The following is a 57,019-nucleotide window of genomic DNA, read 5'->3' as shown; positions in this document are numbered from 1 at the left end:
GAGGCGGCGCCCTTCGTCCAGATCATCCTCGGCCTGCTCGCGGTGGTCGGCGTCTTCGCGCTGTTTGCCGGCGCCATCGGTCTGGTGCGCTTCGGCGCCCGCCGGCAGGGGCCGACGTTGGCCGACGTCTTCCTCGACAGTTTCGTCGAGGGCGTGCTGGTCACCGACGATCAGGGCCGCATCATCTATTCGAACCCGGCCTATGCCCGCCTGACCAAGGCCACGACCGCCAACGACCTCAGGACCGTCGAGCGCGTCTTCGCCGCCAACCCGGACGTCGGCGAGGAGATGTTCCGCATCGGCGAGGCGGTCCGCTCGCGCAAGCCCGCCGAGGCCGAGTTGCGCACCCGCACGCCGATCGTGCCGGGCGAGGAGGGCGCGCGGTGGTATCGCATCCGGGTCGAGCCGCTGCCGCGCGTCGAGGACCGCGACGACGGCGACCGGCTGACCGCCTGGCGCATCCTCGACGTCACCCGCGAGCGCGAGCGTCAGGAGACGAGCTTCCAGGAGCTGCAGCAGGTCGTGACCTTCCTCGACCATGCGCCCGCCGGCTTCTTCTCGGCGGACGCGACCGGCCGCATCACCTATCTCAACGCCACGCTCGCCGACTGGCTCGGCTGGGACCTCGCCAAGTTCGAAGCCGGCTCGATCCGCCTCAAGGACATCGTCCAGGGGCAGGGCATGGCGTTGATCCAGGACGCGGCGGCGGACGGACGCACGACGGTGCTCGACCTCGACTTCGTCAAGCGCAACGGCCAGTCGCTGCCGGTCCGCCTGCTGCACAAGGTGCCGCAGGGCGCGCCGGGGCGGCCGGGCGACAGCCGCACGCTGGTGATCAACCGTTCCTCCGGCGAGGACGCCGCCGACGCGCTGCGCGCCGTCGAGGTGCGCTTCCAGCGCTTCTTCAACAACACGCCGATCGCCATCGCCGCGCTCGGCCGGGACGGCTCGATCGGCCGCACCAACGCCTCCTTCCTCGAGCTCTTCGGCGGGCTCGCCCGCGCCGACGCGACCGGGGCCCGCGGCACGCTGATCGAGACGGTCGCCGTCTCCGACCGGCCGAAGCTCGCCGCGGCGCTCGCCGCCGCGCTCTCCGGCCAGGGCGACATCGACCCGGTCGACGCCCAGCTGGTCGACGACAGTCCGAAGAAGCGTTCGGCGCGGTTCTTCGTCTCGGGCGTCGAGGAGGGCACCGGCGAGGGCGAGGCGGCGATCGTCTACGCGCTCGAGACCACCGAGCAGCAGGAGCTCGAGCAGCGCTTCGCCCAGTCGCAGAAGATGCAGGCGATCGGCCAGCTCGCCGGCGGCATCGCGCACGATTTCAACAACGTGCTGACGGCGATCATCGGCTTCTCCGACCTGCTGCTCGCCTCGCACCGGCCGACCGATCCGTCCTTCCAGGACATCATGAACATCAAGCAGAACGCCAACCGCGCCGCCGCCCTGGTGCGGCAGCTGCTGGCGTTCTCGCGGCGCCAGACGCTGCGCCCCGAGGTGATCCAGTTCGGCGACACGCTGGCCGACCTGCAGATGCTGCTCGGGCGCCTGCTCGGCGAGAAGGTATCGCTCGAGGTGATGCACGGCCGCGACCTGTGGCCGGTCAAGGCCGACACCAGCCAGCTCGAGCAGGTGATCGTCAATCTGGCGGTCAACGCCCGCGACGCCATGCCGAACGGCGGCAAGGTCCGCATCGCCACCCGCAACGTCGGGCCGGACGAGAAATACGCCTACAAGACGCCGGGCATGCCGGCGGGCGAATACGTCCTGCTCGAGGTCACGGACACCGGCACCGGCATCGCGCCGGACGTGCTCGAGCACATCTTCGAGCCGTTCTTCACGACGAAGCCGGTCGGCCAGGGCACCGGCCTCGGCCTGTCGACCGTCTACGGCATCGTCAAGCAGACCGGCGGCTTCGTCTACTGCTCGTCGGAGCTGGGTGAGGGCACGACCTTCCACCTCCTGCTGCCGCGCCACGTCGAGACGGCGGAGGAGGCGGCCCGCGCCGCGGAGAGTGCCAAGCCCGACCAGCCGCAGTCGGCGGGCACCGATCTGACCGGTTCGGCGACGATCCTCCTCGTCGAGGACGAGGAGGCGGTGCGCGCCTTCGCCTCCCGCGCGCTCGCCTCGCGCGGCTACACCGTCCACGAGGCCGGCACCGGCACCGAGGCGCTCCAGGTGATGGAAGAGACCGGCGGCGCGGTCGATCTCGTCGTCTCCGACGTGGTGATGCCGGAGATGGACGGGCCGTCGCTGCTGCGCGAGCTCAGGAAGCAGCGGCCGGACCTGAAGATCATCTTCGTCTCGGGCTACGCCGAAGACGCCTTCGCCAAGAACCTGCCGGAAGGCGAGCAGTTCCACTTCCTCCCCAAGCCCTTCACGCTGAAGGCGCTGGCGACCGCCGTGAAGGACGCGCTGGGAAGGTGAGGGGGGGCGGGGCGTTGCGACGCGTGATGGGCAGGCGAGGCCTCGTCCCGATCTTACGATTTTGCAGAGGCCCTTCATGCTGAGGTGCCCGACGAAGTCGGGCCTCGAAGTGCGAAGGGCCGAGAGGCACGGCCCGTCGTGGCTTCGCCCTTCGAGGCTCGCTGACGCTCGCACCTCAGGATGAAGCCGAACAGAGGGAAACGCGGCCGAACGGCCTGCGTCAGGCGTCAGTCGCGGCGGATGACGCCGGTGACGGCGCCGAGGAGGAGGGCCGACAGCGCCCATCCCGACAGGATCAGGGCCCACTCGACGAAGCGGGCGCCGTAGCCCCAGCCGCTCGGATCGTTCTCCATGTTGGGCAGGAGCGACCGGCCGGTCTGGTCGGCGACGCGGGGCGCCCAATCGCGTTCCTGCCGCAGGTCGACGATCGGCAGCAGCACGTCGAGCGCATAGGCGAAGGGCGAGAAGGTCGAATATTCCGACGGCATGGCACGTGGGCAGATGTCGGACCACGGAGCGGTCGCCGGCAGGCCGCGCTTCGTCGCCTCGGTCTCCCGTCGCGTCGCGTCGTCGGCGAGCGGTGGGCTCGGGCCGGAAAAGCCGATCCAGTCGACCCGGCATTCGGGCGGGATGGAGGACGCGAGAAACACCTTCGGATCGGTCGGCGTCATCACGCCGTGCGGCGCGATCGCCGAATAGAAGGCGCCGGCGGCGAGCCAGAGCACGAGGAGCCAATAGAGCGGCCGCTTCGCCGCCCAGCCGTAGCCGATGGTCTTGTCGAGGATCCAGTCGAAGACGATTCCAGGAAGCGTCGCGACCTGACCGAGATCGCTCGTCGCGCGCTTCCACGGCAGCCAGCGCATCCGCCGCCGCTTCTCGATGCGGATCAGGTTCGCTTCCTGCTCGTGTCCCATCTCGGCGAGGACCCGCGCGCATTCCTCCCAAGGCTGGGGGCGGAAGTCGTCGTCGAGGTGGCTGGGTGGTTGACGGGCGAGCCAGCGAATGCGGGCAGCGGCGGTGACCGGTGCGCTGGCAGCGAAGCGCTGCAGCGTCAGCCCATCGAGGAGCAGTGTGGCGCCTTCCCAAGTGGCTTTGTCGTCGACGAAGACCGCGATCTCTGCTGCTCGGAGGTCCAAGGCTTTTGTCGCGTGGAAACGGTCGCCAAAGTAGGCGGTATCTCCGATCTCAATTCGCTGGAGGTCGAGTTTCGTAAAATGCCCGCCTCGACAATCGAAGTCGCCTCCGATAGCCGCGCCGGGGAGAAGGACACGACTCTCGGCACGGAACCCCCGGTCCATAACGACGCTTCCGACGATCGCCGCTCCGCTGAAGCAAAGTGCCAAGGCTTTGTTCGTACTGAAGGTGGCACCGGTGCAGACGAGAGAGCCACCTATGGAGGCACCTAGAAAGCGTACCGTGCCTTCGGCTCGGAACTTTCCCTTTAGGAAGACGTGGCTACCAATCTTCGCGGCGTCAAACAGAAGCGCCACACCTTCGCGCGCTGCAAAGGTAGCGTCGGAGCAATCAAGATTGCCGCCGATAGTCGCATTTGGACAGCGTACCGCACCCTTGGTGATCTGCATTGTCTTGAAGAAGACAGTACCGCCAATCTTCGCGCCGTCGAAAATAAGCGCCTCGTCCTCGTTTGCGGCGAACGTGGCATCGGAGCAGTCGAGATCGCCGCCGATGGTGGCACCAGCGAAGCGCACCGCACCTTGGGCGCTGAGTCTTCCATTCAAGATGACGGCTCCCCCAACCTTTGCACGGTCGAAGGCGAGCGCGAAGCCTTTGCGCGTTGCGAAAGTAGCGCCGTTGCATTCGAGATTGCGGCCGATGGCTGCGCCCACGAAGCGTACTGCTCCCTCGGCGCGGAACTTTCCCTTCAAGAATACTGAACCTCCGATCTTCGCACCGTCACAGGACAACGCGCCGTCTTTGCGCGCTGAGATGTTGGCGTCGGTGCAGTCGAGATCGCCCCCGATGGTGGCGCCGCTAAAGCGCACCCCGCCCTCTGCGCGAAATCCACCGCGAAGTACGACCCCGCCTGTGCAGGCTAGGCGATCGGCAATGACTGCGGTGCAACGCGATCCTGCTAAACCGAACTGCTTCGCCGTCGCGTCACGTGCGACTATGGCGCCTGCGAAATGCGTAGCATGAACCCATAAGGGGCGTGGTAGGTCGCATCCTTGAAGATCGAGATCGTTGTCGAATTGGCCATTCCCGGCAATCCATGCTCCTCGAAGCTGGACGCCCTGTTCGTGGGTGGGGGCATCTGGATCTAGTCCGAGACAGAAGACGCGTAGCACTGCGGGACGGATGTGGTTGTCCGCAGTCTTCGCCTCGGGCCTCACATAACCAATCCACGTGATCTCTCCCCTCCGACAGGCTTCTCTCAGTCGCTCCTCCGCCGGCAGGAGCGGCATGAACTCGCTGAGCAGGCGGCCGGAGGGCGTGGGCGGGATCGTCGTCAGCAAGGGGCGGCTCCGGGTATCGACGAGCGAGGGATTGTCTCTCAATCCCAAGTTGGCAAATTCCGCGCCGCGCGTCATCCCGGGACCACACGCCTTTCGTCGAGCCCCCGCCCGCGGTCCCCGCCGACGCCCCGGCCGCCCCGCTCCGCGCGCGCCTCGGAAAACCCCGCGCAATCCCCGCCTCCTGCACCGCCGCCACACCGGCATCCCGTTACAACTCCGACTTTCGTAACCCCGTGTCGCAACGACGCATGTCGGGTTCCTGCGGACGTCGGCCGGGCGCGGGGCGGAAAAACTCCCTGACGCTGGGTGAAGCCCACGATCACCGGACAGGGGGAACAATGGCGAAGGTCAGGTTCGCGAGCGGCGAGAACGTGCCGCTGGAAATGCACAAGGTCCGCATCGTCCAGAAGCTCGAGCTGCCGCCGATCGAGGCGCGGCTCGCTGCCGTCTCGGAGGCCGGCAACAACACCTTCCTGCTCAGGAACAGGGACGTGTTCATGGACATGCTGACCGATTCCGGCGTCAACGCCATGTCCGACCAGCAGGTCGCGGCGATGATGGTGGCCGACGACGCCTATGCGGGCTCCGCCACCTACGAGCGGCTCGAGGCGAAGCTGCGCGAGATCTTCGGCCTGCACTACATCCTGCCGACCCATCAGGGGCGGGCGTGTGAGAACATTCTGGCGCAGGTGCTGGTCACGCCCGGCTCGATCGTGCCGATGAACTACCACTTCACCACCACCAAGGCGCACATCGTGCTGAACGGCGGCATGGTCGAGGAGATCATCGCCGACGCCGGGCTCGAGGTGACGAGCGACGTGCCCTTCAAGGGCGACATGGACATCGCCAAGCTCGAAGGCCTCGTCGCCACCCACGGCGCCGAGAAGATCGCCTTCGTGCGCATGGAGGCGGGCACCAACCTGATCGGCGGCCAGCCGATCTCGCTTCGAAATCTCGCCGAGATCCGCAAGGTCTGCGACGCCAACGGGCTGATCCTGGTGCTCGACGCCAGTCTGCTCGCCGACAATCTGTGGTTCATCAAGACGCGCGATCCGGACTGCGCCGATCTCACCATCCGCGAGATCACGCGGAAGATCGCCGATCTCTGCGACATCATCTATTTCTCCGCCCGCAAGCTCGGCTGCGCGCGCGGCGGCGGCATCTGCATCCGCGACGAGGGCCTCTATCGCCGCATGCGCGGCCTGGTGCCGCTCTACGAGGGCTTCCTCACCTACGGCGGCATGTCGGTGCGCGAGATCGAGGCGCTGACCGTCGGTCTCGACGAGACCATGGACGAGGACATGATCAGCCAAGGCCCGCAGTTCATCGCCTACATGGTCGACGAACTGGTGAAGCGCGGCGTGCCGGTGATCACCCCGGCGGGCGGCCTCGGCTGCCACATCGACGTCATGCGCTTCCTGCCGCACGTTCCCCAGGCGCAGTACCCCGCCGGCGCGCTCGCCTCGGCGCTCTACATCGTCTCGGGCGTGCGCGGCATGGAGCGGGGCTCGCTGTCGGAACAGCGCAATCCCGACGGGACGGAGGTCTATTCCAACATGGAGCTGCTGCGGCTCGCCATGCCGCGGCGCGTCTTCACCCTGTCGCAGGTGAAATACGCCATCGACCGCATCGACTGGCTCTACCGGAACCGCGAACTCGTCGGCGGCCTGACCTTCGTCGAGGAGCCGGAGATCCTGCGCTTCTTCTACGGCCGGCTGGCGCCGATCGGCGACTGGCAGGAGAAGCTCGTCGCCAAGTTCCGGGCGGATCTCGGCGACAGTCTGTGAGGGACGGGCGCGGGGAGGCGCCCGAGCGAATCGCCGACGCGGGGAGGTCCCCGCGTCGGTCGGTACCGGGCTCGGCGCGCGCGGCCCCGGCCACCATGAACACCGCGCGAACACTCATCCGATTTCGTAATTGAATCAAATTGATGGACGGGGCTTTACGAACGAGAACAAAGTGTGTACATTGACCTGACTTTGAACGACAGCCGAACGCGTGCGACAAGGAGCAGGACGATGGCACAGGCTTCACTTCGCCTCGTCGAAGGGGATGGTATGGACAGGACCAAGGCTTTGGACGCGGCGCTCCAGCAGATCGAGCGCAACTTCGGCAAAGGGTCGATCATGCGGCTCGGCCAGGGCAAGGTGGTCGAGATCGAGACGGTGCCGACCGGTTCGCTCGGGCTCGACATCGCGCTCGGCATCGGCGGCCTGCCGCGCGGCCGCGTCGTCGAGATCTACGGTCCGGAATCCTCGGGCAAGACGACCATGGCGCTGCACTGCATCGCCGAGGCCCAGAAGAAGGGCGGCGTCTGCGGCTTCATCGACGCCGAGCACGCGCTCGACCCGATCTATGCCCGCAAGCTCGGCGTCAATCTCGACGACCTGCTGATCTCTCAGCCCGATGCCGGCGAACAGGCGCTCGAGATCGCCGACACGCTGGTGCGTTCCGGCGCGCTCGACGTTCTGGTGGTCGACTCGGTCGCGGCGCTGACGCCGAAGGCGGAGCTCGAGGGCGAGATGGGCGACAGCCTGCCCGGTCTCCAGGCACGTCTGATGAGCCAGGCGCTGCGCAAGCTCACCGCCTCGATCTCCAAGTCGAAGACCATGGTGATCTTCATCAACCAGATCCGCCAGAAGATCGGCGTGATGTTCGGCAACCCCGAGACCACGACGGGCGGCAACGCGCTGAAGTTCTATGCCTCGGTGCGTCTCGACATCCGCCGCATCGGCGCGATCAAGGATCGTGACGAGGTGATCGGCAACCAGACCCGCATCAAGGTCGTCAAGAACAAGATGGCGCCGCCCTTCAAGGAGGTCGAGTTCGACATCATGTACGGCGAGGGCGTGTCCAAGGTCGGCGAGCTGATCGATCTGGGCGTCAAGGCCGGCGTGGTCGAGAAGTCGGGCTCGTGGTTCTCCTACGAGAGCCAGCGCATCGGTCAGGGCCGCGAGAACTGCAAGCAGTTCCTGCGCGACAATCCGACGGTCGCCAACCGCATCGAGGCGGCGATCCGCCAGAACGCCGGTCTCATCGCCGACAAGATCATCCCGACCGGAACCGCCGAGGACGAGGACGGTCCGGTCGCAGACTGAGCCGGGCGAGGAACGGGTCGAGTTCGGGGCGGGTGTCTTCCGCCGTCGGACCGGCCGGGACCGTCGCGGTTGTCGTCGGGGGCCTCCGCACCATCTGATCAGAGCCGCGATCTTCACGATCGCGGCTCTTTTCATGGCCGATCATGCGGCACGCACATGGACAGGCGGGCGGTCGACCGTTAAAACCTGCGACCTGAGTTCAGACCCGAGAGGACCCAGTTCCGACATGAGTGGCGTCAACGAGATCCGCGCGACCTTCCTCGACTATTTCGCCAAGGCCGGCCACGAGGTCGTGCCGTCGAGCCCGCTCGTTCCGCGCAACGATCCGACCCTGATGTTCACGAACGCCGGCATGGTCCAGTTCAAGAACGTCTTCACCGGGCTGGAGCGCCGCGAGATCCCGCGGGCCGCCACGTCGCAGAAGTGCGTCCGCGCCGGCGGCAAGCACAACGACCTCGACAACGTCGGCTACACCGCGCGTCACCACACCTTCTTCGAAATGCTGGGGAACTTTTCCTTCGGCGACTATTTCAAGGAAGAGGCGATCACGCATGCCTGGACGCTGATCACCAAGGAGTTCGGGCTCGACCCGAAGCGCCTGCTGGTCACCGTCTATGCCGACGACGACGAGGCCTTCGGCCTGTGGCAGAAGATCGCGGGCTTCTCGGACCGCAAGATCATCCGCATCCCGACCTCGGACAACTTCTGGCAGATGGGCGACACCGGCCCCTGCGGTCCGTGCTCGGAGATCTTCTTCGATCACGGCGACCACATCTGGGGTGGCCCGCCCGGCTCGCCCGAGCAGGACGGCGATCGCTTCATCGAGATCTGGAACCTCGTCTTCATGCAGTTCGAGCAGACGGCCGAGGGGCGCTCGCCGCTGCCGAAGCCGTCGATCGACACCGGCATGGGCCTCGAGCGCGTCGCCGCGGTGCTGCAGGGCGTGCACGACAACTACGACATCGACCTGTTCAAGGCGCTGATCGGCGCCTCGGTCGAGGAGACCGGCGTCAAGGCCGAGGGCGACGCCCGCGCCAGCCATCGCGTCATCGCCGACCATCTGCGCGCGATGAGCTTCCTCGTCGCCGACGGCGTGCTGCCGTCGAACGAGGGCCGCGGCTACGTCCTGCGCCGCATCATGCGCCGCGCCATGCGTCACGCCCACCTGCTCGGCGCCCGCGATCCGCTGATGGCGCGTCTGGTGCCGACGCTGATCGGCGAGATGGGCCGCGCCTATCCCGAACTCACCCGGGCCGAGGCGCTGATCACCGAGACGGTCGAACTCGAGGAGCGCCGCTTCCGCCGCACGCTGGAGCGCGGTCTCGGCCTGCTCGACGAGGCGACCAAGGATCTGAAGGCCGGCGACATGCTCGACGGCGAGACGGCGTTCAAGCTCTACGACACCTACGGCTTCCCGCTCGATCTGACGCAGGACGCGCTGCGTCGCCGCGACATCCACGTCAACATCGACGGCTTCCAGGATGCCATGGCGCGCCAGAAGGCCGAGGCGCGTGCCTCCTGGGCGGGCTCCGGCGAGGCGGCTTCGGCCGCCGTGTGGTTCGCCATCAAGGACAAGGTCGGTCCGACCGAGTTCCTCGGCTACGAGACCGAGACGGTCGAAGGCGTCGTCGCGTCGCTGGTCGCCGGCGGCGCCGAGGTCGCGAGCCTCGAAGCGGGTGCCGAAGGCGCGATCGTCGTCAACCAGACGCCGTTCTATGCCGAATCGGGCGGCCAGATGGGCGACACCGGCATCATCCAGGGCGACGGCTTCCTGTTCCGCGTCGAGGACACGACCAAGGAAGGCGAGGGCGTCTTCGTCCATAGCGGCCGGGTCGAGGCGGGTTCGATCGTCGTCGGCGCTCCCGTGGCGCTGCGCGTCGATGCCGAGCGTCGCCGGGCGATCCGGGCCAACCATTCGGCCACCCACATCCTCCACGAGGCGCTGCGCGAGGTGCTCGGCGACCACGTGGCGCAGAAGGGCTCGTCGGTCGATGCCGATCGGCTGCGTTTCGACTTCTCGCACCCGAAGCCGATGACGGCCGAGGAACTCGCCCGCGTCGAGGAGATCGCCAACGACGTCGTGCTGCAGAACGCCGACGTGGTGACGCGTCTGATGTCGGTCGACGACGCGATCGAATCCGGCGCCCGTGCGCTCTTCGGCGAGAAGTACGGCGAAGAGGTCCGCGTCGTGTCGATGGGTCGGCAGGGCGACGGCAACCGCGCCGGCCGGGCCTTCTCGGTCGAACTGTGCGGCGGCACCCACGTGTCGCGCACCGGCGACATCGGCCTCGTCACCATCCTCGCCGAGAGCGCGGTCGCTTCGGGCGTCCGGCGTCTCGAGGCGCTGACGGCGCGCGGCGCGCGGCGTCATCTCGGTCTCCAGGATCGCCGCGTGCGCGATCTCGCCAGCACCCTCAAGGTGCAGCAGAGCGAGGTCGTCGAGCGCGTCGAGGCGATCGCCGAGGACCGCCGCAAGCTCGAGCGCGAGCTCGGCGAAGCCAAGAAGAAGCTCGCCATGGGCGGCGGCGGTGCGGCGCCCCAGGCGGCGCGCAAGATCGGCACCTTCGAATACGTCGGTCGCGTCGTGACGGGCATTTCGCCCAAGGATCTCAAGGGCCTGGTCGACGAGGCGAAGAAGTCGATCACGGTCGGCGCGGTCGCCATCGTCGGTCTCGCCGAGGACGGCAAGGCGGGCATCGTGGTCGGCGTCGCCGGCGACGGGACCGGCCTCAACGCCATCGACCTCGTCAAGGTCGGTTCGGAGATCATGGGCGGCAAGGGTGGCGGCGGCCGTCCCGACATGGCGCAGGCGGGCGGTCCCGACGGCGCCAAGGCGGATGCCGCGATCGAAGCCATCGCCGAGAAGATCGCCGCGCTCGCGGCGGTCTGACGGGAGACGCGAGGCCTTCGGGATGACCGGTTCGACGAAGGCGACCTGGAAACGGCGGATCTTCGAGATTCTCGAGGTTCCGCCGATCGGCGATCGCATCGCCACCGCGATCGAGCGGGCGATCGTGCTGCTGATCGTCGTCAACGTGACGTCGGTGGTGCTCGAGACCGTGCCGGAGCTGCGTGCGCGCTACGGGCCGGTCTTCCTGGCGATCGAGGTCTGGACGGTCGTCCTCTTCGCGCTCGAGTACGGCCTGCGCGTCTGGGTGTCGGACGAGCACGTGCCGCTGAAACGTTACGGGCGCATCGGCGCGCGACTGCACTACCTGTTGGCACCGACCGCCGTGGTCGACTTCCTCGCGGTGGCACCGAGCCTCGTCGGCTTCGCCTTCGGCGTCTACGACGTCGGCGTCTTCGCCGTCTTCCGCCTGCTGCGCTTCCTCAAGCTCGCCCGCTATTCCGCCGGCATGAGCTCGCTCTTCAACGCGGTCGCCTCGGAGCGGCGGGCGCTGGCGGCGAGCGCCGTCGTCATGATGGGCCTGATCGTCACCGCCGCGTCGCTGATGCACGCGATCGAGGGGGCGATCCAGCCGGACCGCTTCGGCTCGATTCCGGTCGCGATGTATTGGGCGGTGACCACGCTGACGACCGTCGGCTACGGCGACATCGTGCCGGTGACGGCGGCGGGCCGTGCGCTCGCCGGCGTCGTCATGCTGTTCGGCTTCTGCATGTTCGCGCTGCCGGTCGGCATCATCGCCACCGCCTTCGCGCGCGAGATCCACAGCCGCGACTTCGTCGTGACCTGGGGCATGGTGGCGCGCGTGCCGCTGTTCTCGCAGCTCTCGGCCGCCGAGATCGCCGACGTGATGCGCCTGCTGCGCGCCCAGACGGTGGAGGCGGGAACGATCGTCACGGCGTCGGGCGAGCCGGCGCATTCGATGTATTTCATCGCTTCCGGCACGGTCGAGATCCACCTGCCGAGCGAGAAGGTGAAGCTGTCGGAGGGCACGTTCTTCGGCGAGATCGCGGTGCTGCGGCGGGCGCGGCGATCGGCCGACGTGGTGGCGCTGACCCATACGCGCCTCCTCGTGCTCGATGCCGACGATCTGCAGTATCTGATGCAGAAGAACGTCGGCATCGCCGCCCACATCCGCTCGGTGGCGCGTGACCGGGTGTCGCGCGAGGCGGTGACACCGCGTGGCGACATCGCGCTGGAAGAGATCGACGAGACGCCGAAGTCGACCGACGAGATCGTCTGATCAGCCGATCGGGCCGCTCTTCCAGATCTCCTTCAGAGCCGCGAACTTCGCCTTCCACGTCAGTTTCTCGTTGGCGAGACTGTCGAGGAAGAAGGCGAGGCGGCGCGCCTTGAACACGGTGTAGAGGGTCACCAGCGCGGAAGGTACGGCGACGGCGAGGAAGATGCCGAGCTTCTCCAGCGGCTCGGCCTCGGCCCAGGCGAAGATGTTCATGCCGAGGAAGCCGGTCGCCAGCATGCCGATCTGGCTGAAGAGCGTGACGACGGTCAGCTGCAGGATGGTGACCGCCTGACGGCGCAGGAGGTCGGTCTCGAGATAGCCCGCCATGTCGGAGATCTCCTCGCGCAGCTCCTGATAGAGCCGCTCGGTGCCGAGCTGGCGCGTCCACAGGCGGAAGACCTCGCGGATCGGCGCCTGATCGGAGATTTCCGAGAAGTAGTAGCGGTGGGTGAAGCGCAGGAAGACCTCGAGCGTGGCGCGGATGTCGTGGCGGAAACGGCCGACGGATTCGCGCCGGCGCGGATCGAGCCGGTTCATGGTCGTCACCAGCCGGTCCTGCAACATCAGGAGGCTCGCTCGGTGGAAATGGGCGATCAGGCCGGCGAGGAAGAACTGGTGACGAAACTGGGCGAGGAAACCGCGTTCGGCGTCGAGGAAGAAGCGGCTCGCCCCATCGCCGACGGCGACGAAGGCCTGGCCCGAGCACATCAGCCGCGTGTCGCTCCAGCCGTCGCGGCGGCTGGCGTCGTGGAAGCGGTCGAGGCAGTGCTCGCGCTCGAAGTCGGCGAGGAACTCGGTGCCGTAGGGCAGCTCGTCGGGATGGCCGGGGGCGGAGGCGAAGGCGAGACGCATGGCGTCCGGGCGCGACAGGGCGCGAGGATCGTCGAGCGCCAGGAAGGCCATCATCGGCATGCGATGGAACTCGAGTTGGCGATAGGCGGCGACCGCCGGATCGCGCGTCGGGTCGAGCGACAGGGGCGCCAGCAGCCATTCCCAGTGAGCGGAGAGGGCGGTCGTCTGGTGGCGGCAGACGGCGGCCATGAAGCGGCCGCGGGCGTCGTCGTCGGAGGTCGCGAGCACGCTGCCGTCGGCGGCGAGCCACTCGACGGTGCGCAGGCAGTTCATCGGCCGCCCCGCCTCGTCCCAGCCGGCGGGATAGGCGCGGCCGAAGCGATAGACGATCTCCTGGGCGTCGGCGAGCGACAGGTCGTGCGCCTCGATCTCGATGACCGGCATCACCACGTCGACGTCGTAGAAGAAGTAGAGGTCGACGTGGACGAGATCGAGCTCGATGGCGCGGCCGTCGTCGGGCAGCGTCACGCGGACGCGCGCCACGTCGGTGCGGCGAAAGATGCGGATCGGGCTCTCGCCGTAGGTCGTCAGGCCGGAGGACGTCGCCCGTTCGCCGTAGAGGAAGCGGCGGACATGGGGGAGGAAGGCGACGAACTCGCGATAGTGCCGCTCCTGATAGAGGCTCGGATCGGTGGGGAAGTCGTCCTGCAGCTCGGACCAGGGGCCGTCCGCCTCGATCAGACGTTCCCACGGCGGGCGGTCGTCGCCCTCGCGCGGCATCAGCTGCAGGGGCCAGATCACGATCTGGCGGAAGGCCTCGACCCGCGGACGTCCGTCCGTCGTCTGGCTCCGATCGTCTGCGCGCGCGTCTTCCTCGCGTCCGTCCATGCCTCGGCTGCCTCCCCGACGTCTCCCGTCGCGAGAGTGGCCCGACGCGTCGGGAGGGGCAAGCCGTTCGAAGGGCGGGGGAGTGCGAAGGCGCGCGCCGTCAGGCGTCGACGCCGAGCTCGTAGTAGCCGCGGCCGGAACGCATCAGCCGGCCGCTCGCCGCCATGCGGCTCATGCGGGTGATCAGGCTGGCGCGCGGTTCGCCGAGCGACAGGGCGACCAGATGTTCGAGCACCTCGTCGATCGTCACCGGCTTGCCGTTGTCGGCGATGAAGGCGGCGATCTCGCTCTCGATGCGCTGGGCACGGTTGGCGCCGCCCGTGGGCTGCGGCGCGGGCAGGGGGGCATCACGCTGCAGCAGGATCTCGGCCCGGCCGACGCGCGCATCGAAGGCGTGGCGCATGCGGCGCGCCCGCTCGGGGTCGAAATAGCAGGCGTTGGCATAGAGCAGGGCGGCGAGTTCCAGCCGCTCGTCGAGGTCGGCGAAGAGGCGCTCGACCATGGCGGAAGACGCCGGGCGGCCGGCGGAGTGCTCGTACTCGGACATGGCGGCACTGCCGAACTGTTAACTTGTTATAAACATATCGAGAGGATCGCCCCGGCGTCAACAGGCACACGGACCCGCGCCACGCGCTCGGGTGGCGGGAATGCGGCAGAAATGCAACGTACTCGACGAAAGTGTGGCGGAGCAGCCTTCATTGCTTGTTAACCATGATCGGCGATGGCAATGTTAGTTTGTTACGAACACTCTGGGGGTCGGGATGTTTGCGAAGGGTTCCTGTCCGGAAGGTCGCGCCCGTCGTGGTGCGGGGTCCGTTCCAACGGGCCTGGGGCGTGAGAAGCCCGCGACGCAGGTGGTCATCGCCGCCACCGCCTGGGGGCTCGCCGCCCTGATCGGCCGTTTCGCCGGGCCGGAGGCCGTGGCGATGGTCGGCGCGGCGCCGGAAGCCATGGCGGCGGCGGCCTTCCCGATCCTGTGGGGGGCGAGCGAAATGTTGCGCCGGGCCGGTGTCGTCGACGGGCTGCGTGCGGCCTTCGCCGGCGCGACCGGCGAGGGGCTGGTGGCCGGCGACGGCGCGACGACGCGGCGGCGCCCGACGGTGCGGCGGCCGACGCGCGGCGGCGATCGCGGCCGCGAGGCGACGAGCGCGGTTCTCGAGGCGCGGGGACGCGGTCGCGAGACGGGCGATCCGTCGATCACCTATTGGGTTCGGGCGGCGCGCCGCGGCTGACACGCGCGCGTCGTCTCAGGGGGCCGGCGCGGCCGGGCGATGCCGTGGGGTGGCGTCGTCCGGCGGCGTCGGACATCTCTTCGCCCACGGCTCCGGCGAGATGCTGAGCCCGAGATGCTGAGCCCTCGGGGCAAACGAAAACGGCGGGGTCTCCCCCGCCGTTTCGCATTTTCGGATCGAACCGATCAGCCCCAGGTGGCCATCTCGGCTTCCATGTTGGCGGCGACCTTCTCGAGGAAGCCGGTGGTCGACAGCCACTTCTGGTCGGCGCCGACCAGGAGCGCGAGGTCCTTGGTCATGAAGCCGGCCTCGACGGTGTCGACGCAGACCTTCTCGAGGGTCAGCGCGAACTTGGCGAGCTGGGCGTTGTCGTCGAGCTTGGCGCGATGGGCGAGACCACGGGTCCAGGCGAAGATCGAGGCGATCGAGTTGGTCGACGTCTCCTTGCCCTTCTGGTGCTCGCGGTAGTGACGGGTGACGGTGCCGTGGGCGGCCTCGGCCTCGACGATCTTGCCGTCGGGCGTCAGCAGCACCGAGGTCATCAGGCCGAGCGAACCGAAGCCCTGCGCCACGGTGTCGGACTGGACGTCGCCGTCGTAGTTCTTGCAGGCCCAGATGTAGCCACCGGACCACTTCAGCGCCGAGGCGACCATGTCGTCGATCAGGCGGTGCTCGTAGGTGATGCCGAGGGCGACGAACTGCTCCTTGAACTCGGCCTCGTAGACTTCCTGGAAGATGTCCTTGAAGCGGCCGTCATAGGCCTTGAGGATGGTGTTCTTGGTCGACAGATACACCGGCCACTTGCGCAGCAGGCCGTAGTTCAGCGAGGCGCGGGCGAAGTCGCGGATCGATTCGTCGAGGTTGTACATGGCCATGGCGACACCGGCGCCGGGGGCCTTGAACACTTCCTTCTCGATCACCGCGCCGTCTTCGCCGACGAACTTGATCGACAGCGTGCCCTTGCCGGGGAACTTGAAGTCGGTGGCCTTGTACTGGTCGCCGAAGGCATGACGGCCGACGACGATCGGCTGGGTCCAGCCGGGGACGAGGCGCGGCACGTTCTTGCAGATGATCGGCTCGCGGAAGATCACGCCGCCGAGGATGTTGCGGATGGTGCCGTTCGGCGACTTCCACATTTCCTTGAGGTTGAACTCCTTCACGCGGGCTTCGTCCGGCGTGATGGTGGCGCACTTGATGCCGACGCCGTGCTTCTTGATGGCGTTGGCGGCGTCGACGGTGACCTGATCGTTGGTGGCGTCGCGGTTCTCGACCGACAGATCGTAATATTCGATGTCGAGGTCGAGATAGGGCAGGATCAGCTTGTCCTTGATCAGCTGCCAGATGATGCGGGTCATCTCGTCGCCGTCGAGATCGACGACCGGGTTCGCCACCTTGATCTTCGCCATATGCGTGTCCTCTCTGGACGCTTCCGGTCTCCGACGCGGGTGGTCGGAGCACTGCCACCGGGAGCGTTGAATTGTCGCGGGGCTCCTTACCATGGCGGTGGGAAATGCGCCAACCCTTGCCTTCGGCGAAGGACGAGGAAAAGTGCGGCGGTCGGGGGGCTCGACACGTCGACAGGACGGCCGGATTGCGCTAGGCCTCCGCCCTTCGAGAGACGGAGAATTGGACGATGACGGACGTCGCGAGCCCCTCGCAGGCCGCTTCCGGCCCGCGCCCCCCGGTGATCGTGCTGGTCGAGACGCAGATGGGCGAGAACATCGGTGCGGCGGCGCGCGCGATGGCCAATTTCGGTCTGCGCGAGCTGCGTCTCGTCAAGCCGCGCGACGGCTGGCCGAACGACAAGGCGCGGGCGGCGGCGAGCCGCGGCGATGCGATCATCGACGAGGTGCGGCTCTTCGACCGGCTCGAGGACGCGATCGCCGATCTCGAACTGGTCTTCGCCACCACGGCGCGGCCGCACGACATCGCCAAGGAGGTCGAGAGCCCGGCGGTGGCGGCGCATTCGCTGATGCTGGCGGCGCGCGACGGGGCGGCGACGGGCCTCGTCTTCGGCCGCGAGAAGTGGGGTCTGACCTCGGACGAGGTGGGCCTGTGCGATCGGATCGTGACGATCCCGGTCGATCCGGTCTTCGCCTCGCTCAACATCGCCCAGGCGGTGCTGGTCAACGCCTACGAGTGGCGGCGGCAGGTGGTGGGCGATCCGTCGTGGACGCCGTTCGGCGAGAAGGAGCGTTCGCCGCAGGCCTCCAAGGGCGACGTGCTGTCGTTCTTCGATCATCTCGAAGGCGCGCTCGATCAGGTCGAGTTCTTCCGGCCGGCGGCCAAGCGGCAGCTGATGGTGCGCAACCTGCGCCAGATCTTCCAGAAGGCGCGGCTCTCCGAACAGGAGGTCAGGACGCTGCGCGGCGTGATCGCGGCGCTCGAGCGACGGCCGACGCGGCTCGACCAGGCGCGCGCCGAGCTCGAGGCGAAGCGGCGCGAGGGTGACGCAACGTGATCCGGAAACGGGACGGAAGTCCTTATCCGGCCTTCATTTTTCGTCAATCTTTCCTCAACCTCGCCTTAACCCTGCTCGGCTATTCCTCTTTGCGGGGCCGGGCGCTGTCAGGTTTTGCGTCTCGCTCGCGCCCTCTTTTTTCCCTCTCCTTGTCGCGCATCACCGAGACGCCGCTCCGCGGCGTCGGCCCGAGGGGACGTCGATGAACGACGGCGAGAGCGCCGGCGCGAGCCGGATGGACGCAGAGGAACGCGGCGTCGACCGCCTGGGGCGGCGCGCCCGCATTCTGGTCTTCGACAGCGGGGTGGGCGGATTGTCGGTGCTGCGCGAGATTCGCGCGGCGCGGCCGGACGCCGAACTGATCTATGTCGCCGACGACGCCGGTTTTCCCTACGGTGACTGGGAGGAGGCGGCTCTGACGACGCGGATCGTCGATCTCGCCCGCGGTCTCGTCGAAACCCATGCGCCCGATCTCTTCGTCGTCGCCTGCAACACCGCCTCGACGCTGGTGCTGCCGCATCTGCGCAATGCCTGCGCGACGACCTTCGTCGGTACGGTGCCGGCGGTGAAGCCGGCGGCGGCGGCGACGAAGACGGGCCTGGTCTCGGTACTGGCGACCCCGGGCACGGTCAAGCGCGACTACACCCATGCGCTGGTCGACACCTACGCCAGCCACGTCGACGTGACGCTGGTCGGCTCGACGCGTCTCGCGCGCCTCGCCGAGACCTTCATGGCGGGCGGCACGATCGCCGACGCCGACGTCGCCGCCGAGATCCGCCCGTGTTTCAGGAAGAAGAAGGGGCGGCAGACCGACCACGTGGTCCTCGCCTGCACACACTATCCCTTCCTGATCGACCACTTCCGCCGGCTGGCACCGTGGGACGTGACGTGGATCGACCCGGCGCCGGCGATCGCCCGGCGAGTGGTGCAGCTGATCGGCCCGGCGACGACGACCGGGGCGGGCGGCGGACGGGCAATCTTCACCTCGGGCAGGGCGCCGGCCCCGGCACTGGCGAAGTTCGTCGCGGGGTTCGGACTGGCGGTGTGAGGGTGAGGGGCCTTCCGGCCCTTCGTCGACCCGACTTCCGTCTCCGACGCGCCGCACCGATCCGGGCGGCGTATCGCGCGATTCGCCGGGATCACGGTATCGCGCAACGCGCCCCTGCCGCACAGTCCTTCGCCACCTCGACGGCCTCGACGCTGTCGGCTCCGGGCGGTCTGCCGCGGCGTGGACCGCCTCCGAACAGGCGACGCAGCACGAACCGCTCCCGCGCCGAGCACCTCTCGCCGCATCTCGTCGCTCGGTCTCGGCCCCGTCGCCGCAAGAAAGGGGCTTGGCAACAAACCGACCAGTCGGTATGTTGCGCGAACGGCGGCGTGAGACGGGGAGAGCGGTCGAAGGTCGGTGTTCCTGGGGACCTTCGGGGAGCAGGGAACTGGCCCGGACCCGGACCCGGCACGGCCCCCGGATCACTCGACGTTCGGCCGAGAAATACGCGCGCAGCGCCACTCGCATTCTCCGACGAGGACCCACGATGAGACCCGACGGACGCACGAAGATCCTCGATGCCGCGCTCACGGTGATCCGCACCAAGGGCTACGAGGCGACGCGGGTCGAGGACGTCTGCGCCGCGGCGGGTGTGTCGAAGGGGGCCTTCTTCCACCATTTCGACAGCAAGGAAGCGCTGGCGATCGCCGCAGCCGGTCACTGGTCGGCGATGATCGGCGGTTTCTTCGAGACGGCCGCGTTTCATGCCCACGCCGATCCGGTCGACCGGATCCTCGCCTATCTCGATCTCAGGATCGCGTTGGTCGAGGGGGGCGAGTTGCCGTTCTCCTGCCTCGCCGGGACCATGGTGCAGGAGACCTTCGTGACGCGGCCGGCGGTGGCGGAGGCCTGCGGCCGATCGATCTACGGCCATGCCGAAAGCCTCGTCGCCGACATCGCCGAGGCCCGCGCCGCCTACGCTCCGGCGGCCGACTGGACGGCCGAGAGCCTGGCGCTGCACACGCAAGCCGTCATCCAGGGCGCCTTCATCGTCGCCAAGGCGGGCGGCGGGGCGGCCTCGGCGGTCGAGAACCTGCGTCATCTGAAACGCTACGTCGCCATGCTTTTTGGTCGGACGGTTCCGACCGTAGGAGGGAAGCCATGACCATGAATGCGGACTTCGTCTGGTACGAATACCTCGCCGAGGACATCGAGGCGGCTGCCGCCTTCTACGCCAAGGTGGTGGGCTGGAAGGCCTGCGACAGCGGTATGCCGGGGCACGCCTATACGATCCTGTCGGTCGGCGATCGGCCGATCGGCGGCATGATGGCGCTGACGCCGGAGCTGAAGGCAGCGGGCGTGCCGCCGTGCTGGACCGGATACGTCGGCGTCGCCGACGTCGATGCGGCGGTCGCGAGCCTCGTCGCGGCCGGTGGCGGCGTGCGGCGCCCGGCGATGGACATTCCCGATGTCGGCCGTCTCGCCGTCGTCGCCGACCCGACCGGTGCGGCCTACATTCTGTTCGCGCCGTCGAACCCGCCGCCGCAACAGCCGCGGCTGCCGGAGGGCACGCCCGGCACGATCGGCTGGCACGAGCTCTTCGCCGGCGACATGGAGAAGGCCTTCGCCTTCTATGCCGACCAGTACGGCTGGACGAAGGACACCGACATGCCGATGGGCGATCTCGGTGCCTATCGAATCTTCAGGATCGGCGATCGTCAGGCCGGCGGCATGATGACGAAGATGGCCGAGATGCCGGTGCCGTTCTGGCTGTTCTACGTCTCGGTCGAGGCGCTCGGCGCGGCCGAGGATCGGGCCAAGGCGGAAGGCGCGCGCACCGTCCACGGGCCGATGGAAGTGCCCGGTGGGGCGTGGATCGTGCAGATGATCGATCCGCAGGGCGCACTCTTCGCGATGGTGTCGCGAAATCGCTGATTTCGGGCGGTTTCCCCGTCACGGGTTTGACATTCGGCGCCCGAGGATCTAAACGACAGCCAACTTCGCGGGCCGAGAGGTCCGCGAAGTCATTTCACGTGCTCCCGTGGATCCCGCCGAAACGCTCGGACGTGGAACCTGTCGGCTCCCGAGAGGGAGCAGAGGAGGGCGCGCTCACACAGAAACAGCGGTAGGGCCTCCCTTCCGCGCCAACAAACGTGAGACCGCGATGTCTAAGCGTCATTCCGCGAAGTACAAGATCGATCGCCGCATGGGCGAAAACATCTGGGGCCGTGGCAAGTCCCCGGTCGCCAAGCGCGAGTACGGCCCGGGCCAGCACGGCCAGCGCCGCAAGGGCAAGCTCTCGGACTTCGGCCAGCAGCTGAAGGCCAAGCAGAAGCTCAAGGGCTACTACGGCAACATCTCCGAGAAAGCCTTCAAGCGCACCTATCAGGAGGCCATGCGCCTCAAGGGCGACACCTCGGAGAACCTGATCGGCCTGCTCGAGCGTCGTCTCGACGCCGTGGTCTATCGCGCCAAGTTCGTTCCGACCGTGTTCGCCGCCCGCCAGTTCATCAACCACGGCCACGTGAAGGTGAATGGTCGCCGCGTCAACATCGCGTCGTTCCGTCTCAAGGTCGGTGACGTGGTCGAGGTCAAGGACGCCTCCAAGCAGCTCGCCCTGGTGCTCGAGGCCGCCCAGTCGGGCGAGCGCGACGTGCCGGAGTACATCGAGGTGGATCACAACAAGTTCGTCGCCAAGCTCGTCCGTACCCCGGGCCTGTCCGACGTGCCGTATCCGGTCCAGATGGAGCCGAACCTGGTCGTCGAATTCTATTCGCGCTGATCGGTTCGACCGCAGACATTCGAAGGCCGCCGGAGCGATCCGGCGGCCTTTCTCGTTTCGGGGTGCCGCAGCGGGCGACCGGGGAGGGTGTCGGTGGCCGTTCGGTTTGTCGCACCATGTGAAAACGCCCACGCGAGAGGTCTCGCGCGGGCGCTTCGTTCAGGAAAACCGATCGTCCGTCCGATCAGGCGCAGCGGCAGGGAGCGGTCCAGGGACGCTCGGCGGCCAGCCGGCCGGCCTGATGGCGCAGGAACGACTCGACGTTCTCGCGACGCAGTTTGTCGGATCGGAATACGAGCTCCATCATCGGATCGGCGAGGATTTCGTTCAGCGTCGGCTCGATGCAGGGATCGGTCCAATCACGCCGGTCGATGGTTTCGTAGGCGGCAGAGGTGTTCATCGCACTCCGTCCCATGGGAACCTCCTTTTTCGCCGGTCGGGAAACTCATGTCCCGACGCGCTCGCGACAACTCCTTCCGAAAAGATCTCCCCGCCCTTGGGCGAGGCATTGCGTTCGAGTGACTGACGAGCCCTGGATAGACCCCCATCGTGACGAACCGATGACCGAGATCGGGCGATTCGCGGGCCGAGGGGAAAGGGCGGGAACTCTCCGGAGGCGGTTCGGTGAACCGAACGTTCTTCGGATGAAACGAGGATGTCATCCTTTCGCCGGGGTGACAACCAAAAATGTCGCCCGAAATGACGTTGGGGCAGCGAGTCCTTGCCTCGTTTGTCGCGATTTGCCGAAAATTTTCCGCAAGTCCGTGTACGGAGGACGGATCTTGCCGATGGGAGGCCGATCCGCGCCCGTGACGCTGACGCGGAGGCCGGAATGGCCTAATCTGGCAGGGTCGACAGGATCGAAGGAGCGACGAGATGGCGCGGACCGGCGCGGCGACGGACGATGCGGTGATGGAGGCCCTCACGGCGGCGGAGACGCCGATGAGCGCCTATCAGCTGCTCGATCGGCTGCGGCCGCGCGGCATCCAGTCGCCGCCGGTGGTCTATCGCGCGCTCGACCGCCTCGAGAAGGCCGGGCGAATCCATCGTCTCGAGGGCCTCAACGCCTATTTCGCCTGCTGTGGCCGCGACCATGCCAAGGGCACGGTCTTCGCCGTCTGCACCGCCTGCAAGCGGGTGGAGGAATGGTCGGCGGAAGGCATCGACGCGATCGTCGCGGCGCAGGCGGCGCGCTCGGGATTTGCCGTCGAGGGCCGGACGATCGAGATTCGCGGCCTGTGCGCCCAGTGTCGTGGCGAGGCGGGTGCGGCGGAGACCACCGGCCTGCCCGGTCACGGGCCGGGCTGCGGGTGCAGCCACGACGACGAGCACGGACATGGTCACGATCACCATCATGATCGCGGCCACGACCACGAGCGCTGAGGCTCACGACCCGGCGCCGGCCGACGCGCTCGGGGAGGGCGGAGCGCTGCGGCAGTGCTCGGCGGGTCTCACGCGGTAGAGATCGAAGAAGCTTCCCGTCTCCAGCGGCTCCAGGCGCGGATCGGCCGGCAGGCGGCGATCTGTCGCGCGGAAGAACGCGACCACGTCGAAGCGGCAGGACCAGCGGACCAGCCAGGGCCAGTGCGAACGGATGGCCGGGTGGATCTTCGCCGGACGATCGTCGAGACCGAGGAACCAGTCCGCGAGGATGGCATTGTTCTGAAACGTGTTCGCCGCACCGAGGTCTTCCACCTCCGCCGTGCGGCGGACGATCTGTTGACCCGGCAGCGTGAAGAAGATCGGGCTGAAGCCGTCACGATCGGTGACCGCGTAGTCGATCAGGTGGGACCTGGTGCCGAAGCGGGCATCGACGGCATCGGTCACCGGCGCGATGCGGACACCCACGGGCAGTTTGGCGAGCGCGCGGCGGAATTCGGCGGTCTCGCCGTCGCGCCGCATCCAGGCGGTCGTGACGAGGCCGGCCTGGACCACGACCGACAGCGCGACGACGGCGACGAGGCTGGTCTCGACGCGCCGGGACCAGCCGAAGGTGGCGGATGCGAAGAACACGACCCACAGCACCGGGGCGATGCGTTGGCCGACCTTGGTGCCGCCGGCGATCGATTCGGGCATCACCACCGTGATCACCGCGAGGGTCAGGCAGAGGACGGCGAGCGGCGGGTGAAGGCGGATGCATCTATTGCGCCAGGCGGCGACGAGGAGGGTCGCGACGGGCACCAGCACCAGATACGACGGGAGGAAGCCGGTGCCGTCGTCGCCGCCGGCGAGCAGCAGGCTCACGAGGTTGCCGACGACATCGAAGTCGATCTCGGCGTCGGCGGGCGCGTGGAAGGCGAGGGCGAAGGCCATCAGGCCAGGCGCGAAGGCGACGGCGACGCCGACGAGGCGAAGCGCGACGCGGCGGGGGGCGAGGTCGCGCCGATGCCATGCGTCGGCGAGCTCCAGGACACCGATCATCAGTCCGAGGAGCAGGAACGAGAAGGCATGGCAGAGCCAGACGGCGGAGGCGAGCGTCGTCGTAACCGCCAGCCGCAGCCCGGGGCGCGCGGCGAGGCGGATCCACAGCGCGAGCGCGACGAGGGCGAGGCCCGAGCCGGCGGCGGAGTTGAAGAAGCCCTGCGTCAGCGTGCCGTTGAACAGGAACGCGCCGGCAGCGACGGCGCCGAGCCCGATGCGGCCGAACAGCGCCGACTGCAGCAGCGCCGCGCCGAGAAGCGGCAGCAGCATGATCGCGGTGATCACGACGCGGAACGCCGTCTCGACGCCCAGGAGGCGGCCGAGCGGCGGCACCACGAGGTCGATCGCGAGGTTGGGCAGGAGCTGCGGTTCGACGCGATAGTAGCGCGCGAGCGCCGGGCCGAGGCCGTCGGTCAGGATGTGGAGGCGGGCGAGATGGGAGGGATAGTCCATCGCGGGCAGCGTGGCGACGCTCCACAGCGGCATCGTCACGGCGAGCGCGATCACGACGAGAGCGAGGATGGCCGGATCGGGCGATCGGCGGGCCGGTTCCGCGGCAGTCTGCACCATGACGTCACGCTCTCCCGCGAACTCCCACTCTCCTGCGAGTGACAGATTCGGCCGGGAGGGGCAAACCGCCCCCGCGCGGTGGCGGTCGGCCGTCGCGCGGGGGGGCGGGCGGCCGCGCGGCTCAGCCGAGTTCGGCGTCGATCCGCGAGGTCGCCTTGGTGTCGGGCATGATGAAATAGACCAGCAGCGAACAGGCGATGACGCAGGTCGCGTACCAGTAGAAGCCGGATTCGATGCCGGCATCCTTGAACCACAGCGCGACGTATTCGGCCGAGCCGCCGAAGATCGACACGGCGAGGGCGTAGGGCAGGCCGACGCCGGTCGCCCGGACGGCAGCCGGGAAGAGCTCGGCCTTCACCACGGCGTTGATCGAGGTGTAGGCGGAGACGACCATCCAGGCGACGGCGATCAGGCCGAAGGCGATCCACGGGTCGCGGGTCGACTGGATGGCGGTCAGCAGCGGCACGGTGCCGAGGGTGCCGAGCACGCCGAAGGTCAGCAGCAGCGGGCGGCGGCCGATCTTGTCGGAGAGCGCGCCGTAGAGCGGCTGGAGGCAGAGGGCGAAGATCAGCGAACCGGCCGAGATCCAGGTGGTCTGGTGATCGGAGAGGCCGGCGGAGAGCTTCAGGAACTTCTGCATGTAGGTGGTGTAGGTGTAGAAGGCGAGCGTGCCGCCCATGGTCAGGCCGACGACGATCGCCACCTCGCGCGGGTGCTCCAACATGCCCATGAAGGACGACTTGGTGCGCTCGCTCGCCGAGACCTTGGTGTATGCCTCGGTCTCCGGCAGGTTGCGCCGCATCCACAGGGTCGAGAGCGCGAGAGCCGCGCCGATGACGAAGGGAATGCGCCATCCCCAGGCCTTCAGCTCGGCCGCCGAGAGGATCCAGTTCTGGAGGACGAGCAGCACGATCAGCGCCACCAGCTGGCCGCCGATCAGCGTCACGTACTGGAACGACGAGTAGAAGCCGCGGCGGTGCGGCGTCGCCATCTCCGAGAGATAGGTCGCCGACGAGCCGTATTCGCCGCCGAGGCTGAGGCCCTGCAGCAGGCGGGCGACGAGCAGCATGGCGGGCGCGGCGACGCCGATGGTGGCGTAGGTCGGCGTCACGGCGATGATCAGCGAACCGAAGCACATCAGCAGCACCGACAGCATCAGCGAGGTGCGGCGGCCGTGGCGATCGCCGATGTGGCCGAAGAGCCAGCCGCCGATCGGGCGCATGAAGAAGCCGAGGGCGAAGATGCCGGCGGTCGACAGCATCTGCGCGACGGGATCGGTCTTGGGGAAGAAGGCGCCGGCGAAATAGAGCGCGAAGGCGGAGTAGGCGTAGAAGTCGTACCATTCGACGAGGTTGCCGGCCGAGCCGACCAGAATGGCCTTCACCCGGTGCAGGATGTCGCCGACGTCGTTCTCGTCGACCGGTTTCGTGGCAGTCATGTTCGTCATTCGAGCCTTCTCCTCGCCGCCGTGAATTCCCCCGACGCAACGGCGCGCAGACTTTAGCCGGCTCGGTCGCGGGGGGAAGGCGTCGCGGCGCCGAATGTGGAAATCCACATGTCGCGGAAGAGGTTGGCCGAAACGGCGACGGCCGGGGATCGCTCCCCGGACGTCGAAAAGTGGGATCGAGCGTCGCGGCCCGATCAGGCGGCGATCAGGCCCTTTTCCTTGAGCAGGGTCTGCAGCTCGCCGGCCTGGAACATCTCGCGGGTGATGTCGGCGCCGCCGACGAACTCGCCCTTGACGTAGAGCTGGGGGAAGGTCGGCCAGTTGGAATAGTCCTTCACGCCCTGACGCAGCTCGTCGGACTCGAGGATGTTGACGCCCTTGAAGGGCACGCCGAGGTGGGTGAGGATCTGAACGACCTGACCGGAGAAGCCGCACATCGGCATCTTCGGGGTGCCCTTCATGAAGAGCAGCACGTCGTTGGACTTCACTTCGGCATCGATGGCGGTCTTGACGTCGGACATAGGGGCTTCCTTCTCTTCGCCGGCTTCAAGGGCCGGGGGTGGAACCGAACTGGAATGGGATCACGCCGGCGCGCGGGTGGTCAAGGACAGGGCGTGCAGCGGACCGGCCAGCGCCTCCTTCAGCGCGGCGTTGACCAGCTGGTGCTGCTGGACGCGCGACTTGCCGGCGAACTCCGGGCTCACGACTTCCGCCGCCCAGTGGTCGCCGTCGCCGGCGAGGTCGGTGATGGTCACCTGGGCCGCCGGGAAGGCGTCCTTGATCAACTTCTCGATTTCCTGAGCGGTCATCGCCATGCGTGTCGTTCTCCCTTTCGCGCAAGGCCGACGGATTGTCGGCTTCGCGACGCAAACACCACATGCCGAACCACGGGTCCGATCAGGCGGCGCTCATGTAGTTCGGCATCCAAGATTCGTGCCGCTGACGTAGGGCGTCCACCGAAACCGTCAAGTGGCCGGGAACGACGAGCTCGTTTCCACCGACCTCGCCGATCGCCGTGATCGCCACGCCGGCCGCGGCCGCATCGACGATCAGCTTCGCGGCTTCCTCGGCGGTGGCGGTCAGGACGTAGCGGGCCTGATCCTCGCCGAAGAGGAAGGCGTGGAGGGCGACGTCGGTCTCCGGCAGCAGGACGCGGGCACCCTTCCTGCCGGCCATGGCCATCTCGGCGAGGGCGATCAGCAGACCGCCGTCGGAGAGGTCGTGGGCGGCGGTCAGACGGCCGGCGATCACGGCCTCGCGGACGAAGTCGCCGTGCTTCTTCTCGGTCGCCAGATCGACCGGCGGTGGGGCGCCTTCCTCGCGGCCGTGGAGTTCGGCGAGATAGGCCGACTGGCCGAGCCAGCCGGTGGTCTCGCCGACCAGCAGGATCACGTCGCGGGCGTGGGCGAAGCCGACGCCGACGGTCTTGGTGACGTCGTCCATCAGGCCGACGGCGCCGATGGTCGGGGTCGGCTGGATCGCCTCGCCGTTGGTCTCGTTGTAGAGCGAGACGTTGCCGGAGACGATCGGCATGTCGAGCGCGATACAGGCCTCGCCGATGCCCTTCAGGGCGAAGACGAGCTGGCCCATGATCTCGGGGCGCTCGGGGTTGCCGAAGTTCAGGTTGTCGGTGATGGCGATGCCACGGGCGCCGACGGCGGAGAGGTTGCGCCAGGTCTCGGCGACGGCTTGCTTGCCGCCCTCGTAGGGATCGGCCTGGACGTAGCGCGGCGTGACGTCGGAGGTGAAGCCGAGGCCCTTGGGCGTCCCGCCGTTCGGGCGCTCGACGCGGACGACCGCGGCGTCGCCGCCGGGACGCTGCACCGTGTTGCCCTGGATCAGGTGATCGTACTGTTCCCAGACCCAGCGGCGCGACGACAGGTTGGGCGAGCCGATCAGGTCGAGCAGGGCCGCGCCATAGTCGGCGGGGGCCGGCACGTCGGCGGTGGCGAGCACCGGCAGCGGCGTCGGGGCGACCCAGGGGCGATCGTATTCGGGGGCCTGATCGCCGAGATCCTTGATCGGCAGGTCGGCCATGACCTCGCCGTGGTGCTCGACGACGAAGCGCAGCGTGTCGGTGGTGTAGCCGACGATGGCGAAGTCGAGGCCCCACTTGCGGAAGATGGCCTCGGCCTTCTCCTCGAGGTGCGGATGGAGGACCATGAGCATGCGCTCCTGGCTCTCCGACAGCATCATCTCGTAGGCGGTCATGCCGGGCTCGCGGGTCGGCACCTTGTCGAGGTTCAGGGTCAGGCCGAGGTTGCCCTTGGCGCCCATCTCGACGGCCGAGCAGGTGAGGCCGGCCGCGCCCATGTCCTGGATGGCGATGACGGCGCCGGAGGCCATGAGTTCGAGCGAGGCCTCGAGCAGCAGCTTCTCGGCGAAGGGGTCGCCGACCTGCACGGTCGGGCGCTTCTCGGCCGAGTTCTCGTCGAATTCGGCCGAGGCCATGGTGGCGCCGCCCATGCCGTCGCGGCCGGTCTTGGAGCCGAGATAGACGACCGGCATGCCGACGCCCTTGGCTTCCGACAGGAAGATCTTGTCGGCATCGAGCAGGCCGGCGGCGAAGGCGTTGACCAGGCAGTTGCCGTTGTAGCTCTTGTGGAAGCGGACCTCGCCACCGACGGTCGGCACGCCGAAGGAGTTGCCGTAGCCGCCGACGCCGGCGACGACGCCCGAGACGATGTGGTGGGTCTTGGGGTGGGTCGGCTCACCGAAGCTCAGCGAGTTCATCGCGGCGATGGGCCGCGCGCCCATGGTGAAGACGTCGCGCAGGATGCCGCCGACACCCGTCGTCGCGCCCTGATAGGGCTCGATGTAGGAGGGGTGGTTGTGGCTCTCCATCTTGAAGACCACGGCCTGACCGTCGCCGATGTCGACCACGCCGGCGTTCTCGCCGGGGCCGATGAGGACGCGCTCGCCCTTGGTCGGCAGCTGCTTCAGCCACTTCTTCGAGGACTTGTACGAGCAGTGCTCGTTCCACATGGCCGAGAAGATGCCGAGCTCGGTCAGCGTCGGCTCACGACCGATCAGGTCGAGGATGCGCTGATACTCGTCCGGCTTCAGGCCGTGGTCCTTGACGAGCTGGGGGGTGATGGCGATGTCGTTCTTCAGCATCGTGTCGTTCCTTCGTCGCCTCGGCCTTGCGGCGGGCACCGTCCCTCTGCCGGCGGGGGAGAGGGAGAGCCGGGCCGCGCCCGGCGCATTGCGCTTCGATCAGGCGACCTCGGCGAGGCTCTCGAACAGGCCGCGGCCGTCGATGCCGCCCTGCAGCGCTTCGATCAGGTTCTCCGGGTGCGGCATCATGCCGAGGACGCGGCCGCGCTCGTCGGTGATGCCGGCGATCGAATTGATCGAGCCGTTGACGTTGGCTTGCGCCGTCAGTTCGCCCTTGTCGTCGCAGTAGCGGAACACCACGCGGCCCTCGCCCTCGAGGCGCGCCAGCGTCTCGGCGTCGGCGAAGTAGTTGCCCTCGCCGTGGGCGATCGGGCAGCGGATGACCTGACGATCGGTGTAGGCCGAGGTGAAGGCGGTCTTCGCGTTGTCGACGCGCAGGTTGACCTCCTTGCACATGAACTTCAGCGAGGCGTTGCGCATCAGCGCGCCGGGCAGAAGGCCGATCTCGGTGACGATCTGGAAGCCGTTGCAGATGCCGAGCACGTAGCCGCCGCGGGCGGCGTGGCGACGCACCGCCTCGATGATCGGCGAGCGGGCGGCGATGGCGCCGCAGCGCAGATAGTCGCCGTAGGAGAAGCCGCCGGGGATGGCGACCACGTCGACGTCCGGCAGTTCGGTCTCGGTGTGCCAGACCATGTGCGACTTGACGCCGGACACTTCGTGGAAGGCGCGGGCGAGATCGTTTTCGCGGTTGATGCCGGGGAAGACGAGAACGGCGGACTTCATGGGCTCATCCTTGCGGGCCGGGGGCGGCCCTCGCGAGAGACGGGAAGGGCGAACGAGAGGCGAGGCGCCTCAGATCAGTTCGATCCGGTAGTTCTCGATGACGGTGTTGGCGAGGAGCTTCTCGCACATGTCGGTCAGCTCGGCCTGGGCCTCGGCGCGGTCGGCGGTGGCGAGCTCGAGCTCGATCAGCTTGCCCTGGCGGACGTCGTCGACGCCTTCGAAGCCGAGGCTCTTCAGAGCGCCCTGGATGGCCTTGCCCTGCGGATCGAGAACGCCGTTCTTCAGGGTGACGGTGACGCGGGCTTTCATGGGGGCAACCTCGGCTTTGACGGGGATCGGGTCCGGCGAAAACGGCGGACGCGCCCCGGACGACGGCGCCCGGGACGGTCACGCCCGATGGCCCCGCGCGTAGCACGCGAGGGCGCGGGGGGCAAGGGAAAGCGGCGTTTTCCAACGGTGAGCTGCCTCGATCCATCGGATCCGTCGCGGAGGTCCTTCATCCTGAGGTGCGAGCGAAGCGAGCCTCGAAGGGCGAAGGGCCGAGAGGCACCGCCCGTCGTGGCTTCGCCCTTCGAGGCCCGGCGCCGCCGGGCACCTCAGGGTGAAGCCGAACGGATACCACCGCACGAAAAAGTCATCGGCCCGGCGCCGAAAACGACCCGTCCGTCGCCCGAAACGACGACGGCCGCCCCGAGGGGCGGCCGTGTGAATTCGCATGTCCGATCGCTCGGGTCGATTACTCGACGACGGTCGGTGCGGCGGGAGCCGGGCCGTTGTTGTCGTTGAGGATGCCGAGGCGACGGGCGACTTCCTGATAGGCCTCGAGCATGCCGCCGAGGTCGCGACGGAAGCGATCCTTGTCGAGCTTGTCGCCGGTGGACTGGTCCCACAGGCGGCAGCTGTCGGGCGAGATCTCGTCGGCGAGCACGATGCGCATCATGTCGCCTTCCCAGAGCCGGCCGAACTCGATCTTGAAGTCGACGAGACGGATGCCGACGCCGAGGAAGAGGCCCGAGAGGAAGTCGTTGACACGGATGGCGAGCGCCATGATGTCGTCGATGTCCTGCGGGGACGCCCAACCGAAGGCGGTGATGTGCTCTTCCGACACCATCGGGTCGTTGAGCTCGTCGTTCTTGTAATAGAACTCGATGATCGAGCGCGGCAGCTGCGTGCCCTCGGGGATGCCGAGGCGAGTCGACAGCGAGCCGGCGGCGACGTTGCGCACGACCACCTCGAGCGGAACGATCTCGACTTCGCGGATCAGCTGCTCGCGCATGTTGAGGCGCTTGATGAAGTGGGTCGGCACGCCGAGCGCGTTCAACTGGTTGAACACGAACTCCGAGATCCGGTTGTTCAGCACGCCCTTGCCGTCGATGACGGCATGTTTCTTGGCGTTGAAGGCGGTCGCGTCATCCTTGAAGTGCTGGATGAGCGTTCCCGGCTCCGGGCCTTCATAGAGGATCTTGGCCTTGCCTTCGTAGATGCGACGCCGACGATTCATGGGTACGTACCGTGACTTCGAGAGAAAATCCATTGGGCCGAAGGCCTCCTTGGAAGCCGGCGCCCGATACGCGACACGCGGGCGACGACTCTTGACCCCTGCGGACGGGTGCCCGAAGGGGAGGCGGCGTTCGTTCCGGGAACACGCATCGCAAGATGCGGGAACCGCACGAAGAACGACGCGCGGGACGGAAGAGGCCGACGCCTCTCGCACCCGCGCGCTGGTCGCGGGCACCCTAGCCGAAACGCCGCCTGATCTCAACTTGGCGGAACAAACGATGCCGGCCCGTTCGGACCGCCGGCGCTCCGTCCATCGGACGAACGTCTCGTTGATCGGAACATGGCCGGCCGCTATTCATTCTGCCGTTCATGGACCCTATATGGGATCCAGGGGGAAATTTCCAGGAGAATCGAAGACATGACGACCTTCGACAAGCGTGAAGATGCCTTCGAGAAGAAGTTCGCCCACGACGAGGAGCTTCAGTTCAAGGCTGCCGCGCGGCGCAACAAGCTCCTGGGCCTGTGGGTCGCCGAAAAGCTGGGCCTCTCCGGCGACAAGGCCGAGGAATACGCCAAGTCCGTGGTGATCGCCGATCTCCAGGAGGCCGGCGACCAGGACGTGATCGCCAAGGTGCTCACCGACCTGAAGGCGGCCGGCATCGAGCAGTCGGAGCATCAGATCCGCCGCACCATGGACGAGCTGATGCCCATGGCGATCGAGCAGATCAAGAGGGCCTGATCCTCGCCCGAACGGATTTCGAGATGCGGCGCGCGTGCCTTAAGGTACGCGCGCCGTTTCTCTTTCGGAGGCTCCGATGCCGTCCCCCTCTGTGGCCCAACCGCTCGCACCCGCCTTCCGCCTCGCCGATCGTCTCGCGGAAGGCCGACCGCTCCTCGCCGGCTGGGTGAGCTTCGCCGATCCGCTCTTCGCCGAGATCGTGGCGCGGACCAGCCTCGAGGCGGTGGTCTTCGACATGCAGCACGGGCTCTTCGGCATCGACGCGGTGCCGGGGCTGATCGGTGCCGCCGCGGCGGCCGGATGCCCGGCGATCGTCAGGGCGCCGGTCGAGGACTTCGCCTCGCTCGCCCGCGCGCTCGACTGCGGCGCGGCCGGGGTGATCGCGCCGATGATCAACTCGGCCGCCGACGCCCGGCGCCTCGTCGAGTTCACCAAGTTCCCGCCGCGCGGCCGCCGCTCCTGGGGGCCGGGACGGGCGATGGCGCTCGCCGGCATCGCGACGGGGCCGGACTATTTCGCCCGCGCCGACGGATTCTCGATAGTGCTCGCCATGATCGAGACGCGCGAGGGGCTCGAAGCCCTCGACGAGATCCTGGCGGTCGACGGCATCGACGGCGTCTTCGTCGGGCCGAACGATCTCTGCATCGCGCTGACCGACGGCGGCCTGCTCGACCCGGAAGCGGCGCTCCTCGACGAGCCCCTGGCGCGGATCGTCGCGGCCTGCGCGCGGACGGGCAAGATCGCCGGCATCTTCGGCGGATCGGGCGCGCGAGCGGGCGAACTGGCACGGCGCGGCTTCGGCCTCGTGACCGTCGGCCACGACGGGGCTTACGTGAAGGCGGGCATCGAGGCGATGGCGACGGCCGCGCGCGGGGCGTGACAAAGAAGAGCCCCGCCGGAGCGAGCCTCATCGACGGGCGTCTTCGCTGCGCGGCTTCGCTCGCAGGGGCGACGAGATCCGGTCGGGATGACGGAGGATCAGTTCTCCGCCGACGTAGCCACCGGACAGGCCGAAGCAACCCGGTGAATTCCGCAACAGACTCGAGGCTCGTACGCGCGGCATGTATTCCGGACTTTCCGAGGTCAAGGCTTTCTCTTCCCCCTTGGTCCAAAGGAAGGAACCGACGCCATAGGCGGTCCAGTCGGGGCGTCTGATCGAGTCGGAGAAGCCTTTGATCGTCGTCTCGTCCCAGCAGATCATGTCGATGTCACGGACGAGCAGGGGGCCGTCGCGGGAGGCCCAGAGATCGGCGCGGGGATGGAGTTTCCAGTCGAAGGCGCGGGCGACGACCGCGCCGTTCGGCAGTTCGACGGTCATGGTCGCGAAGGTCAGGAGAACGACGGTCCAGTTGAGCATCAGGACCGCGACAACGAGGAGGACGAGGCCGGCAAGCCCGAGCCCGAACCAGCGCAGGCCGCGCAGGATCATCGTGCTCAGGGTCTTCGGCATGGTCGGCATCTCATCGTCTCACGGTATAGATGCTTCGGGATGCGTCCACGAAGACTTCGGCGACGAAGGAAGTCGTCCAGTTCCCGTTCACGTCGTAAGCCGTTCCGCCGACATCGGTGAGTGCCTCCCAGACGCCGCGTCGATGCTCGAGTGGCTCCCATATCGCCTCGACTGCGCGTTCGACATTCGATTTGCAATCATAGGTCGATATCTGTCGGGCCGTCCATGAAAACTCGAATGGAACCGCGCGGTGGTCGCGTCGATAGGGATCGCGGATGTCGAGCGGGTCGGTGAAGACGTCACTGAATTCGAAAGTCGAGGTGCCCTCGATACGGAACATTTCGCCGAGGTCCGTCTTTGTCCCGAGGAAATCTCCCTTCACGGCCGCATTTCCGTGTGAGAAGGCGATCCTGCCGAAATCGTAAGTATTCCCGAAGGGATAATCGATCGGGCCGGCCTGCTTCTCTCGTGCCGCATCGGCGATTTGATCGGCCAACCGCCGGAACGCGCCCTCGACGCCAGTTTCATAGGCGTAGACGTTCGCGATTTCGGCGAGGTGACCGATTTCCGTCAGAGTGACCGCTCGACCGCCGCCCGTATAGAAATGCGTCACGAAATCGGAGTCTTCCCACCGCCGGTTGGAAGACGAGAGGTCGGACGTGAACGTGTGGTACGCGAATTCCGTTTCGCCGGAGCGGTAGGGGATTGCCTCGCAGCGGCAGTTCGGTTCTTCCCCGGGATGCCCGGTCTCGGGCGGGTGATCCCAAGAGAAGATGCGGCCGTCGTTGGCGCGATGGGATGGGCGAACTTTCTCGTCATGGCGAGAGCGCCAGACATATCGGTCGGTCGCGTGCTCGTCCTTGCGCTCGACGGGCAAGACGATCGGCGTTCCGAACCTCAGATAGCGATCGAAATGGATGCGGTAGAGATCGGAGCGATGCAGGTTCATGGGTCATGTCCTCGATGGTGTCGCCATCGAGGATACGACTGTTTCGGCCGAGGAGAACAAATCGTGATTTGTCCTCGGGGGCGCCGAGGGCCACACTGCTGCCTCGGACGACAGAGCCCCGCCGGATCGCTCCGACGGGGCTCTTTCGTTTCGCGGGATCGGGCCCGTGATCAGCCGAAGATGCGGGCGAAGATCGTGTCGACGTGCTTCATGTGGTAGCCGAGGTCGAAGCGCTCGCGGATCTGTTCCTCGCTCAGGGCCTTGCGCACCTCTTCGTCGGCCAGAAGCTCGGCGAGGAAGTCGACGGTCGCCTGACCGGTCCGCTGATAGCTGTCCCAGACCTTCATGGCGTTGCGCTGGACGAGGCGATAGGCGTCCTCGCGGCTGACGCCGGCCTGGGTCAGCGCCAGCAGGATGCGCTGGGAATGCACGAGGCCGCCGAGGCGGTCCATGTTCTGCGCCATGCGCTCGGGGTAGACGACCAGCTTCTCGATGACGCCGGCGAGGCGGTTCAGCGCGAAGTCGAGGGTGATGGTGGCGTCCGGGCCGATCATGCGCTCGACCGAGGAGTGCGAGATGTCGCGCTCGTGCCAGAGCGCCACGTTCTCCATCGCCGGGATCGCGTAGGCGCGCACCATGCGGGCGAGGCCGGTCAGGTTCTCGGTCAGCACCGGGTTGCGCTTGTGCGGCATCGCCGAGGAGCCCTTCTGGCCGGGGGAGAAATACTCCTCGGCCTCGAGCACTTCGGTGCGCTGGAGGTGGCGGATCTCGATCGCGACGCGCTCGATCGACGAGGCGACGACGCCGAGCGTGGCGAAATACATCGCATGGCGGTCGCGCGGGATGACCTGGGTCGAGACCGGCTCGACGGTCAGGCCCATCTTCGCCGCGACATGGGCTTCGACCGTGGGATCGATGTTGGCGAAGGTGCCGACGGCGCCGGAAATGGCGCAGGTGGCGATCTCGGCGCGGGCGACGACGAGGCGGGCGCGGTTGCGCTCGAACTCGACATAGGCCTCGGCGAGCTTCAGGCCGAAGGTCACCGGCTCGGCATGGATGCCGTGGCTGCGGCCGATGGTCGGTGTGTGCTTGTGCTCGATGGCGCGGGTCTTCAGCGCGGCGAGCACGCGGTCGACGTCGGCGATCAGGATGTCGGTGGCGCGGGCGAGCTGGACGGCGAGGCAGGTGTCGAGCACGTCCGACGAGGTCATGCCCTGATGGACGAAGCGCGCCGACGGGCCGACGATCTCGGCGAGATGCGTCAGGAAGGCGATGACGTCGTGCTTGGTGACGGCCTCGATCTCGTCGATGCGGGCGACGTCGAAGGTGGCGTCCTTGGCCTTGGCCCAGATCTCGGCCGCGGCCTCCTTCGGCACCACGCCGAGCTCGGCGAGCGCGTCGGTCGCGTGCGCCTCGATCTCGAACCAGATGCGGAAGCGGGACTGCGGCTCCCAGACGGAGACCATCTCGGGACGCGAATAGCGCGGGATCATCGGAGCACCTCGTGAGGACAGGGTCGCGCGGGCTCGCGCGGGATTGAAGAAATTCAGGCCCGCCACTTAGCAGACCCCGCGCCGACGCTCAACGCAGGCAGGCGAAATGCGCTATCAAACGAGTCGCGCGCGGCTCGGTCGGACCCGCGCCGACGGCCGCACCGGCGGCCGAGTTTTCGAGGAACAACGATGACACACGACGTGATCGTTCTGGGCGCCGGCATGGTGGGCACCTCCGCCGCCCTGCAACTGACCGAGAAGGGGCGCCGCGTGGCGCTGATCGATCGCCGCGGCATCGGCGAGGAGACGAGCTTCGGCAATGCCGGCGTGATCGAGCGCGAGGGACTGGTGCCGGTCGGCATCCCGCGCGACATCGTGCGGCTGTTCCGCTATGCGCTGAACCTCGCGCCGGAGGCGAACTATCACGTCGGCTTCCTGCCGAAGATCGCGCCCTGGCTGTGGAAACTGTTCGAGGCCTCCGACAAGGCCGGCATCGAGGCCTTCGCGCGGGCGACCGACGCGCTGTCGCGCTTCGCCATCGTCGAGCATCGGCGGCTGGCGGCGGCGGCGAACGTCTCCGACCAGTTCCGCGAGACCGGCTGGCTGCGGGTCTATCGGACGCCCAAGGGCCTCGCCGGCGAGAGCGACCTGCACGAACTCGCCGACCGTTTCGGCATCGAGCATCGGCTGCTCGATCGCGATGCGCTCCATGCCTTCGAGCCCGATCTCGCACGCATTCTCCATGCCGGCGTGTTCTGGCCGGAGACCCAGACGGTCGCCTGGCCGGAGGCCGTCACCAAGGCCTACGGCGATCGGTTCGAGGCGCTCGGCGGCGTGTTCGCGCGCGGCGATGCGCGCTCGCTGCGGCGGGTCGACGAGCGCTGGTTCGTGACGACGGAGACCGGCGAGGTCTCGGCGCCGACGGTGGTCGTGGCGCTCGGGCCGTGGTCGAACGACCTGCTCGATCGCTTCGACCTGTCGTTCCCCTTCGCGGTGAAGCGTGGCTACCACATGCATTTCGCCGCCGAGCGCGGCGCGCGGCTGGCGCGGCCGATCGTCGACGTCGAGATGGGCTATTGCCTGACGCCGATGGCCAAGGGCTACCGGCTGACGACCGGCGTCGAATTCGCTCATCGCGATGCCGACCCGACGCCGCGCCAGCTCGAGCAGTTGAAGCCGATCGCCCGCGATCTCTTCCCGCTCGGCGCCGAACTCGACCCCGAGCCCTGGCTCGGGCGGCGGCCGGCGCTGCCGGACGGATTGCCGATCATCGGCCCGGCGCCGGGCGTGCCGAACATGTGGCTCGACTTCGGCCACGGCCATCTCGGCTTCACGCTGGGGCCGATCTCCGGCCGGCTGATCGCGGAAGGAATCGTCGGCGAGCCGACGCTGGTCGATCTGACGCCCTTCCGGGCGGAGCGCTTCGGAGGTCAGCGATGAGGGAGACGCGCGGTCCCGTCCGGCTCGCCGCGCGCCGCGAGGGCGGCCGTCGGCCGCTGCCGATCGTCTTCGCCTTCGTCGGCATCGTCGTGGTGTCGTTCGCCCAGGCGGCCGAGCGCGGCATGATCGACGGCGTGAAGATCGAGTGGCCGGTCTATCTCTTCGGCGGCGCGATGATCGCCATCGGCATCTTCGGCATGGGGCGGCGCGACGATCCCGAGCCGGTCGAGGACGAGAGTGGGCCGATCCGCGAATCGGGCCGGTTGCCGAACGAGCGCGATCCGGTCGACGAACTGCGCGAGACGCTCGACCGGATGCAGGGGCGCAAGCCCTGGGACACGACGGGTTCGGGGCCGGGCGGCGGCGCGTGACGGCGGGGCGAGGAGGCGCCTCGGCGCCTCAGGTCTCGCGCAGCGGCAGGGCCGGCGTGTCCTTCACCGTCGCCACCACGATGTGGGACTGGACGTCGGTGACGAGATTGTTGTCGAGGAGCTTCGAGCGCAGGAAGGTGTCGTAGGCCTTCATGTCCTCGGCGACCACCTTGATCAGATAGTCGACGGCGCCGGTGACGCGCTCGCAGGTGATGACCTCGGGCCAGAGCCGCATCATACGGTCGAACTCGGTCATGTTGTCGTTGGACGGAACGCCGAGTTTGACGAAGGCATAGACGACGAATTCGAGCCCCACCGCCTCGCGGTCGACGAGCGCGGCGATCTGCTTGATGATGCCGGAGTCCTTCATCCGCTTGATGCGACGCCAGCACGGCGTCTGGCTCATGCCGGCTTCCTTGGCGACGTCGGCGATGGCCAGAGAGGCATCGCGCTGGAGAATGCGCAGGATGCGCACGTCATGCGGATCGAGGAGAATCTTTTCCGCCATCCCTTGTCACCTGAAACAAATCGACGTGAAACGCTGTTCGGGGCGCCAAGTTAGCATGAAATTCGACGTATGGAAGGTGTATTCTGTCCCCTCGACGAAAGCTGAACGACGTCGCGTAATCCGGTCGTCCCCGTCCAGAATGGCACGAAGAACGATGTCATGGGGCCTCCGAACCGCCGTCGCAGTGGTCGAGGGAGACGCTCATGAACGACTTCACGCCGTGGCCCGCGCGGCCGCCGAAGCTTTCCGACAAATACGACCTCGATCGGGGTCGCGTCTATCTCACCGGCATCCAGGCGCTGGTGCGCCTGCCGATCGACCGCGTCCGCCTCGACCGGGCGGCGGGGGTGAAGACGGCCGGCTTCATTTCGGGCTATCGCGGCTCGCCGCTCGCCGGCTACGACCAGCAACTCGTCGCAGCACGCGCCGAGCTCGCCGCCCACGACGTGCGCTTCACGCCGGGCGTCAACGAGGAACTGGCGGCGACGGCCGTCTGGGGCTCGCAGAAGACGGTCTCTTCCGGCGCCGGCTCGGACTTCGACGGCGTCTTCGGCATCTGGTACGGCAAGGCGCCCGGCGTCGACCGCTCCACCGACGTCTTCAAGCATGCCAATGCCTCCGGCACGTCCCGCCTCGGCGGCGTGTTGGCGATCGCCGGCGACGACCATCTGGCGAAGTCCTCCACCGTCGCCTGCCAGAGCGAATTCCAGTTCGCCGACTGCGAGATCCCGGTGCTGGAGCCGGCCGATCTGCAGGACGTCGTCGACTACGGTCTGCTCGGCCTCGAGATGTCGCGCTATTCCGGTCTGTGGGTCGGCATGATCGCGCTCGCCGACACGATGGATTCCTCCGGCGTGGTCGACGTCTCGCTCGCCCGCCACGCCTTCCGCCGGCCGCGGCCGGAGTTCGACCCGCGCGCCCGCGCCGACGTCGACCGGCCGATGCTGCTGAAACACCGGCTCGACAACGAGGTCTCGGTGCGCGAGATCCGCGTTCCCGCGGCGCGCGCCTTCGCCCGGGCGAACGGGCTCGACGCCCAGGTCTTCGGCGCCAGCCGGCCGCGCATCGGCTTCGTCGCCACCGGCAAGGCCTATCGCGATCTGCGTCAGGCCTTCGCGATCGTCGGCCTCGACGAGCAGCGGGCGCGCGATCTCGGCGTCGCGATCTTCAAGGTCGGCATGAGCTGGCCGCTGGAGCCGATGGCGATCGCCTCCTTCGCCCGCGGCATCGAACGGCTCGTCGTGGTCGAGCACAAGCGGTCGCTGATCGAGGCGCAGATCAAGGAACTCGCCTATCACTGGCCCGACGGCCAGCGCCCGGCGATCTGGGGCAAGACGACGCCGACCGGCGAGCCCTTCTTCGCCGCGGTGCGCGAACTCGCCTCCGCCGACATCGTGCCGGCGTTGATGGCGGTGATCCCGCAGCTTTCCGAGGACACCCGCGCCCGCGACGCGGCGGACGCACTCGTCCGTCAGGCGATGTGGGCGGCTGGGCACGCGTCCGACGCGCGGCGCTCGCCCTATTTCTGCGCCGGCTGCCCGCACAACACCTCGACCAGGACGCCGGAAGGCTCGCGCTCGTTGGCCGGCATCGGCTGCCATGCCATGACCGAACTCGCCGAGCGCACCACCGATGGTCTCTCGGCGATGGGCGGGGAGGGCGTGCCCTGGGTCGGTCAGGCGGCCTTCTCGCGCGACACTCACGTCTTCGCCAATCTCGGCGACGGCACGTGGTTCCATTCGGGCACGCTCGCCGTCCGCCAGTCGGTCGTGGCGGGGGTGAACATCACCTACAAGATCCTCTTCAACGACGCCGTCGCCATGACCGGCGGGCAGAAGGTCGACGGCGGCGCGCTGACCGTCGGGCGCCTCACCCGCAGCCTCGAGGCGGAAGGTGTGGCGAAGATCGTCGTCGTCGCCGACGAATGGGAGCGTCATGTCGGATCGCCGGAACTCGCGGCCGGCGTCACCGTCCGCCCGCGCGCCGAGCTTCTCGACGTCGAGCGCGAACTCGCCGCGACGCCCGGCGTGACGGTGCTGGTCTACGACCAGACCTGCGCGGCGGAGAAGCGGCGGCGGCGCAAGCGCGGGCTGATGGCCGACGTGCCGAAGCGGCTCTTCGTCAACGAGCGCGTCTGCGAGGACTGCGGCGACTGTTCCAAACAGTCGAACTGCGTCGCCGTCGAGCCGATCGAGACCGCCTTCGGGCGCAAGCGGCGGATCAATCAGGCGAACTGCAACAAGGACTTCTCCTGCGAGACCGGCTTCTGTCCGTCCTTCGTCGAGGTGATCGGCGGCACGCTGAAGCGCGAGGGGCGGCGGATCGATCCGGCCGCGCTGCTCGAGGGTCTGCCTGCCCCGGCGCGGGCCGGGCTCGAGGCCAAGACGCTCGATCTCGTCATCGCCGGCATCGGCGGCATGGGCGTCACCACGGCGGCGGCGGTGCTGGCCATGGCCGCACATGTCGACGGGCTCGACGTCTCGACGCTCGACATGACGGGTCTCGCCCAGAAGGGCGGACCGGTGACGAGCCATGTCCGCTTCTCCACCTTCGCCCGGCCGATCGAGGGGCCGCGGGTGCCGAACGCCTCGCTCGACGTGTTGATCGCCGCCGACATGGTGGTGGCGGCCGGCGGCGACGTGCTCGCCATGGCCGATCCGGCGCGCACCGCGACCTTCGCCGACGCCAAGCCGCAGCCGACGGCGGAATTCGTGCTGCGCCAGACGCAGTCCTTCTCGGCGAACCGGCTCGCGGGTCTTCTCGGCGAGGCCTCGGCGGCGTTCCGCAGCTTCGCCGCTGGCGAGATCGCCGAGCGGCTCTTCGGCGACACGCTCGCCGTCAACATGATGCTGATCGGCGCGGCGCTGCAGGACGGGCGGCTGCCGATCTCGGTCGGGGCGCTGGAGACGGCGATCCGGCTCAACGGCGCCTCGGTCGAGGCCAATCTCGCCGCCGTGGCGCTCGGCCGGGCGCTCGCCGCCGCGCCCGAGCGGGTGACGGCGCTGGTGGCGCCCCGCCCCGTGGTAGACGTCGCCGCCGTGCCGCTCGACGAGCGCATCGCCTTCCTCGCCGACGAGCTGGTGCGCTGGGGCGGTCGGGCGGTCGCGGCGGACTTCCGCACCCGCATCGCCGCGGTGCGCCGCGCCGAGGCGGAGGCGACGGGCGAGGAGAGCGTGACGCGGCGGGTCGCCGAGCGGCTCTATCGCCTCACCGCCATCAAGGACGAGTGGGAAGTGGCACGGCTCCACGCCGATCCGGCCTTCGCGGCGCGGCTCGCCGAGACCTTCGAGGACGTGTCGCAGATCCGCACCGTGCTCGCCCCGCCGTTCCTGGCGAAGCGGGACCCGGCGACCGGCCGGCCGAAGAAGCTCTCCTTCGGCCCGTGGATCCGGCCGCTGCTCGGGGTGATGGCGAAGGCCCGCGTGCTGCGCGGCACCGTCCTCGACCCGTTCGCCCGCACCGAAGAACGCCGCGAGGAGCGGGCTCTGCGGGATCTCTACCGCGACGACGTCGCGCGGATCGCCGAGCGTCTCGCCGCCGGCGTCGCGCCGCGCGTGCTCGACGGGCTGATTTCCTGGCCGGAGACGGTCAAGGGCTATGGCCCGATCAAGGACGCGGCGATGAAGGCGGCGCGCGAGAAGCGGGCGGCGGTGCTGGCGGAGCTCGACGCGGCGCCGGCCGGGGCGAGGGCGGCGGAGTGAGCCGGGAGGGTCCGGTCGACGGTGTCACGGGGCGCCGGAGGCGCCTTCACCCTCCCATCAGGGGAGGGTGGCCCGCAGGGCCGGGTGGGGTCGGTCGAGTGCGCTGGGAGGCCGTGCGCGATGCTTCGAGACGCGGGCCTTCGGCCCGCTCCTCAGCATGAGGCGTTTGTTCTTGTTCGAGAAATGACGAGCGCCTCATGCTGAGGAGGGCGTCGAAGACGCCCGTCTCGAAGCATCGCGCACCCGCCTCGCATCTTCCCGACGATCGGATAGGCCCCCCGGAGCACTCCCGCCCCGCCGGACCTCAATCCTCCGGCGCCGTCACCGGCGCGGCCGGTTGGCCGAAGCGGTCCTGCCAGGTCGGCAGGTTGGCCCAGCCCTTGTGGGCGGCGGCGTGGACGCCGCGGGCGATGGCGCGGGCGGTGACGTTCACCGCCGCGATGCCGAGCGCCACCATGTCGGCGAGCGGTTCGCCGAGCGGCTTCTCGCCGGTCGCCAGCGTGAAGACGATGTCGCCGTCGAGCGGCGTGTGGGCCGGCCACAGCGCGCGGGCGAAGCCGTCGTGCGCCTGGATCGCCAGCCGCTTCGCCTGCGCCTTGGAGATCGCCGCGTCGGTCGCGACGATCGCCAGCGTCGTCGCCGTGCCGGTCGTCGGCGCGGCGGGCGCCGCGACGCCCTTGAGGCGCGGGACGGTCGCGTCCGCCGGCCAGGGCGAGGGCAGGCCGAGGCCGCCGAACTCGCCGTCGATCTCGAAGGGTGCGGCCCAGAAATGCGGTCCGTCGCCGATCGTCGCCGAGCCGACCGCGTTGACCGCGACCAGGGCGGCGACCGTGTGGCCCGAAGGCAGGACGATCGAGGCGGTGCCGAGGCCACCCATCAGCGTCGCGGTGGTGGCGCCGTAGCCGACGCCGGTGGCGCCGCAGGCGAAGGGTTCGCGGTCGGCGTCCTCCGCCGCGGTGAAGCCGAGATTGCGATAGGGCGGGAAGCGGCCCCAGTCCTTGTCGCCGCCGTTCAGCAGGTCGAAGAGGATGGCGCCCGGCACGATCGGCACCCGCGCGGTCCCGACGGCGAAGCCGCGCCCCTGTTCGGCGAGATGCGCCATGACGCCCGACGAGGCGCCGAGCCCGTAGGCCGAGCCGCCGGAGAGGACGATGGCGTCGACCTTCTCGACCGTCTCCTCGGGCGCCAGCAGGTCGGTGTCGCGGGTCCCCGGCGCGCCGCCCATGACATGGGCGGAGGCGACCGCGGGACGATCGGCGACGACGACCGACACGCCGGAGGCGAGGCGATGGTCGACCGCATGGCCGACCGCGAGGCCGGCGACGTCGAGGATCGAGTTCATGGGGCCGGGGCGCATGGCGTCTCCTGAATGTCCGAGTCCGAGAGGTAATCTAGCGCGCCGCGAAGACGAAGAAACCGCCGCGAGCGAACTCGGCGGCGGTTTCCGAAAGACGGGAGGGGAGGGGCGCGCGATGCACCCCTCCGATCGCTACGATCAGTTCTGCTCGTAGACGATCTTGCCGTCCTTGTCCTTCTTCCAGGTGTACATGACGTAGTCGACGTCCTTGCGGTCGCCCTTCTTGTCGTAGGACAGGTTGCCGAGCACGGTCTTGAAGGTCTTGCCGGAGTGGATGACCTCGGCCATCTTCTTCGGGTCGAGCGACTTCGCCTCTTCGGCGGCCTGCTTCATGATCTCCACGGCGGCGTAGGAGTAGAGGGTGTAGGCCTCCGGCTCGTACTTCTTGGCGCGGAACTTCTCGATGACGCTCTTGGCGGCCGGGTTCTTGAGCGGATCCGGGCCGAAGGACATCAGGGTGCCGACCACGCCGTCGCCGCCGATGGTGGCGAATTCGGCCGAGGTGATGCCGTCGCCCGAGAGCATGACGGCGTTCAGGCCCTGGTCGCGCATCTGACGGATGATCAGGCCGCCTTCGGTGTGGAGACCGCCCCACATCACGACGTCGGCGCCGGCGGCCTTCAGCTTGGAGACGAGGGCCGAGTAGTCCTTCTCACCGGCGTTGACGCCTTCGTAGAGGACTTCCTTGATGCCGTCGGCGGTCATGAAGCCCTTGGCCGCGTCCGCGAGACCCTGACCGTAGGTGGTCTTGTCGTGGACGATGGCGATCTTCTTGCCCTTCAGGTTGGCCTTGGCGTAGTCGGCCCAGAGCTTGCCCTGCTGGTCGTCACGGCCGCAGGTGCGGAAGATGTTCCACAGGCCGCGCTCGGTGATCTTCGGGTTGGTGGCCGAGGGGGTGATCTGCAGGATGCCGTTCTCGGCGAAGATCTCCGAGGTCGGCATGGTCACGCCCGAGTTGAAGTGACCGACCACGAGCTTGACGCCCTCACCGACGAACTTGTTGGCGACCGACACGCCCTGCTTCGGGTCCGACACGTCGTCGCCGACCGTCATGACGATCTTCTGCCCGAGGATGCCGCCGGCGGCATTGATGTCCTCGACGGCCTGCTCGGTGCCGTTCTTGAGCTGGGCGCCGAAGGCGGCGTTCGGGCCGGTGATCGGGCCGGCGACGCCGAGCTTGACGTCGGCGAGCGCAGCGCCGGACCAGGCGAGACCCGCGGCGAGCACCAGACCGGTCATCCACTTCTTCTGCATCGGATTACTCCTCTCCATCGTTCGTCTCTTCGAACGTCGATCTCTGTCGCGCGCCCCGCACCCGGCGTGGGTCGGGCCGAGGCTGCGTTTTTCCGTTGCATCCCTCTCGGGGAGAGAGGGAACCCCGCCGGGCATCGATGCGAACAAGAACATTCCTGTGATCGACCCCGCGGGGAGCGTTCCGTTCTCGAGCGACCGTCACGCTTTCCGGTGGCACACTCTCCAACGCTTCCGCGTCGTTGTCATCCCCTTTCTTGCGCAATATTTGGTCGCATGAAGCACCCGCCGCATCATTGTGCAGTGCGAAACGATTCGCATCTGGCGCGGAAACGGCCGCAAACAGCTTTTCCGTCGTTCGACCGAGGTCGAACGACGGTAACCATGTTCGGAAATGCTGCCACCGCGTATGCGACGACTTCACGACGCCGCGATCAGGCGCGGTCCTTCCAGAAGAAGGGGCCGTCGGCGACGTGGAGCCAGCGGTACTTGTCGATCATCTGACCGACACGGGTGATGCGATAGCCGATCGATCCGATGATCTGCACCACGATCGTGTCGACCACGTAATAGTGGAGCGACAGGAGCGTGCCGCCGAACAGCGCGAAGTGGATGAACCGCACCGCCGCTCCCAGGATCAGCAGATAGGCGAAGAGGTATCCGGTCGACCGCCAGGTCGAAGCCATGGCGCGGCCGGTCATCCAGGCGGCCCACCCGCCCATCACGCAGGTGACGAGCAGGAAGAGCCAGATCGAGGGTTCCTCGTGGAGAATGCCCTGCAACATCGTTCGGTCCTCGATCAGTGATGACCGCCTTCGAGATAGGCGGCGCGGACTTCGGGGCTGGCCAGCAGTTCGGCGCCGGTTCCGCTCATGGTGATGGAGCCGTTGACCATCACGTATCCGCGATGGGCGAGCTTCAGGGCGTGGAAGGCGTTCTGTTCGACGAGGAACACCGTCAGGCCCTCGGAGCGGTTGAGCTCGGCGATGGCGTCGAAGATGCCCTTGACCACCAGCGGCGCGAGACCGAGCGAGGGCTCGTCGAGCAGCAGCATCTTCGGCCGCGACATCAGGGCGCGGGCGATCGCCAGCATCTGCTGCTCGCCGCCCGACAGCGTGCCGCCGCGTTGGGAGATGCGCTCCTTGAGGCGCGGGAACAGGGCGAAGACCTTCTCGAGATCCTCGTCCATGTGGGCGAAGCCGTCGATCGCCGCGCCCATCTGCAGGTTCTCGAGCACCGTCATGCGCGGGAAGATGCGACGCCCTTCCGGCGACTGGGCGATGCGCATGCGCGCGATCTCGTGCGTCGGCGTCCGCGTGATGTCGGTGCCGGCGTAGGTGATCTTGCCGGCGCGGGCCCGCGGGCTGCCGAAGATCGTCATCATCAGCGTCGACTTGCCGGCGCCGTTGGCGCCGATCAGGGTGACGATCTCGCCTTCGTGGACGTCCATGTCCACGCCCTTCAGCGCGATGATGTTGCCGTAGAACGTCTGGACGCCACGGACGGAGAGGAGGGGTTCGCTCACGACGCCACCTCCGCTTCGGCTTCCTCGACCTCGTCGTCGGCGACGCCGAGGTAGGCCGCGATGACCTTGGGATCGTTCTTCACCTCGTCCGGCGTGCCGTCGGAGATCTTGGTGCCGTAGTCGAGCACCACCACGTGGTCGGAGATTTCCATGACCACGGACATGTCGTGTTCGATGAGCAAGACGGACGTGCCTTCGTCGACTCGAATGGAACGCAGCAGCTTGTTGAGCTCGAGGCTCTCGCGCGGATTGAGGCCGGCGGCCGGCTCGTCCAGGCACAGGAGCACCGGGTCGGTGCACATGGCGCGGGCGATCTCGAGCCGGCGCTGGTCGCCGTAGGGCAGGTCGCCGGCGGGGTCGTCGGCGCGATCGGTGAGGCCGATCTTCTCCAGCCAGTACTTGGCCCTGTCGACCGAGGCGCTCGACGCGCGGCGATAGTTCGGCAGGCCGAAGATGCCGGCGATCGAGAAGATCGACGCCGCCATCAGCGGGTTGTGCTGGGCGACCAGCAGGTTCTCCAGAACCGTCATGCCCTGGAACAGGCGGATGTTCTGGAAGGTGCGGGCGACCTTGGCGTTGGCGGAGACCTCGAAGTCGGGCATCCGCTCGAGCAGCCACAGCGAGGAACCGCCCTTCGACCACTTGCGCCCGGGGGCGCGGGTGGCGGCGGGGAGTTCCGACCAGATCGACTGCTCGCCGTGGCGCAGCGCGATGCGGCCCTCGGTCGGCTTGTAGAAGCCGGTGATGCAGTTGAAGACGGTGGTCTTGCCGGCGCCGTTGGGGCCGATGAGGGCGGTGATGTCGCCCTCGCCGACGGTGAAGGAGAGGTCGTTGATCGCGACCAGGCCGCCGAAGCGCATGGTCAGGTGCTCGACCTCGAGCAGGGGTTGGGTCTGCCAGCGGGCCATCAGCCGTGACCCTCCGAGACGTGGGAACCGGACACGGTCTTGCGTTCCTTCAGGAAGGCGGTGGGCTCGCGGGTCGAGACGAGACCGCGCGGCTTCCAGAGCATGATGATCACCATGGCGGCACCGAACAGCAGCATGCGGTACTGCGTCGGGTCGAAGTCGTTGCCGAACACGATCTTCAGGAAGTCGAGTTCGCGCATGATCTCGAAGCCGCCGACCAGCGCCACCGAGGCGATGACGACGCCCCACAGCGAGCCCATGCCGCCGAGGACGACGATCGCCAGGATCTGCGCCGATTCCATGAAGGAGAAGCTCTCGGGCGAGATGAAGCCCTGGCGGGCGGCGAAGAACGAGCCGGCGAAGCCGCCGAACATCGCGCCGGTGGCGAAGGCGGAGAGCTTGGTCAGCGTCGTGTTGATGCCGAGCGAGCGGCAGGCGATCTCGTCCTCGCGCAGCGCTTCCCAGGCCCGGCCGATCGGCAGGCGACGCAGCCGCGTCGTGACGAAGGCGGTGAGCAGCGCCAGGAGGAGGATCAGGTAGTAGAGGAAGATCGTTCGGTGATTGGGCGTGAACTCGAGCCCGAAGGTCGCCGCGAACCCGCTGTCGGAGGCATTGAAGGGAATGCCGAACAGGGTGGGCCGCGGAATGCCCGAGATGCCCGCGTAGCCGCCGGAGAAGTCCACCCAGTTGATCAGGATCAGGCGGATGATCTCACCGAAGGCCAGCGTGACGATGGCCAGATAGTCGCCGCGCAGGCGCAGCACCGGGAAGCCCAGGATGATGCCCCAGAACGAGGCGAGGATGCCGGCGAGCGGCAGCAGCACCCAGAAGGACAGGCCGAAGCTCTTGGCCAGCAGCGCGTAGGAATAGGCGCCGACGGCGTAGAAGGCGACGTAGCCGAGGTCGAGCAGACCGGCCAGACCCACCACCACGTTCAGGCCCCAGCCGAGCATGATGTAGATCAGGATCTGGATGCCGTAGTTGTCGACGTATTTGGCGATGTTGCCGCCACCGGCGACGAAGAAGACGATCGCCGGGAAGGCGAAGAGGAAGCCGATGAAGACCGGGCCGGCGCCGGAGGCGATGATCGGCGGGACGATCATCGGCTTGGACGGCTTCTTCGGGCGGTTCCAGACGAAGAGCGTCAGCAGGAGACGGGCGCCGACGATGACGCCGACGAGCGCGGCGAGCAGCGGCCAGCGCGTCTCGAGGATCAGCTTGTGCTCCATGTTCTGCACCGTCACCAGGCCGATGAACGGCCCGAGGATGGCGACGAGAACGAGAGCGGTGACGAGCGCGTCCTTCAGGGCGGCGCCCCAGGGGATGGCCGGGGCGGCGGGGGAGGAGGTCGTGTCGGTCATGATCACACCTTCTCCACTTCGGGTTTGCCGAGGATGCCCTGGGGCATGAAGATCAGCACCACCACCAGGATCGAGAAGGCGGCGACGTCCTTGTAGTCGATCGTGAAGTAGGCCGACCAGAAGACCTCGATCAGGCCGATCAGCAGACCGCCGATGACGGCGCCGGGCAGCGAGCCGATGCCGCCGAGCACCGCGGCGGTGAAGGCCTTCACGCCGGGGGTGAAGCCGTCGGAGAAGCTCACCACGCCGTAGTAGACCATGTACATGACGCCGGCGACCGCGGCGAGGGCGGCGCCCATGACGAAGGTCAGCGAGATCGTCTTGTCGACGTCGATGCCGAGGAGCGAGGCCATCTTGCGGTCCTGCTCGCAGGCGCGCTGGGCGCGGCCGAGCGGCGTCTTCTGGACGAGATACCAGAAGCCGGCCAGCAGGACGGCCGTCACCACCCAGATCATCAGCTGCTTGTAGGAGATGGTGACGTCGTAGGTCGGCGACTTCACCAGCGTGATCACGTCGGTCAGCATCGGCTGCACCGGCTTGTTGCGCGGGCCCTGGGCGACCTGGACGAAGTTCGACAGGAAGATCGACATGCCGATGGCGCTGATCAGGGGTGCGAGACGGAAGGAGCCTCGAAGCGGCCGGTAGGCCACCCGTTCGATCGCCCAGTTCCAGACGGACGTCAGGACCATGGCGACGATCAGACAGATGAACAGCACCACGGCGATCGACCCGATCCCCGCCCACAAGGTGAGGGCGAGAAATGTGATCACGGCGATGAACGCCGACACCATGAACACGTCGCCGTGGGCGAAGTTCACCATGCCGATGATGCCGAAGACCATGGTATAACCGATGGCGATCAATCCGTAGATCGATCCCAGGGTTATCCCGTTGATGAGTTGTTGCAGAAAAACTTCCATCGGGGACAGACGCTCCCATCGAGGTCCGGACAGGTCGGAACGCGACCAGTGTCGGAATGCCGCAAGGCACTCAAGTTGCTGCCCGGCGATTGGGCATGCCCCAAAACCGCCGGCTTCGTGGGATGCACCTTAAGATGAGACAATTCGCGCCGTCAAATCCCCTCGGTAAAAGTTTTTTCATCCGGATTCGATCGCTTCGCCGGATGGATTTTCCGATTTCTGGTTGTATGCGATATATGCGAGAACCTGCGTTCCATGCATGGCTCCATTGCTCGCAGGCGCTGGCGGGCGCGGCCACGAGGCCGAATGCACAGGAATCGTACGACGAAGGTCGCGGATCGTTTTTTCATCTTCCGCCCCGAAGGCGCAGGAACAATGGCCATCCGGTCAATTCCGTAGTCCGAGCCACGGTGCCGCGGCGCGGCCATCGTCCACGCCTTAGGAGTTTCTATATTGTGCCGTGAGACGATGGAGCTTCGAAGTCACCGCCAGGGGCGGGGCGGGGAACGCGAAGGACGAGGACGGATGCAGGCTCTCCAGAAGATCATCGACGCCCCGGCGGCACCGACGGCCGAGGCGGTCGACGGGCCGGACTATCGCGAAGCGATGAGCCGCATCGCCGGTGCCGTGCACGTCATCGCCACCGACGGTCCGGGCGGGCGCGGCGGAGCGACGATGACCGCCGTCGCCTCGGTCACCGATGCACCGCCGACCCTGCTGATCTGCCTCAACCGTTCCGGTCGGCTCAACGCGTTGCTGCGCCAGAACGGCGTCTTTTCGGTCAACACGCTGGTTTCGGGCGCCGAGGATCTCGCCGGCGTCTTCGCCGGCGTCGGCGGCATCGACCATGCCGATCGTTTCTCGACCGGCACCTGGGCGACCGCGGTGACCGGCGCGCCGCTGCTGACGAGCGCCCGCGCCGCCTTCGACTGCCGCATCACCGAGGCGACCGACGTCGGTTCGCACACGGTGTTCCTGGGCGTCGTCGAGGCGGTTCGGCTGGGTCCGAAGGAGCCGGCGCTGCTCTATCTCGACCGCGCCTATCGCAGCGTCCCGACGCTCGACTGAGGGCATCCGCGCGAGGCACGGACGGGCCACCTTCCCCCGCGAGGAGAGAAGGGAAGGGGTGCCGTGCTCCGGACGGACGCGAGGGGGCGTCGGAGACCCTCCGTCGCGAGGCGAATTGCCGGTTTTCGCGAATCGGTCCATCCCGAGAGTGCCCTCGGGGAACCTTTCCATGATTCAGCGCCTCGTCTTCGCCGCCGCCCTCTTCGCCGGTCTTTCCACCGGCATCGCATCGGCGGGCGAACGCGAGACGATCGCCCGTGGCGCCCGCATCGCGCGCCATGCCTGCGCGGCCTGTCACGCGATCGGGGCGGCCGGCGACAGCCCGAAGGCCGAGGCGCCGCGGTTTCGCGAGCTCGGGCGCAAATATCCGGTCGAGAGCCTCGAGGAGGCGCTGGCGGAGGGCGTCGTCGTCGGCCATCCCGGCATGCCGCAGGTCAAGATGACGGCCCGCGAGATCGAGGCCTTCATCGCCTGGCTGAAGACCATCCAGACGCCGTGACGGTCGCCTTCGCGCTCATCCGACGGTGAAGGCGCCCATCATGCCGCCGTCCTCGTGCTCGAGCAGGTGGCAGTGGTAGACGAAGGGCGCCGAGGCATCGGCCTTGCGGCGGAAGGTCACCAGGATCTCGGCGCTGTTGTCGACGAGGATGGTGTCCTTGGCACCGCCGTTCCACAGTTTCGCCCGTTCGCCGTCTTCGCTCAGCACGCGGAAATGTGCGCCGTGGAGATGGAACGGATGTGCCATCTCCGGCGAGACGATCTCCCAGATCTCGGTGGCGCCGAGGGTGACCTTCTCGTCGATTCGGCCCATGGCGAAGGACTTGCCGTTGATCGTCAGCTTGGGCGCGGGCAGGGCATCGGCCACCGGCTGGTCGCCGCCGCCGTGGCCTTCATGACCTGCGTGGCCTTCGACCGGATGCATCATGTGCTGGGCGTGACCGGGCATGCTCATGGCGGTCTCTGCGCCGGGCACGACGCGCAGCTCGAAGCGGCGGCGGGGGAGGCCGATGGTCGACTCCGGCAGGGCGGCGAGCGCCGCCAGCGCCTTCGGCACGGTATGTGCGGCGACCGAATCGGGCTTCACCTCGAAATCGAGCACCTTGGTCGGCTGGGCGAGCACGTCGGGCAGGTTCATCACCTCGCGGCCGGCGCGGTGCTCGTGGGTGTCGGGATCGGTCATCAGCGGCGAGGCGCCGGCGGTGAAGTCGACCAGGATCTCGGCGCGCTCGCCCGGCGCCAGCGGCAGGAACGACAGTTCCACCGGCGCGGCGAGGAAGCCGCCGTCGCCGGCGATCAGACGGAAGGTCCGGCGATCGTCGAAGGCGAGGCGGAAGGTGCGGGCGCCGGAGGCGTTGAGAAGGCGCAGGCGCACCAGCCGCTCGGGCACGCGCGCGCGCGCCTCGGCGACGCCGTTGACGATCAGGGAGCGGCCGCGGAAGCCGTGTTCGAGCGCCGCGGCGAGCGGCGGCAGCACGGGCTTGCCGTCGGCGTCGAAGTCGCGGTCCTGCAGGACCAGCGGCAGGTCGTCGACGCCCCAGGTCGAGGGCAGGCCGAGGGCGGCGGACTTGTCGTCCTCGACGATCAGCAGACCGGCGAGGCCGTCGTGGACGTCGCGGGTCGTCGAGCCGTGGACATGGGCGTGGTACCACAGCGTCGCGGCGGGCTGGTCGACGGCGAGGCTCGCCTCCCAGGTCTCGCCGGGGGCGATGCCGGGGTGGGTGCCGCCGTCGAAGCGGCCTTCGACCAGCAGGCCGTGCCAATGGACGTTGGTCGGACGGTCGAGCCGGTTGACGAGGTGGACGCGGGCGGTCGTGCCGCGCCTCAGGCGCAGCGCCGGGCCCATGTAGGTGCCGCCGTAGCCGATCGCGGCGACGGGCTTGTCCTTGACGAAGGCATGGGTCGCGGGCTGGGCCACGAGGTCGTAGACGGCGGAGGCGCCGACGTCGACGAGGGGCGGGTAGGGGATCTGCACGCCGGGCTGGGCGGCGGCGGCCTTCTTCGCGCTCTGCGCCTGCTTCTTGGCGGCGACGGCGGTGCCGAACGGGGCGAGGAGCCCGAGGGCGGCGCCGGTCAGCAGGGCACGTCGAGAAAGGCGCGAGACGACCATCGGCAGCGGTTCCATCGGCATGAGACGAAGACCGGCACCGGCCGGGACATCGGCGGTGTCGCGGCGCGATGCGGCGGAATCGAGGCAGTCGTGTGGCGAAGGGGAGGCGGGCGGCCCGGGTCGAGTGCGCCAAGCGGCTGTTTTCCGCGCGGGAATGGCCTCTCCCCGACCTTCGTCACGACGATCACGAACGCGAAAGAGGCGGCCCGAAGGCCGCCTCTCGCGAAGTCCGACAGGGCGAATCGCCCCGGTATCCGGAATGGCCTTCCGATCTCTCCTGCGCCGGCGCCGATCCGAAAAGTCTGCAACTCTTCGGGCGCTGGCGCAGTGGATCAGAAGTCCATCCCGCCCATGCCGCCGGCCGGCATGGCCGGAGCGGCGTCCTTCTTGGGCTTGTCGGCGATCATCGCCTCGGTGGTGATCAGCAGGCCGGCGACGGAAGCCGCGTCCTGCAGGGCGCAGCGCACGACCTTGGCCGGATCGATCACGCCGAAGGCGAACATGTCGCCGTACTTGCCGGTCTGGGCGTTCCAGCCGAAGGCCGGATCGGTGTTCTCGAGGATCTTGCCGACCACGATCGAGCCGTCGTCGCCGGCGTTGAAGGCGATCTGACGGGCCGGCGCGGTGATCGCCTTGCGGACGATGTCGACGCCGGTCTTCTGGTCGGCGTTGGCGAACTCGACGTGATCGAGCGCGGGGAGGGCGCGCAGCAGGGCGACGCCGCCGCCCGGCAGGATGCCTTCCTCGACCGCCGCGCGGGTGGCGTGCATGGCGTCGTCGACGCGGTCCTTCTTCTCCTTGACCTCGACCTCGGTGGCGCCGCCGACGCGGATCACCGCGACGCCGCCCGCGAGCTTGGCGAGACGCTCCTGGAGTTTCTCGCGGTCGTAGTCGGAGGTGGTCTCCTCGACCTGCGCCTTGATCTGGGCGACGCGGGCCTCGATCTCGGCCTTGGCGCCGACGCCGTCGACGATCGTGGTGTTCTCCTTCTCGATCACCACCTTCTTGGCGCGGCCGAGCATGTCGAGCGTCACGGTCTCGAGCTTGATGCCGAGGTCTTCCGACACGACCTGACCGCCGGTCAGGATGGCGATGTCCTCGAGCATGGCCTTGCGGCGATCACCGAAGCCCGGAGCCTTCACCGCCGCGACCTTGAGGCCGCCGCGCAGCTTGTTGACGACCAGCGTCGCCAGAGCCTCGCCCTCGACGTCCTCGGCGACGATGACCAGCGGACGGCCGGTCTGCACGACCGCCTCGAGCACCGGCAGCATGGCCTGGAGGTTCGACAGCTTCTTCTCGTGGATGAGGATGTAGGGGTCCTCGAGCTCGGCGCGCATCTTCTCCGTGTTGGTCACGAAGTAGGGCGAGAGATAGCCGCGATCGAACTGCATGCCCTCGACGACGTCGAGCTCGGTGACGGCGGTCTTGGCCTCTTCCACCGTGATGACGCCCTCGTTGCCGACCTTCTGCATCGCCTGGGCGAGGAAGGCGCCGATCTCGGTGTCGCCGTTGGCGGAGATGGTGCCGACCTGGGCGATCTCCTCGTTGGAGGTCACCTTCTTGGCGCGCTTCTCGAGATCCTTGACGATGGCGGCGACCGCGAGGTCGATGCCGCGCTTCAGGTCCATCGGGTTCATGCCGGCGGTCACCGCCTTGGCACCTTCCTTGACGATGGCCTGGGCGAGAACGGTGGCGGTGGTGGTGCCGTCACCGGCGAGGTCGTTGGTCTTCGAGGCCACTTCGCGCACCATCTGGGCGCCCATGTTCTCGAACTTGTCCTCGAGCTCGATCTCCTTGGCGACGGTGACGCCGTCCTTGGTGATGCGGGGCGCACCGTAGGACTTCTCGATGACGACGTTGCGGCCCTTGGGGCCGAGGGTGACCTTCACCGCATTGGCGAGGATGTCGACGCCGCGCAGCATCTTCTCGCGCGCATCGATGGAAAACTTGACGTCCTTGGCAGCCATTTCGGTCTACTCCGGGTGGAAGGGGAAACTGATGTCGAGGGAGCGGAACTGTCCCCGGGTGTGGTTCAGGCCACGATCCCGAGAATGTCGCTCTCCTTCATGATCAGGAGGTCCTGACCGTCGATCTTGACCTCGGTGCCGGACCACTTGCCGAAGAGCACCTTGTCGCCGGCCTTCACCTCGAGGGCGACGAGGGCGCCCTTCTCGTCACGGGCACCGGGGCCGACGGCGACGACTTCGCCTTCCTGCGGCTTTTCCTTGGCGGTGTCCGGGATGATGATGCCGCCGGCGGTCTTCTGCTCGGCTTCGATGCGCTTGACCACGACGCGGTCGTGCAGCGGACGGAACTTCATGGATCTCATCCTCCGATCGGGACAGAGAGTTTGTTTCGGGACCCTGCGGGGCTCCCGTCAGGCCGGTCCGTTCTGCTCACGGAATGAACACCATCTGCCGGAGAGCGGGGCACGGAGCCGGTGCGGCTCATCTGGGCAGTGCCGTCGTCGGCTTCAAGAGGGAGGCCGAAAAAATTTGGCACTCCGCGATCGGGAGTGCCAGCGGCGCGGTACGGGCGGTCGAGACGGGCGCTTCCGGCGAACCGAGAGGCGTCGGTGAGACGGTGCGATCGACAAATCCGAACGCTCTGGCAGCACTCTCGCCGAACTGCTGCCAAGTGTATGATTTCAAACACTATTAACTGGTATCGGCGTTGCATGGAAGAGGGGGCGACGTTCTGTCCGCGTCGCCGCAGCGAGGAGGGTCCACCATGCCGCAACCGATCGTCGACGATGCCTTCCGCCGTCAGCTGGAAGGCTATTCGCTCACCACCGCCCACATTCTCTACCGGATGCCCGATCGTCCGCTCCTGCTGCAGAGCTACGTCTGGCAGGACTACGACGTGGCACCGACGTTTCCCGAACTCGAGAAGTTCCTCGACTTCTGGGAGCGTGAACTCGACGGGCCGATCCATTCGGTCGAAGTGGCCCACGCCAAGATGATCGCCGCGGCCGAATGGAAACGCGTCGACGGGATCTTCCGCCTGCATTGACGCCCGAACGGTCCGCGGCGCGGGCCGATGTCGGTCGTTCGATTCCGCCCGGCGGCCCCCCGCCGGGCGGTCGCACGTCGGCACTCCCGTTCGACCGGCGACGCGGACACGACTCGCAATTCCTGAAATATCAAGAAACATTCTGTGAAGTTATACTATCAGTATTGTTCGCGAATTTCGAGAAATCTGGCTCCCTCTTTTGAGAAAAACCATCCCATTAAGGCCTCGTTAACGACACTCACGGATTGTCGATGGCCGGGAAAGCACGTCAACGGGCCGAAATTCTGTCGAACCACATGCGGTTCATCGGGGTGGTGTGGCCCGGAGCGGGGGATTCGTCATGTCGTTCAAGAACTGGCCCATGATCTGGAAAGTCGTCAGTCTGCTGTTGCTGCTCGGCGGCGTCAGCCTGACCGGCGCCTACTATGCGACGTCGAAGTTGATCGACATCGACAAGTCCTATTCCGATCTCCTCGATCACGACGCGAGCGCCATCACCAAGCTCGCCCGGGCCGTGCGCTTCATCCGCACCTACGAGGCGGGCGTCTATCGGAACATCGTCGCGACCACCGACGAGGGCAACCGCGCGGCGATCAGCATGCAGGAGGGGGCGTTGAAGGAGGGGCAGGAGCAGGTCGCGATGGCGATCAAGCTGCTGCCGGCCGATGCGAGCGCCATCGAGGCCGTCGACCGCATGGTCAAGGAAGCGACGAACGGCCCGTGCCGCCAGGTCGTCAAGATCGCCAACGAGAGCACGACGATCGAGGGCAACTCCAAGGCCGGCATGCTGATGGAGACGGAATGCCGACCGGCCCTCGGCAAGGCGATCGAGGCGTTCAGTACCTTCAATGCCAAGCTGTCCGTCCGAATCGAGAAGGAGAGCGCCGAAGCGACGGCCTCGTCGCTGTCGACCTTCCGCTGGACGCTCGGGGTGATCGCCGCCGCGATCGTCGGCGTGCTCGGTCTCGCCGTGCTCGCCGTCCGCAACGGTCTGGTCGCGCCGCTCCTCGCGTCGATGAACGGCATGGGCGCGCTCGGTCGCGGCGAACTGCAGGTGGTGATCACCGGCGCCGACCGGCGCGACGAGATCGGCGCCATGGCCAAGTCCCTAGAAGTGCTGCGCGATCAGCTCCAGGCCGCCGAACGCGCGCGTCAGGAACAGGCGGCGCGGGAAGAGAACGAGCGCCGTCTGCTCGCTCGCCGCGAGAGGCTCGCCGGCGATTTCGTCGGCCGCATGCAGAGTCTCGCCGCCAGCTTCACCCAGTCGTCGGGCGAGATGGCGGATGCCGCCAAGAACCTCTCGGCCACCGCCGAGGAGACCTCGCGGCAGGCCCAGGCCGTCGCCGCGGCGGCGGAAGAGGCCGCCTCCAACGTCCAGACGGTGTCGGCCGCGTCCGAAGAACTCGCCGCCTCGGTGCGCGAGATCGGCGGGCAGGTCGGCCACTCGGCGCAGGTCGCCGACACCGCCTACGGCGAGGCCGAGACCTCGAACGCCCGCATCGGCCAGCTCGCCACGGCGGCCGCGGCGATCGGTGACGTCGTCAACCTGATCCGCGACATCGCCGGACAGACCAACCTCCTCGCCCTCAACGCCACGATCGAGGCGGCGCGCGCCGGCGAGGCGGGCAAGGGCTTCGCCGTCGTCGCGGCGGAAGTGAAGCAGCTCGCCGACCAGACCTCCAAGGCGACCGGCGACATCGGCGCCAAGGTGCTGGAGATCCAGAAGGCGAC

At 67.8% G+C, this 57,019-nt stretch carries 48 protein-coding genes (1 of these 48 cut by a window edge); 21 read left to right on the top strand and 27 right to left on the bottom strand.

The features are described from left to right. Nucleotides 1-2,424, top strand: the 3' portion of a protein-coding gene (cckA, locus tag ACT541_RS19320; protein ID WP_476138788.1) for a cell cycle histidine kinase CckA. Its footprint begins 153 nt before the window's first position; the window shows 2,424 of its 2,577 coding nt (coding positions 154-2,577); its start codon lies beyond the left edge, outside the window; its stop codon occupies nt 2,422-2,424. A 227-nt stretch (nt 2,425-2,651) separates the two neighbouring features. On the opposite strand, the gene ACT541_RS19315 is transcribed toward cckA, so the two are convergent. Beyond that, nucleotides 2,652-4,898, bottom strand: coding sequence for a hypothetical protein (locus tag ACT541_RS19315; RefSeq protein WP_476138786.1), 2,247 nt, complete (start codon nt 4,896-4,898; stop codon nt 2,652-2,654). A 338-nt stretch (nt 4,899-5,236) separates the two neighbouring features. Between ACT541_RS19315 and ACT541_RS19310 the strand changes: the two genes are divergently transcribed. The 4 genes from ACT541_RS19310 to ACT541_RS19295 all read left to right on the top strand — a co-directional run bounded on the left by ACT541_RS19310 (nt 5,237) and on the right by ACT541_RS19295 (nt 12,144). Beyond that, complete coding sequence (locus tag ACT541_RS19310) at nt 5,237-6,685, top strand: tryptophanase (protein ID WP_476138784.1); 1,449 nt, start codon at nt 5,237-5,239, stop codon at nt 6,683-6,685. Between the two features lie 231 nt (nt 6,686-6,916). Continuing rightward, entirely contained in the window at nt 6,917-7,996 is a 1,080-nt protein-coding gene (gene recA, locus ACT541_RS19305) for a recombinase RecA (RefSeq protein ID WP_476138782.1), read from the top strand. 226 nt (nt 7,997-8,222) lie between these two features. Continuing rightward, on the top strand, nt 8,223-10,886 hold the full coding sequence (gene alaS / locus ACT541_RS19300) for an alanine--tRNA ligase (protein WP_476138780.1): 2,664 nt from the start codon (nt 8,223-8,225) through the stop codon (nt 10,884-10,886). A gap of 22 nt (nt 10,887-10,908) precedes the next feature. Next, entirely contained in the window at nt 10,909-12,144 is a 1,236-nt protein-coding gene (locus ACT541_RS19295; RefSeq protein ID WP_476138778.1) for a cyclic nucleotide-gated ion channel, read from the top strand. Here ACT541_RS19295 and ACT541_RS19290 read toward each other — a convergent pair whose 3' ends face one another. Next, nucleotides 12,145-13,824, bottom strand: a complete 1,680-nt coding sequence (locus ACT541_RS19290; RefSeq protein ID WP_476138776.1) for a hypothetical protein — start codon at nt 13,822-13,824, stop codon at nt 12,145-12,147. It lies immediately after the preceding gene. A 100-nt stretch (nt 13,825-13,924) separates the two neighbouring features. After that, nucleotides 13,925-14,371, bottom strand: coding sequence for a hypothetical protein (locus ACT541_RS19285; protein WP_476138774.1), 447 nt, complete (start codon nt 14,369-14,371; stop codon nt 13,925-13,927). A 307-nt stretch (nt 14,372-14,678) separates the two neighbouring features. Here ACT541_RS19285 and ACT541_RS19280 point away from each other — a divergent pair, with 307 nt between their 5' ends. After that, entirely contained in the window at nt 14,679-15,056 is a 378-nt protein-coding gene (locus ACT541_RS19280; protein ID WP_476138772.1) for a hypothetical protein, read from the top strand. Nucleotides 15,057-15,241: 185 nt separating this feature from the next. Here ACT541_RS19280 and ACT541_RS19275 read toward each other — a convergent pair whose 3' ends face one another. Further along, on the bottom strand, nt 15,242-16,462 hold the full coding sequence (locus ACT541_RS19275; RefSeq protein ID WP_476138770.1) for an NADP-dependent isocitrate dehydrogenase: 1,221 nt from the start codon (nt 16,460-16,462) through the stop codon (nt 15,242-15,244). A 227-nt stretch (nt 16,463-16,689) separates the two neighbouring features. On the opposite strand from ACT541_RS19275, the gene ACT541_RS19270 reads away from it, so the two are divergent. From ACT541_RS19270 to rpsD, 5 genes are all read left to right on the top strand, one after another. After that, nucleotides 16,690-17,517, top strand: coding sequence for an RNA methyltransferase (locus ACT541_RS19270; protein ID WP_476138768.1), 828 nt, complete (start codon nt 16,690-16,692; stop codon nt 17,515-17,517). A 202-nt stretch (nt 17,518-17,719) separates the two neighbouring features. Then, nucleotides 17,720-18,565 (top strand): glutamate racemase, encoded by an 846-nt coding sequence (murI, locus tag ACT541_RS19265; protein ID WP_476138766.1) that lies wholly within the window; start codon nt 17,720-17,722, stop codon nt 18,563-18,565. A 487-nt stretch (nt 18,566-19,052) separates the two neighbouring features. After that, nucleotides 19,053-19,670 carry a TetR/AcrR family transcriptional regulator gene (locus ACT541_RS19260; protein WP_476138764.1) on the top strand — a complete coding sequence of 206 codons (618 nt, stop codon included), beginning with the start codon at nt 19,053-19,055 and terminating at the stop codon, nt 19,668-19,670. A gap of 2 nt (nt 19,671-19,672) precedes the next feature. Next, nucleotides 19,673-20,440, top strand: a complete 768-nt coding sequence (locus ACT541_RS19255; protein WP_476138840.1) for a VOC family protein — start codon at nt 19,673-19,675, stop codon at nt 20,438-20,440. A 229-nt stretch (nt 20,441-20,669) separates the two neighbouring features. Continuing rightward, nucleotides 20,670-21,287, top strand: coding sequence for a 30S ribosomal protein S4 (gene rpsD / locus ACT541_RS19250; RefSeq protein WP_476138762.1), 618 nt, complete (start codon nt 20,670-20,672; stop codon nt 21,285-21,287). Nucleotides 21,288-21,471: 184 nt separating this feature from the next. On the opposite strand, the gene ACT541_RS19245 is transcribed toward rpsD, so the two are convergent. Beyond that, nucleotides 21,472-21,687 (bottom strand): hypothetical protein, encoded by a 216-nt coding sequence (locus tag ACT541_RS19245; protein ID WP_476138760.1) that lies wholly within the window; start codon nt 21,685-21,687, stop codon nt 21,472-21,474. Between the two features lie 476 nt (nt 21,688-22,163). Between ACT541_RS19245 and ACT541_RS19240 the strand changes: the two genes are divergently transcribed. Then, nucleotides 22,164-22,670, top strand: a complete 507-nt coding sequence (locus ACT541_RS19240) for a Fur family transcriptional regulator (RefSeq protein WP_476138758.1) — start codon at nt 22,164-22,166, stop codon at nt 22,668-22,670. Nucleotides 22,671-22,673: 3 nt separating this feature from the next. On the opposite strand, the gene ACT541_RS19235 is transcribed toward ACT541_RS19240, so the two are convergent. The 8 genes from ACT541_RS19235 to purC form a co-directional block, all read right to left on the bottom strand. Next, nucleotides 22,674-24,278: a hypothetical protein gene (locus ACT541_RS19235; RefSeq protein WP_476138756.1), complete on the bottom strand. Its 1,605-nt coding sequence runs from the start codon at nt 24,276-24,278 to the stop codon at nt 22,674-22,676. Nucleotides 24,279-24,399: 121 nt separating this feature from the next. Continuing rightward, nucleotides 24,400-25,725, bottom strand: a complete 1,326-nt coding sequence (locus ACT541_RS19230; RefSeq protein WP_476138754.1) for an MFS transporter — start codon at nt 25,723-25,725, stop codon at nt 24,400-24,402. Nucleotides 25,726-25,919: 194 nt separating this feature from the next. Continuing rightward, nucleotides 25,920-26,246 carry a Grx4 family monothiol glutaredoxin gene (gene grxD, locus ACT541_RS19225; protein WP_476138752.1) on the bottom strand — a complete coding sequence of 109 codons (327 nt, stop codon included), beginning with the start codon at nt 26,244-26,246 and terminating at the stop codon, nt 25,920-25,922. 60 nt (nt 26,247-26,306) lie between these two features. Further along, nucleotides 26,307-26,540 carry a BolA family protein gene (locus tag ACT541_RS19220; RefSeq protein WP_476138750.1) on the bottom strand — a complete coding sequence of 78 codons (234 nt, stop codon included), beginning with the start codon at nt 26,538-26,540 and terminating at the stop codon, nt 26,307-26,309. An 82-nt stretch (nt 26,541-26,622) separates the two neighbouring features. Then, the gene (gene purL / locus ACT541_RS19215; RefSeq protein ID WP_476138748.1) at nt 26,623-28,842 is read right to left on the bottom strand and encodes a phosphoribosylformylglycinamidine synthase subunit PurL; all 2,220 of its coding nucleotides are present in this window, start codon (nt 28,840-28,842) and stop codon (nt 26,623-26,625) included. A 99-nt stretch (nt 28,843-28,941) separates the two neighbouring features. Further along, the gene (gene purQ, locus ACT541_RS19210; RefSeq protein WP_476138746.1) at nt 28,942-29,628 is read right to left on the bottom strand and encodes a phosphoribosylformylglycinamidine synthase subunit PurQ; all 687 of its coding nucleotides are present in this window, start codon (nt 29,626-29,628) and stop codon (nt 28,942-28,944) included. Nucleotides 29,629-29,697: 69 nt separating this feature from the next. Further along, nucleotides 29,698-29,937 (bottom strand): phosphoribosylformylglycinamidine synthase subunit PurS, encoded by a 240-nt coding sequence (gene purS / locus ACT541_RS19205; RefSeq protein ID WP_476138744.1) that lies wholly within the window; start codon nt 29,935-29,937, stop codon nt 29,698-29,700. A gap of 427 nt (nt 29,938-30,364) precedes the next feature. Next, nucleotides 30,365-31,162, bottom strand: a complete 798-nt coding sequence (purC, locus tag ACT541_RS19200; RefSeq protein WP_476138742.1) for a phosphoribosylaminoimidazolesuccinocarboxamide synthase — start codon at nt 31,160-31,162, stop codon at nt 30,365-30,367. Between the two features lie 384 nt (nt 31,163-31,546). On the opposite strand from purC, the gene ACT541_RS19195 reads away from it, so the two are divergent. Then, nucleotides 31,547-31,867, top strand: a complete 321-nt coding sequence (locus ACT541_RS19195) for a DUF1476 domain-containing protein (protein WP_476138740.1) — start codon at nt 31,547-31,549, stop codon at nt 31,865-31,867. Nucleotides 31,868-31,943: 76 nt separating this feature from the next. Further along, the gene (locus ACT541_RS19190) at nt 31,944-32,747 is read left to right on the top strand and encodes an HpcH/HpaI aldolase family protein (RefSeq protein WP_476138738.1); all 804 of its coding nucleotides are present in this window, start codon (nt 31,944-31,946) and stop codon (nt 32,745-32,747) included. Nucleotides 32,748-32,774: 27 nt separating this feature from the next. On the opposite strand, the gene ACT541_RS19185 is transcribed toward ACT541_RS19190, so the two are convergent. The 3 genes from ACT541_RS19185 to purB form a co-directional block, all read right to left on the bottom strand. Beyond that, nucleotides 32,775-33,317: a hypothetical protein gene (locus ACT541_RS19185; RefSeq protein WP_476138736.1), complete on the bottom strand. Its 543-nt coding sequence runs from the start codon at nt 33,315-33,317 to the stop codon at nt 32,775-32,777. A 10-nt stretch (nt 33,318-33,327) separates the two neighbouring features. Continuing rightward, entirely contained in the window at nt 33,328-34,266 is a 939-nt protein-coding gene (locus tag ACT541_RS19180; protein WP_476138734.1) for a minor capsid protein, read from the bottom strand. 170 nt (nt 34,267-34,436) lie between these two features. Continuing rightward, the gene (gene purB / locus ACT541_RS19175) at nt 34,437-35,759 is read right to left on the bottom strand and encodes an adenylosuccinate lyase (protein ID WP_476138732.1); all 1,323 of its coding nucleotides are present in this window, start codon (nt 35,757-35,759) and stop codon (nt 34,437-34,439) included. A gap of 189 nt (nt 35,760-35,948) precedes the next feature. Between purB and ACT541_RS19170 the strand changes: the two genes are divergently transcribed. Both ACT541_RS19170 and ACT541_RS19165 read left to right on the top strand, forming a co-directional pair. Further along, nucleotides 35,949-37,199: an NAD(P)/FAD-dependent oxidoreductase gene (locus tag ACT541_RS19170; RefSeq protein ID WP_476138730.1), complete on the top strand. Its 1,251-nt coding sequence runs from the start codon at nt 35,949-35,951 to the stop codon at nt 37,197-37,199. After that, nucleotides 37,196-37,570, top strand: coding sequence for a hypothetical protein (locus ACT541_RS19165; RefSeq protein ID WP_476138728.1), 375 nt, complete (start codon nt 37,196-37,198; stop codon nt 37,568-37,570). The genes ACT541_RS19170 and ACT541_RS19165 overlap by 4 nt, the downstream gene beginning before the upstream one ends. A 28-nt stretch (nt 37,571-37,598) precedes the next feature. Here ACT541_RS19165 and ACT541_RS19160 read toward each other — a convergent pair whose 3' ends face one another. Continuing rightward, nucleotides 37,599-38,078 carry an Lrp/AsnC family transcriptional regulator gene (locus ACT541_RS19160; RefSeq protein WP_476138726.1) on the bottom strand — a complete coding sequence of 160 codons (480 nt, stop codon included), beginning with the start codon at nt 38,076-38,078 and terminating at the stop codon, nt 37,599-37,601. Between the two features lie 203 nt (nt 38,079-38,281). On the opposite strand from ACT541_RS19160, the gene ACT541_RS19155 reads away from it, so the two are divergent. After that, a complete protein-coding gene (locus ACT541_RS19155; RefSeq protein WP_476138724.1) occupies nt 38,282-41,779 on the top strand; it encodes an indolepyruvate ferredoxin oxidoreductase family protein in 3,498 nt (1,165 codons plus the stop codon). A gap of 304 nt (nt 41,780-42,083) precedes the next feature. Here the strand turns inward: ACT541_RS19155 and ACT541_RS19150 are convergent, their stop codons facing one another. The 7 genes from ACT541_RS19150 to ACT541_RS19120 form a co-directional block, all read right to left on the bottom strand. Further along, nucleotides 42,084-43,136, bottom strand: a complete 1,053-nt coding sequence (locus ACT541_RS19150) for a P1 family peptidase (protein ID WP_476138722.1) — start codon at nt 43,134-43,136, stop codon at nt 42,084-42,086. Between the two features lie 138 nt (nt 43,137-43,274). Next, nucleotides 43,275-44,390, bottom strand: coding sequence for a branched-chain amino acid ABC transporter substrate-binding protein (locus tag ACT541_RS19145; protein ID WP_476138720.1), 1,116 nt, complete (start codon nt 44,388-44,390; stop codon nt 43,275-43,277). A gap of 431 nt (nt 44,391-44,821) precedes the next feature. Beyond that, on the bottom strand, nt 44,822-45,169 hold the full coding sequence (locus tag ACT541_RS19140) for a DUF6867 family protein (RefSeq protein ID WP_476138838.1): 348 nt from the start codon (nt 45,167-45,169) through the stop codon (nt 44,822-44,824). A 17-nt stretch (nt 45,170-45,186) separates the two neighbouring features. Next, nucleotides 45,187-45,912 (bottom strand): ABC transporter ATP-binding protein, encoded by a 726-nt coding sequence (locus ACT541_RS19135; protein ID WP_476138718.1) that lies wholly within the window; start codon nt 45,910-45,912, stop codon nt 45,187-45,189. Continuing rightward, nucleotides 45,909-46,820, bottom strand: a complete 912-nt coding sequence (locus tag ACT541_RS19130; RefSeq protein ID WP_476138716.1) for an ABC transporter ATP-binding protein — start codon at nt 46,818-46,820, stop codon at nt 45,909-45,911. The genes ACT541_RS19135 and ACT541_RS19130 overlap by 4 nt, the downstream gene beginning before the upstream one ends. Then, on the bottom strand, nt 46,820-48,181 hold the full coding sequence (gene livM, locus ACT541_RS19125) for a high-affinity branched-chain amino acid ABC transporter permease LivM (RefSeq protein WP_476138714.1): 1,362 nt from the start codon (nt 48,179-48,181) through the stop codon (nt 46,820-46,822). Before livM ends, ACT541_RS19130 begins: the two co-directional genes overlap by 1 nt. Before the next feature lie 2 nt (nt 48,182-48,183). Further along, nucleotides 48,184-49,101, bottom strand: coding sequence for an ABC transporter permease subunit (locus ACT541_RS19120; RefSeq protein ID WP_476138712.1), 918 nt, complete (start codon nt 49,099-49,101; stop codon nt 48,184-48,186). 525 nt (nt 49,102-49,626) lie between these two features. On the opposite strand from ACT541_RS19120, the gene ACT541_RS19115 reads away from it, so the two are divergent. After that, nucleotides 49,627-50,169, top strand: a complete 543-nt coding sequence (locus ACT541_RS19115) for a flavin reductase (protein ID WP_476138710.1) — start codon at nt 49,627-49,629, stop codon at nt 50,167-50,169. Between the two features lie 169 nt (nt 50,170-50,338). Then, nucleotides 50,339-50,668 (top strand): c-type cytochrome, encoded by a 330-nt coding sequence (locus ACT541_RS19110; RefSeq protein ID WP_476138708.1) that lies wholly within the window; start codon nt 50,339-50,341, stop codon nt 50,666-50,668. 15 nt (nt 50,669-50,683) lie between these two features. Here ACT541_RS19110 and ACT541_RS19105 read toward each other — a convergent pair whose 3' ends face one another. The 3 genes from ACT541_RS19105 to groES form a co-directional block, all read right to left on the bottom strand. Beyond that, on the bottom strand, nt 50,684-52,297 hold the full coding sequence (locus ACT541_RS19105; RefSeq protein ID WP_476138706.1) for a multicopper oxidase domain-containing protein: 1,614 nt from the start codon (nt 52,295-52,297) through the stop codon (nt 50,684-50,686). 311 nt (nt 52,298-52,608) lie between these two features. After that, a complete protein-coding gene (groL, locus tag ACT541_RS19100) occupies nt 52,609-54,243 on the bottom strand; it encodes a chaperonin GroEL (protein WP_476138704.1) in 1,635 nt (544 codons plus the stop codon). A 65-nt stretch (nt 54,244-54,308) separates the two neighbouring features. Then, the gene (gene groES / locus ACT541_RS19095) at nt 54,309-54,596 is read right to left on the bottom strand and encodes a co-chaperone GroES (RefSeq protein ID WP_476138702.1); all 288 of its coding nucleotides are present in this window, start codon (nt 54,594-54,596) and stop codon (nt 54,309-54,311) included. 410 nt (nt 54,597-55,006) lie between these two features. On the opposite strand from groES, the gene ACT541_RS19090 reads away from it, so the two are divergent. After that, on the top strand, nt 55,007-55,288 hold the full coding sequence (locus ACT541_RS19090) for an usg protein (RefSeq protein ID WP_476138700.1): 282 nt from the start codon (nt 55,007-55,009) through the stop codon (nt 55,286-55,288). Nucleotides 55,289-55,649: 361 nt separating this feature from the next. Continuing rightward, on the top strand, nt 55,650-57,019 hold a 1,370-nt coding region (locus ACT541_RS19085; RefSeq protein ID WP_476138698.1), incomplete at its 3' end, for a methyl-accepting chemotaxis protein.

This window comes from Pinisolibacter sp. DMC100 (genome assembly GCF_056313705.1).
The sequence above is the reverse complement of the archived record's forward strand: the minus strand, read 5'-3'. Positions and strand labels throughout refer to the sequence as shown.

Bases quoted from the DNA above. Each gene is read 5' to 3' on its own strand.
- ACT541_RS19310 (WP_476138784.1), top strand. From the start codon at position 5,237: ATGGCGAAGGTCAGGTTCGCGAGCGGCGAGAACGTGCCGCTGGAAATG.
- recA (WP_476138782.1), top strand. From the start codon at position 6,917: ATGGCACAGGCTTCACTTCGCCTCGTCGAAGGGGATGGTATGGACAGG.
- alaS (WP_476138780.1), top strand. From the start codon at position 8,223: ATGAGTGGCGTCAACGAGATCCGCGCGACCTTCCTCGACTATTTCGCC.
- ACT541_RS19295 (WP_476138778.1), top strand. From the start codon at position 10,909: ATGACCGGTTCGACGAAGGCGACCTGGAAACGGCGGATCTTCGAGATT.
- ACT541_RS19290 (WP_476138776.1), bottom strand. From the start codon at position 13,824: ATGGACGGACGCGAGGAAGACGCGCGCGCAGACGATCGGAGCCAGACG.
- ACT541_RS19285 (WP_476138774.1), bottom strand. From the start codon at position 14,371: ATGTCCGAGTACGAGCACTCCGCCGGCCGCCCGGCGTCTTCCGCCATG.
- ACT541_RS19275 (WP_476138770.1), bottom strand. From the start codon at position 16,462: ATGGCGAAGATCAAGGTGGCGAACCCGGTCGTCGATCTCGACGGCGAC.
- ACT541_RS19270 (WP_476138768.1), top strand. From the start codon at position 16,690: ATGACGGACGTCGCGAGCCCCTCGCAGGCCGCTTCCGGCCCGCGCCCC.
- murI (WP_476138766.1), top strand. From the start codon at position 17,720: ATGAACGACGGCGAGAGCGCCGGCGCGAGCCGGATGGACGCAGAGGAA.
- ACT541_RS19260 (WP_476138764.1), top strand. From the start codon at position 19,053: ATGAGACCCGACGGACGCACGAAGATCCTCGATGCCGCGCTCACGGTG.
- ACT541_RS19255 (WP_476138840.1), top strand. From the start codon at position 19,673: ATGAATGCGGACTTCGTCTGGTACGAATACCTCGCCGAGGACATCGAG.
- rpsD (WP_476138762.1), top strand. From the start codon at position 20,670: ATGTCTAAGCGTCATTCCGCGAAGTACAAGATCGATCGCCGCATGGGC.
- ACT541_RS19245 (WP_476138760.1), bottom strand. From the start codon at position 21,687: ATGAACACCTCTGCCGCCTACGAAACCATCGACCGGCGTGATTGGACC.
- ACT541_RS19240 (WP_476138758.1), top strand. From the start codon at position 22,164: ATGGCGCGGACCGGCGCGGCGACGGACGATGCGGTGATGGAGGCCCTC.
- ACT541_RS19235 (WP_476138756.1), bottom strand. From the start codon at position 24,278: ATGGTGCAGACTGCCGCGGAACCGGCCCGCCGATCGCCCGATCCGGCC.
- ACT541_RS19230 (WP_476138754.1), bottom strand. From the start codon at position 25,725: ATGACGAACATGACTGCCACGAAACCGGTCGACGAGAACGACGTCGGC.
- grxD (WP_476138752.1), bottom strand. From the start codon at position 26,246: ATGTCCGACGTCAAGACCGCCATCGATGCCGAAGTGAAGTCCAACGAC.
- ACT541_RS19220 (WP_476138750.1), bottom strand. From the start codon at position 26,540: ATGGCGATGACCGCTCAGGAAATCGAGAAGTTGATCAAGGACGCCTTC.
- purL (WP_476138748.1), bottom strand. From the start codon at position 28,842: ATGCTGAAGAACGACATCGCCATCACCCCCCAGCTCGTCAAGGACCAC.
- purQ (WP_476138746.1), bottom strand. From the start codon at position 29,628: ATGAAGTCCGCCGTTCTCGTCTTCCCCGGCATCAACCGCGAAAACGAT.
- purS (WP_476138744.1), bottom strand. From the start codon at position 29,937: ATGAAAGCCCGCGTCACCGTCACCCTGAAGAACGGCGTTCTCGATCCG.
- purC (WP_476138742.1), bottom strand. From the start codon at position 31,162: ATGGATTTTCTCTCGAAGTCACGGTACGTACCCATGAATCGTCGGCGT.
- ACT541_RS19195 (WP_476138740.1), top strand. From the start codon at position 31,547: ATGACGACCTTCGACAAGCGTGAAGATGCCTTCGAGAAGAAGTTCGCC.
- ACT541_RS19190 (WP_476138738.1), top strand. From the start codon at position 31,944: ATGCCGTCCCCCTCTGTGGCCCAACCGCTCGCACCCGCCTTCCGCCTC.
- ACT541_RS19185 (WP_476138736.1), bottom strand. From the start codon at position 33,317: ATGCCGAAGACCCTGAGCACGATGATCCTGCGCGGCCTGCGCTGGTTC.
- ACT541_RS19180 (WP_476138734.1), bottom strand. From the start codon at position 34,266: ATGAACCTGCATCGCTCCGATCTCTACCGCATCCATTTCGATCGCTAT.
- purB (WP_476138732.1), bottom strand. From the start codon at position 35,759: ATGATCCCGCGCTATTCGCGTCCCGAGATGGTCTCCGTCTGGGAGCCG.
- ACT541_RS19170 (WP_476138730.1), top strand. From the start codon at position 35,949: ATGACACACGACGTGATCGTTCTGGGCGCCGGCATGGTGGGCACCTCC.
- ACT541_RS19165 (WP_476138728.1), top strand. From the start codon at position 37,196: ATGAGGGAGACGCGCGGTCCCGTCCGGCTCGCCGCGCGCCGCGAGGGC.
- ACT541_RS19160 (WP_476138726.1), bottom strand. From the start codon at position 38,078: ATGGCGGAAAAGATTCTCCTCGATCCGCATGACGTGCGCATCCTGCGC.
- ACT541_RS19155 (WP_476138724.1), top strand. From the start codon at position 38,282: ATGAACGACTTCACGCCGTGGCCCGCGCGGCCGCCGAAGCTTTCCGAC.
- ACT541_RS19150 (WP_476138722.1), bottom strand. From the start codon at position 43,136: ATGCGCCCCGGCCCCATGAACTCGATCCTCGACGTCGCCGGCCTCGCG.
- ACT541_RS19145 (WP_476138720.1), bottom strand. From the start codon at position 44,390: ATGCAGAAGAAGTGGATGACCGGTCTGGTGCTCGCCGCGGGTCTCGCC.
- ACT541_RS19130 (WP_476138716.1), bottom strand. From the start codon at position 46,820: ATGGCCCGCTGGCAGACCCAACCCCTGCTCGAGGTCGAGCACCTGACC.
- livM (WP_476138714.1), bottom strand. From the start codon at position 48,181: ATGACCGACACGACCTCCTCCCCCGCCGCCCCGGCCATCCCCTGGGGC.
- ACT541_RS19120 (WP_476138712.1), bottom strand. From the start codon at position 49,101: ATGGAAGTTTTTCTGCAACAACTCATCAACGGGATAACCCTGGGATCG.
- ACT541_RS19115 (WP_476138710.1), top strand. From the start codon at position 49,627: ATGCAGGCTCTCCAGAAGATCATCGACGCCCCGGCGGCACCGACGGCC.
- ACT541_RS19110 (WP_476138708.1), top strand. From the start codon at position 50,339: ATGATTCAGCGCCTCGTCTTCGCCGCCGCCCTCTTCGCCGGTCTTTCC.
- ACT541_RS19105 (WP_476138706.1), bottom strand. From the start codon at position 52,297: ATGCCGATGGAACCGCTGCCGATGGTCGTCTCGCGCCTTTCTCGACGT.
- groL (WP_476138704.1), bottom strand. From the start codon at position 54,243: ATGGCTGCCAAGGACGTCAAGTTTTCCATCGATGCGCGCGAGAAGATG.
- groES (WP_476138702.1), bottom strand. From the start codon at position 54,596: ATGAAGTTCCGTCCGCTGCACGACCGCGTCGTGGTCAAGCGCATCGAA.
- ACT541_RS19090 (WP_476138700.1), top strand. From the start codon at position 55,007: ATGCCGCAACCGATCGTCGACGATGCCTTCCGCCGTCAGCTGGAAGGC.